Origin of the sequence: Stenotrophomonas sp. 22385 (assembly GCF_052045085.1) — a bacterium.
In the GTDB taxonomy this organism is placed as follows: Bacteria; Pseudomonadota; Gammaproteobacteria; order Xanthomonadales; family Xanthomonadaceae; genus Stenotrophomonas.
The window spans coordinates 299,290-355,658 of record NZ_JBQEOG010000001.1; the positions used below are offsets into that span (position 1 = coordinate 299,290).

Consider the following 56,369-nt stretch of genomic DNA (forward strand, 5'->3'; position numbering starts at 1 on the left):
AAAACATCTTCCACACGAAGATGCACCTGAAGGACTTCGACCTGGACCAGTACCTGTTCGAGGAAAAGGCCAAGAACATCTCGTTCAAGGAACGCATGAAGATCGAAGCGCTGCTCAAGCGCGAGATCGAAGAGCTGTTCCACGGCCGCAACCTGTCCGAGTAACACTACGCGACACCCGCCCGGGCCCTGGCGCGGGTGGTGCTGCGAAAGGCGGGACGCCCCGCCCTGTGGAACATCTGTTTTGCGCAGAAGTAATGTTCCACGGCAAGCTGCCGACGACGGTCCGGTGTGAAGACACCGGACCGTTTTGTTTTTGTTTAGGAGGCAACCCCATGCCCTGGATCTACCTGCTGCTGGCCGGCATCTTTGAAATCGGCTTCGCCCTTGGCCTGAAGTACAGCGACGGCTTCAGCAAGCCGTGGCCCACCGTGGGCACCCTCATTTCCGCCGGTATCAGCCTGTACCTGCTGACCCATGCCCTGCGCACCATCCCGGTGGGGACGGGTTACGCGGTCTGGACCGGCATCGGTGCGCTGGGCGTGGCGACCCTGGGCATTTTTCTGTTCGGGGACAGCGCCTCGGCGCCGCGGCTGGCCTGCATCGGGCTCATCGTAGCCGGGGTGATCGGCCTGAAGCTGGTTTCCGGCTGACTTTAAAGCCGGTAGGCGATGGTCTTCATGACCTTCGACGCCAGTGCCATCACCGCCGGGATCGGCGGCGGCAGCCGGCGCGCGCCGGCATGTTCGGCGTGGTCGGCGTGCCTGGCCTCATCGATTTTCATCACCTTGAGGATCTCGCGGCTGCGCTGGTCGGTCGGGGGCAGGGTATCCAGGTGCTCGTCCAGGTGGGCTTCGACCTGCCGCTCGGTTTCCACCACGAAGCCCAGGTTCCAGCCATCCCCGCGCAGCCCGGCCAGCGTGCCGATGGTATAGCTGCCGGCATACCAGATCGGGTTGAACAGGCTGGGCCGGCTGTCCAGCTCGCGCAGGCGCCGGGCGCACCAGGCCAGGTGGTCGGTCTCTTCCTGGGCCGCCTCGAGCAGGTGGGCGCGGGTTTCCGGCTCACGCGCCACTGCCGCCTGGCCGAAGTACAGGCCCTGCGCGCAGACCTCGCCGACATGGTTGATCCGCATCAGGCCGGCCGCGTGGCGGCGGGCCGGGGTCGGCATCGGTACGTCCGGGGTTGCCTCGGCCGGGTACGGGCGGCTGGCCGGCGGGTTGCCGAACACCGTGTCCAAAGCGCGCTGCGCCTCGGTCAGCAGATGGTCGAGCGGGGTGATCTGGCGGAGCGCAGTCATGCGGTCGGGCATCGCGGCTGGGGATCATCGATTCTCACCCCCTGGAGCCGGTCTGCCAAGCCGTGCTACCGGCCGATTTGCATGTGGGCCAAATGGCCAGTACAATCCCGCCTCTTCACAACGCGTGGCAGAGTTCCGGCCGCTCCATGGCCGCAATGAGCCCGACCTACTTGAGTTCTTCCATGAGCACTTTCACTGCAAAGTCCGAGACCGTCCAGCGCGACTGGTATCTCGTCGACGCCTCCGGCAAGACGCTGGGCCGTCTGTCCACCGAGCTGGCCCGCCGTCTGCGCGGCAAGCACAAGCCGGTCTACACCCCCCACGTTGATACCGGTGATTACCTGGTTGTCATCAATGCAGAGAAGATTGCCGTCACCGGCAACAAGCTGCAGGACAAGCTGTACCACCGCTTCACTGGCTACATCGGCAACCTGAAGACCGAAACTCTGGCCCAGGCGCTGGAGCGCCACCCGGAGCGCGTCATCGAAACCGCCGTCAAGGGCATGCTGCCGAAGGGCCCGCTGGGCCGCGCCATGTACCGCAAGCTCAAGGTGTACTCGGGTTCCGAGCACCCGCACGCCGCTCAGCAGCCCCAGGTTCTGGATATCTAATCATGGCTATCACTCAAAACTACGGCACCGGCCGCCGCAAGTCCTCCACCGCCCGCGTGTTCCTGCGCAAGGGCGCCGGCAACATCACCGTCAATGGCCGTCCGCTGGACGAGTTCTTTGGCCGTGAAACCGCACGCATGATCGTGCGTCAGCCGCTGGAACTGACCAAGAACACCGAATCGTTCGACATCATGGTCACCGCCGCTGGCGGCGGCACCACCGGCCAGGCCGGTGCGATCCGCCTGGGCATCGCCCGCGCGCTGGTCGAGTACGACGAAACCCTGAAGTCCGAGCTGCGCAAGGCTGGCTTCATGACCCGTGACGCCCGTGAAGTCGAGCGTAAGAAGGTCGGCCTGCACAAGGCACGTCGCGCCACCCAGTTCTCCAAGCGCTGATCCATCGCGCCTGGCGTGGGATCCTCCGGGATCCCGCTGGGAGGAAAGCAAAAGCCCGGCTTCGGCCGGGCTTTTGTCGTTTCAGCGTGCCGGGAGCACTTACACCGCGCCCGGGTCGCCCTTGACCTTGCTGCGTGGCCAGTAGCCGCCCCCACGCTTGGGCGCGGGCGAGCGCTTGCGCGGTCGGTCGTGCCCCGCCGCATGCCCCGGCATCCAGGCTTCCTGGGCGGACTTGGGCATGGCGTCCACGCCGGTCCCGGCCACCCCGCGCGCCAAGGGCGCCAGATGACGCAGTGCCCGCGCATAGACCCCGCGCTTGAACATCACCACGTGCTCGACCGGATACCAGAAATCCACCCAGCGCCACTGGTCGAACTCGGGGCTGTCGGTATGGTCCAGTTTCACGTGCGATTCGTCGCCGGCCAGGCGCAGCAGGAACCAGACCTGCTTCTGGCCGATGCAGACTTGCCGTTCATTACGGCGGACGGCCCGTGCCGGCAGGCGATAGCGCAGCCAGCCCGGTGTCGCACCCAGCACTTCGACGTGCTCTGGCAACAGCCCGGTTTCTTCATGCAACTCGCGATACATGGCTTCGACAGGCGTCTCGTCGGTATTCATGCCACCCTGCGGGAACTGCCAGCCATCCCGGCGCACACGTCGTGCCCAGAACACCTGCCCGTCCTGCCGCATCAGCACGATGCCGACGTTCGGTCGATAGCCGTCCGGATCGATCACGATGCGGACTCCTAGAAAAATCTACTGGTCAGGACTGTGACACGCCCGCTGCCCACTCACAAGCGCGGTGAAAAGGTGTTGACAGATTCCGTTTACATGTCCAGAATTGCCGGCTCACTAAGGCTATGTAGCTCAGCCGGTTAGAGCACAGCACTCATAATGCTGGGGTCGGTGGTTCGAGTCCACCCATAGCCACCAAGTCCGCTTGGTTTTCCAGTGAGAAAGTGCAACAATTGCACGCACGTTTTGCCCCGTCGCCAAGCGGTAAGGCACCTGACTCTGACTCAGGCATTCGGTGGTTCGAATCCATCCGGGGCAGCCAAATACGAAAAAGACCGATCGAAAGATCGGTCTTTTTTTTGGCATGCTGAATCGTATCGAGAATGATTCAGTTACGAAATTGACAACCATTCTCGTTTCGATTGGAATACGCACAGGCCGATCCGGGCCTGCCTGCCGAGTCCGCACGTGTACGTCTGCATCTGTAACGGGGTAACCGACCACCAGATCCGCGAAGCCGCCCAGAGCGGTGTCGCCAGCGTGTCCGAGCTGACCATGCGCACCGGCTGCGGCGCCACCTGCGGTTCCTGCCTGGACATGGCGGCGGATCTGCTGGCCAAGGCCCGCTCCGTTGATCTGCCGCTACCCGTGCTGGGTCTGGCCCAGGTAGCCTGACGGCAACCTGGTCCAGCCCCGCCAAGGTCATCCGACCAACGGTCGGCTGCTACGGGATCATTCCTGCGCCTGGGGCGACGCCCCGCCGTAAACCGATCGATCATGATTCGCGTTCCCTCATTGGTTGCGGGGACGCGCTACAGTGCCGGCGTTTTCACGCTGCAGGAGCACGGTCATGAAAGGCGACGCCAAGGTCATCGAATTCCTCAACAAGGTCCTCTACAACGAGCTGACCGCGATCAACCAGTACTTCCTGCATGCCAAGATGCTGAAGAACTGGGGTCTGAAGGAACTGGCCGACCACGAATACAAGGAATCGATCGAGGAGATGAAGCACGCCGACGTGCTCTCCGATCGCATCCTGTTCCTTGAGGGACTGCCGAACTTCCAGGCGCTGGGCAAGCTGCGCATCGGCGAGAACCCCACCGAGATCCTGCAGTGCGACCTCGCCCTCGAGCGCGAAGGCACCGTCACCCTGCGCGAAGCGGTGGCTTACGCTGATTCGGTCGGCGATTACGTCAGCCGCCAGCTGTTCGTGAAGATCCTCGACAACGAGGAAGAGCATATCGACTGGCTGGAAACCCAGCTGGAATTGATCGAGCGCATCGGCGAGCCGAACTACCTGCTCACCAAGCTGGAAGACTGATTCAGCGCGTGGCCGTGACGCGGATGCTGGCCTGGTAACCGGCCAGCGCCAACCGTGCACGCGCGTATTCGGCAATCAGCAGCGCCACGGCCACGGCCGGGCGCTCCAGCGTACCGGCGCGGGCATCGTGTTCAATCCGACGTGCCGCCACCGACAACGCCATCGCCCCTACGTTCGCACTGGCCGACTTCAGGCTGTGCGCCAGCGCGCGCAGTTTTTCCAGGTCGCCGGCCACCGAGGCGTCCTGCAGCTGCCGGATCAACGGCGGGGTGTCTTCCAGGAACACGGCGATGATGGTGGCCGTCTCCGCACCGATCACCTCCTGCAGCTCATCCAGCACGCCGCTGTCGAGCACCCCGGGTGTGGCGTCGTCACTGCTGTCGTCCGCGACCAGCGGCGGCATGGGCGGCGGTGACCGGGTGGGGGCGGGTGGCAGCACCGGTGTCCTGCGGGCCTCCGCGGCGTTGTCCTCCGCCGCGATCTGCCAGCGCAGCAGACAGGCCTGCAGCGACTCGCGGTTGACCGGCTTGGACAGGTAATCGTCCATGCCCGCCTGCAGGCAGCGCTCACGGTCGCCAGCCATTGCGTTGGCAGTCATCGCCACGATCGGCAGGCGGGTGCGGCCTTCGGCCGCTTCCTGCTCACGCCAGCGGCGGGTGGCGCTGTAGCCATCCAGGACCGGCATCTGGCAGTCCATCAGCACCAGGTCGAAGGCGTGGTCCTGCAACTGCTGCAGGCCCTGCTGGCCATCGGTGGCGGTGGTGACGGTGCAGCCCAGCACCTGCAGCAGGCGCTGGGCGACCAGCAGGTTGACGCTGTTGTCTTCCACCAGCAGCACGCGCAGGCCAAGCTGCGGCGCGTCCAACGGGCCGCTGCAGGGCTCCACGCTGGCCAGCAGGGGGGCCGGGCGCGCACTGGCTACCGCCGGGCGCAGCACCGCATGCAGATCCACGTCACCGGCCTCGCGCGGCAACACGCAGGTGTTCTCGCGCAGCAGCGCGGCCAGCGGGTCGTCGCCCTGCAGCCAGAGCAGGCGCGGGGTGGGCGTGCGGGCATCGTGCAGTACGGCGCGGTGCAGCGCGGTAGCGCCATGGCGCAGCGCGTGGCTGTCGGCGATCACCCAGACCAGGTCCGGTTCGATGCCCGGGCGCACCGGCGCGCGCAGAATGTCCAGCGCGGCAGAGGCGCTGTCCACCGTGTGCAGGCGGATGTCGTGGTGCTGCAGCACGCGTTGCAGACGCTGCACCAGCAGCGGATCTTCGCTGACCAGCAGAGCGCGGGTGGTCAGCGGCGCGGCCGGCAGGTCGCCGACAACCTTCAGCAGCGGAATCTCGAACCAGAACGTGGCGCCGTGGCGCGGGGTCGAACTCACCCCGATGTTGCCGTGCATCAGGTCGATGATGCGTTTGCAGATGGCCAGGCCCAGGCCGGTGCCGCCGTAAATGCGGGTAGTGGACGCGTCAGCCTGGCTGAAGGACTGGAACAACCGCGCCTGCAGGGTGCCGTCGATACCGATGCCGGTGTCGATCACTTCGAAGCGCAGCTGATGCTGGCTGGCGGTCTCGCCCTGGCGGGTGACCCGCAGGCGGATCTGGCCGCGCTCGGTGAACTTGATGGCGTTCACCATCAGGTTGCCCAGCACCTGGCGCAGCCGCACCGGGTCGCCGCGCACCGACAGGCGCACGGCCGGGTCCAGCTCCAGCGACACCGCCAGGCCCTTGGCTTCGGCGCTGCGCTGCATGAGCTGGACGATGCCTTCCAGCAGCTCGCGCAGGTTGAACGTGGTGATCTCCAGGTCCAGGCCTTTGGCCTCCAGCCGGGAGTAATCCAGGATGTCATCGACGATGCGCAGCAGCTGCTGCGAGCTGACCGTGGCGGTCTGCAGCATCTGCCGCTGGTCGGTACCCAGCTGGCCGCGCGCGATCAGGTCCAGCATCGGCAGGATGCCGTTGAGCGGAGTGCGTATCTCGTGGCTCATGGTGGCCAGGAACTCGCCCTTGGCCAGCGCGGCGGCTTCGGCCGCCTGCTTGGCCTGGAGCAGCTCCTGCTCGAGCATGTCCTGCTGTTGCATCGCGCGCTGCAGGTGGTCGCGCTCACTGGCCAGCGCCTCCTGGCGGCGCTGGCCCGATGCCAGCTGCGCCTGCATGTCGCGCCAGCGGCCCACGCAGACCAGCGCGCTGACCACGGCCACGGCGGCCGAGCCGACGGCAATGATGGGCCACGGGCCATGGGCGCCGGCCGCAGCCATGCCGCTGGCCGTAGCCGCCAGTGCGGCTGCGATCGCAGCCAGCCACAGTGCGGAGGGTACCCGTCCTTGGGTCGCCATGGTCAGAGCACCGCGGTGTGGAAGTCGAAGTTGAGCTCGCTCCCGGCCGACTGCACCATGTTGCCCTGGATGAAATCGACCCCGCCCATCCACATCGCCGCGGCGGCCTGGGGGTCTTCGATCTGCTGGCCGATGATCAGCGCCCCGGCGCGGTGCGCGGCATCGATGGCGCCGCGCAGTTCATCGCGGGTCTGCTGGTTGGCATGGCTGCTGGAGAAGCGCGCGGCCATGCGCACGAAGGCCAGCGGCAGCTGGCCGAGCAGGGCATTGGCTTCGCCGCTGGGCTCGAACTGGCTCAGGCAGAAGCGTACGCCGGCCGCGCTCATGCGCGCGCAGAACTGCTGCAGGGTGACAGTGTGGATCAGCGCGTCGGGCAGGCGCACGTCGATGACCAGCGCGCTGCCCGGCAACTGGCGTTGCTGCAGGGTTTCCAGCAGCCAGTCGGCAAAGGCATCGCGGGCCAGCGTGCGCAGCGATTGCGACACGAACAGGCTCAGCGGCTGGGTGGCGTGCCGGTACAGGTCGAGCAGGCCCAGCGCATGGTCCAGCACCTGCTGGTCCAGGTCGGCGATGCGCCCGGCCGCTTCCGCGGCGGGAATCACCTGGCCGGCGTTGAGCACGCTGCCATCGGCCTGGCGCAGGCGCAGCAGCACCTGGTACTGCGCGGTGTTGCCGCCGGCGACGGCGACGATGGGCTGGTAGGCCGGTTCAAGCTGTCCTTCCAGAATCGCCAGGTGTTCCTGCGCGGCGACGTCCTCGCGGCGCACGTGCGCGGCCACGCCGGAGGGCAGCAGCCGCGCCTGAAGCGTGGTGCGTTCCACTGCTTCCAATGCGGTGCCGGCATCGCCGAAGCCGCCGGAAAGCCGGGCATGCCCGACCACGCCCCGAAGGTGCACCGATTCCTCGTCGCGGATGACGAAGGAACGCGCGGACAGTTCATCGCGCAGCTGGTGCGCCGTCGCGTCCAGCGACTCCTCGTCCAGCCCGCGGGCTAGGACCAGGAAGCTGTTGTCGTTCAGGCGCGCCAGCAGGTGCGGGTGCGCGTTGTCGGCAAGGCGCTGCGCGGCCTGCACCATCAGCCGCTCGAACGCCGCATAGCCATAGCGTTCGCGAAGGCCCAGTGCGCTGGCCACCTCGATGAAGAACAGGCCGCCACGGTCGCCGTGCGACAACGCCGCGCCCAGCTGCTGCATCACGTGGTGGCGGGTGGGCAGGCCGGTCTCGGGGTTGTTCATCGCCGGCGCGCCCTGCGCGCCGGGCTGCAGGGCCGCCTGCGCGCGAGCGCGGCGGATCCGGTTGGACACCGCGGCAATCAGGTGGCGCGGGCGGATCGGTTTGCTCAGGAAATCGTCGGCGCCGCTGTCGAGCACTTCGAACTGGCGCTCCGGGTCCGGGTCGCCGCTGAGAAACACGATCGGCAGCAGCTGCTGGCCAGGCTGCTGGCGGATCAGTGCGGTCAGGCGCATGCCATCCAGACCCGGCAGGTGCAGGTCCATCAGGATCAGGTCCGGGCGCTGTTCGTTGATCACCTGCTGTACGCCTTCGGCCTCGCTGTGCACGATGGCTTCCATGCCGGCGCCATGCAGTACGCTCTGTGCGAACAGGGCCTGGGAGCGGTCGTCCTCGACGATCAGCACGCGATAGGGTGCCTCGCTGCCCAGCAGCGGCGGACTGGCATCGTCGTGCTGCCACTGCGACGGCGGCAGCACCGGCGGCGCAGACACCGCAGCGGCGGCTGCGGCGTTGAGCGGCACCACGTTGCTTGGCGTGGGCGCCGCGGCGGGCACGTCGGCACCAGCCCAGCGCTGCCAATGATCAGCGGGCGGGGTTTCGGCGCGGGTGACGCGGGTGGATGCAACAGCGTTGTCTTGGACGGCCATCAGTACTCCCAGTCTGCGGCGCGATTATGCGGCATCGCGGTCGGCCAGTGCCCCGGGCTTGCCCGCCGGTTGCCGCAGCAGCCAGCGCATGCCCTTCCACAGGGTGCGCCAGACCAGCCAGACCACCAGCGCGCCGACCAGACTGCAGGCCACCACCACGATCAATGCCATCCACGGGTGCGCCAGCGCCAACGCCAGGCCGCCGACTACCACGGTGTCTTCCGCCGCCGACGCCACCCAGTTGCTGGCCGGCTCCGGCGAGGTGTTGAGCAGGGCGCGGGTGCCTGATTTCAGACCATGGCTGGCCAGCGCCACGCCGGCACCGGCGGCCAGCGCCGTGGTGCTGAGTTCGCCAGTGGGCGAGAGCGTGGCGGCGGCCAGGAAGGCGCCGGCCGGTACCCGCGCCAGGGTCTGCACCAGGTCCCAGGCCGAGTCGACCCCGGGAATCTTGTCGGCGACGAATTCCGTTATGGCCAGTGCAGCCGAGGTGCCCAGCACCCACCACGATTCAGTGGCCTGCAGTGCCGGCGGCAGCTCGACCCAGCCCAGCAGCCCGGCCAGGCCCACCCCGAACACCGTCAGGTACACGCGGATGCCGGCCAGCCAGGCCAGCAGGATGCCGATCACGAACAGGTGGGCCTCGGTCATGGCAGGCGCTCCGGCGAAAGTGTGCACAGGCCCACACTATCGGGGATGACGACCCTGAACGCTACTGTCCCGGAGGGGGAAAGGGGCGAAAAATGTGCCACCCCTGACTTACACTAACGAGTCGCTCTTCCCGACAGGGGTCGTGTCGGTATCGCCCAAGTTGCGGTGCCGCCGTATTCGCCATGAACAACCCGACACCTTCCCGTATCCAGATCCGCCGCCCCGGTTCCCCGGTGGCGCCTGATCGCCGCCGGCTGCTGATCCTGGCCGGCATCTGGCTGGCCAGCCTGGTCCTGGCTGCGCTGCTGGGCCGTTGGACCGCCGGTCCCGGTGGCGACGCCGGCCGCCAGCTGGACGCCGCCGAAGCGCGCGTGGAAACCCTGCAGAAGCAGGTGGTGGAACTGCAGCAGACCCAGGCCACGCTGCAGGCGTCGGATCGGATCAGCCGCGCGGCCAACAACGAGGTGCAGGCCTCGCTGGGCGAACGCGATGAGGAAATCGCCGGACTCCGCGCCGACGTGGCCTTCTACGAGCGCCTGGTCGGATCCACCAGCCAGCGCAAAGGCCTGAACACCCATTCCATTGAATTCTCGCCGGAAGCGGGGGGCACCTGGCAGTACGCCGTGGTACTGACCCAGAACCTCAACCGTGGCGCGATCAGCCAGGGCCAGATGCGCTTTACGGTTGAAGGCGTCAAGGACGGCAAGCTGACCTCGGTCAGCTGGGACGAGCTGCACCAGCGCACCAAGGTGCCGGGCCAGGATTACTCCTTCCGGTACTTCCAGCAGCTCACCGGCAGCATCATGTTGCCCAAGGACTTCACCCCGCAACGTGTGCGGGTCACGCTGGGAACCGGCGCAGGGGGCGCCACCCAGGTATTCGACTGGAAGCAGTCCGGGGCACCGGCTGCAGCAACGGCAAAAGAAGGGGAGTAAGCCCATGTTTGGCAGCAACAAATCCAACCGCGACGGTCATCTGGTCGTGGACGCGCTGATCGGCGCGCAGGTGGTGATCCGGGGAGACGTGGAATTCAGCGGTGGCCTGTACGTGGAAGGCACCATCCTGGGCAAGGTGATCGCCCAGGACGGCGCCACCAATGCCACCCTCACGCTGGCCGAGCAGGGCAGCATCGAAGGTGAGATCCGCGCCCACGTGGTGGTGGTCAGTGGTCGCCTGGATGGCGACGTGCACGCCAGCGAACGGGTCGAGCTGACTCCCACCGCCCGCGTCACCGGCAATGTTCACTACCAGGTGGTGGAGATGAACGCAGGCGCCCAGCTGACCGGCCGCCTCATCCACGGCGGCGCCCAGATGGCGCTGCCGCCGCCGGCTGACGACAGCGCCGAACGGAAGGATGGCAAGGACGGCAGTGCCCGCAAGAAGCTGGCCGAAGCCATGGCCTGAACGGCCGGTGCTTGAAAGCGTGCCCATGCACCCCCATGCTGGGGGCATGAGCACGCTAGTTTCCCTTCCCGGCGCCCCCACCCCTGCCGCCGCGCCGAATTACCAGACGCTGGATCGCCCGCTGAACTTCACCGAAGCCGCTGCGGCCAAGGTCAAGGAACTGATCCAGGACGAGCCCGGCGATGGGCTGGCCCTGCGTGTCTACATCCAGGGCGGTGGCTGTTCCGGCTTCCAGTATGGCTTCGAGTTCGACGAGAACCGTGCCGAGGATGACCTGGCCGTAGACACCAACGGCGTGACCCTGCTGGTCGACCCGCTCAGCCTGCAGTACCTGATGGGTGCCGAAGTGGATTACACCGAAAGCCTGACCGGCGCGCAGTTCGTGATCCGCAATCCGAACGCCAAAACCACCTGCGGCTGCGGCAGCAGTTTCAGCATGTGACCGGTTGGGCGATGCCGCACGGCACCGCTTGCTGTTCGGGTTGAATAGCGGCAGGCTTCAGGGATGTCCAACGTCTCCTTGCCGCTTGCCGGTTTTGCTTTCACCACCGAACCCCTTGAACGCGCCGACAGCCTGCGCGACGACGCCGATGCGTTGTTGCGGATGTGGCCGCAGGCCCACGTGCTTGTGCTGGACCCCGATGGCCGCGCGCTGGCCGGCGACGACGGCCAGCCGCTTGCGCTGACCGGCGCCCAGGTCGGGGGTGGCCCCGGCACGGCCATATTTCTCGGCCTACGCGGCGAGCAGGCGTGGTTCTCGGTCGAATCCGCCGCGGTGGATGCCACGGCTCCCCAGCGCGTGGACCTGCGCGAATCGGCCACCACCTGGTCGGCCGCCGATGCCAGCGCCTTCTGCTACGCCCGCGGCATGTCGTACTGGCAGTCGCGCACCCGCTTCTGCGGGGTGTGCGGCGGTGCCGTGGCCTTCACCCGTGGTGGCTTCGTCGGCCGCTGCGCCAAGTGCAACACCGAGCACTACCCGCGCGTGGACCCGGCGGTGATCGTGGCGGTGGAAAACAATGGCCGCCTGCTGCTCGGACGGCAGGCCAACTGGGCCCCGCGCCGGTACTCGGTGCTGGCCGGGTTCGTCGAGCCGGGCGAATCGCTGGAGCAGACCGTGGTCCGTGAGGTCTTCGAGGAAAGCCGGGTGCGGGTGCGTACCTGCAGCTACCTGGGTACCCAGCCGTGGCCATTCCCGGGCGCGCTGATGCTGGGCTTCAGCGCAACGGCTGAAGATGACGTGCCGACCGTAGACGGCGAGCTGGAAGATGCACGCTGGTTCAGCGCCGAGGAAGTGGGCGCGGCACTGGCACGCGACATCGAGGACGACGGGGCGAGCATCCGGCTGTCGCCGCCGATCTCGATCTCACGCAGTCTGATCGAGCACTGGTACCGCAGCCAAGTAAGCTGACCGGCACCACGTTGCCGCTGCCTGAACGCGGGGCGGCATACATTACCTGTGGCCCGGGGAATTGCCGGGCCCCAAGGCATAGTAGCGCCCAGAAACCGAACGGAGGCCGCCATGTTCACCACCCTGGTCGCAGTACTGGTCGCCTTGGCTCTGGGCCATGTCGCGCCTGCCGCGGCCGTGGCGCTGCGCCGTTTCGGCTGGTACCGGCGTTGGCTGCAGTGGCTGGACGCCCACGCCGCCGAAACCGGCTTCTGGCGTGGGCGCCACGGCTGGCTGTTGGCAGTGGTTCCGTTCGTGCTGTGTCTGGCCCTGCTGCAATGGGCGTTGCATGACCGCCTGTTCGGCCTGCCGTCGCTGCTGCTGGGCATCGCCACGCTGGTGGTGTGCTGGGGCCCGCGCGATCTGGACCGTGACGTGGAAGCGGTGATCGATGCCGATGATGCGCATGCCCGCCATGCCGCCATCGGCCAGCTGCAGTCGGCCGGTGGCAGCCTGCACGAGGACGTGCCGTCGCTGGTGGAAGTTACCGTGCTCAACGCGCTGCGGCGCTGGTTCGCGGTGCTGTTCTGGTTCCTCCTGCTGGGCCCGGTGGGCGCGCTGGCGTACCGCCTGCTGGTGCTGCTGGCGGTGGGGCCGCTGCGCTCGCTGGCCGACGTCGAGACAACCGCCGGCGCGCGCCAGGTCGTGTCGTGGCTGGAATGGCCGGTCGCGCAGCTGATGTCGCTGTCGATGGCGCTGGTGGGCAACTTCGATACCGCCTTCAAGGCCTGGCGCGAGGCGCACGGTAATCGCTGGTCCGCCTCCAGGAACTTTTTGGGCGCCGTGGCGCGGGCCAGCGTCAGTGCCGAACTTCGTGAAGACGCGCACGATTACAGCGATGCGGGCATGGTGCCGGTGTGGCGCCGCCTGCCGGAACTGCGCGACGCGATGAGCCTGGTCTGGCGGATGCTGTTGTTGTGGATGGCAGCGCTTGCGTTGCTGGTCATCGCCGGTTGGGTGACCTAGGGCGCCAGCAGCGCGAACGGCATCCATGGCAGGTTGCGCAGCACCGCATAGCCGACCAGCAGCACCAGCCAGAAGGTGGGATTGGCCAGCACCCGCATCAGCGGGTCCAATGCGCGCATGCGCACGCCTGCGTTGTTGAGCAGCATCAACAGCAGGAACGGCAGCGAGATAACCAGCAACGGATTCATCGCCATCGCGCCGGACCAGTCGAAGTGGACCAGCGAATACAGGCAGCGGGTGCTGCCACAGCCGGGACAGTACAACCCGGTCAACGCATACAGCGGGCAACCCGGCAGCGGGCTGTTGCCGGCATACGGGCTGACATGGCGCAGCACCACGGTCGCGCCCACGGCCAGCCCGGCCGTGACGGCCAGCGGCGTCCAACGCGACAGGGTGGAACGGGAAGGCATCGTCATGACGGCAGAACGGCCCGAGCCGGGCACCCTTCGCGGGCGCCGGACCGGGCCGTCCAGGGGGCGATCAGTAGTTGCCGCCGCCCATCGCGCCGCCAACGCCCATCACCACGACCAGGATGATGTAGAGCACGATGGCCACGACGCCGATGATGGCCGACCACATCGCCCACTTCTTGGCCTTGTCCGACGACTCGCGCGCACCGGCGATGTCACCGACGGCCAGCTTGCCGTTGACCTGCGCGGCATACACGATCGACACGATGCCGGCCGGCAGGCAGCAGAACAGGGTGGTCAGGATGGCCCAGACCAGATTGTTGGGGACTTGCGGGGCAGTGGTGTTCATCGGTGAAGCTCCATTTTTTTGGGTGGGTTGAACGAAGGGTGTTTCACAGGTCGGAAAGAGCGCCCAGCGCGGCCATGCCGCCAAACAGGCCAAACCACACCAGCAGCAGCACCGGCAGGGCCAGCGCCGATGCCAGGGCCCATCCGCCGGCCTTGCGCGATGCGTCATACGCACCGGCCAGGTCGCCGGCCGCGCGGCGGCCATCGACCTGGGCCGCATACACGATCGACACCACGCCCAACGGCAGGCAGCAGAACAGCGTTGTCAGGATGGCCCAGACCAGATGGTTGGGAACGACAACGCCCGGTGGGGTGGGTGGCGGCAGATGATTCACGTACGACTCCATTCCATTGGCTGTCTCCCGGCGTCTCCCAACGCCAGGGGACATCCCCTATGGGCGGTAATCTACCCGATGTTTCCTGCGATGTATGCGTTTACATGAGCGCCGCAATGGATTTCTTTGCGGAATACCCTGACCCGCCGCTTTCAGCCTTGGTCGCCGCGCAGCGCTCGCACCTGTGCTTCCAGCCCCTCGGCGGTCGCCGTGGCGCCGTCGACCGGCGGTCCGGCGATCACCTCTACGTGGGCGCGCAGGCGTCGTGGCACCCGCATACGCCCCAGGCGCGTATCGCGGCGGCTCCACATGCTGGCCCACATGCCGCGCAGTGCCATCGGCACCACCGGCACCGGTCGGCGCTCGAGGATCTTCTCCACGCCGGATTTGAAGGCCGCCATTTCGCCATCGCGGGTCAGCGCACCTTCGGGGAAAATGCAGACCAGCTCACCTTCGGCCAGCGCCTTGTCCACTTCATCGAACGCGGCCTGCATCAGCGCCGGGTTCTCGCGCGCGCCGGCAATCGGAATCGCCTTGGCGGTACGGAAGATCCAGCGCATCACCGGGATGTTGAAGATCCTGTAGTACATGACGAAGCGCACCGGACGCGGGATCGTTGCCGACAGGATCAGCGCGTCCATGTAGCTGACGTGGTTGCAGACGATCAGCGCCGCGCCCTCGTCAGGCACGTTGGCTTCAATGCCATGCGGGCGCAGCCGGTACAGGAAGCGCACCATCACCCAGCTGAGGAACCGCATCAGGAATTCGGGCACGATGGTGAAGATGTAGATCGCCACCACCGCATTGGCGATCGCCAGCGCCAGGAACAGCTGCGGGATCGTCCAGTGCAGGAATTTCTGCGTGGCCAGCGCGATCATCGCCGCGGCGACGATGAAGCCGGAATTCTGGATGTTGAGCGCGGCGAACACGCGCGACATTTCCGATTTCGGCGTGCGGCTCTGGATCAGCGCGAACAACGGCACCACGAAGAAGCCGGTGAACAGGCCGATGCCCACCAGGTCAACGATGATGCGCATGCTGCCCGGCGCGGCCACGAAGGCGGCTACGCCCAGGCCGGCCGTGGTGGCGGTGCCGGCACGGGCGAAGTACAGGTCCAGCATGAAGGCGGTCATGCCGAAGGCGCCCAGCGGCACCAGGCCGATTTCGACGGTGCGCCCGGACAGCTTTTCGCACAGCAGCGAGCCTACCCCGGTACCAACCGAGAACAGCGCCAGCGCGAAGATGTACAGGGTCGGTTCGCCGCCCAGGTTGACCACCGCGTAGGTGGGCAGCTGCGAGGTGAGCATGGTGCCGACGAACCAGAACCACGAGACGCCCAGGATGGCGTTGGCCACCGCCTTCTGCTTCTTGGCCAGGCGCAGCACCGCCAGCGATTCGGGAATGGGGTTCCAGTTGATCTTCAGGTCGGGCGCGCCGGCATCGACCTTGGGGATCATGCGCGCGGTGATGTTGCCGGCAATGGCCAGCGCGATCACCGCCGTTGCCGCCACGATCGGGCCGAAACTGCCGGCCAGGGTGAAGATGATCCCGCCGCTGATCATCCCGGTCAGGATCGACATCGAGGTGCCCATCTCGACCAGGCCGTTGCCACCGGTGAGCTCTTCGGGCTTGAGCACCGAGGGCAGCACCGAATACTTGACCGGGCCGAACAGGGTGGACTGCAGCCCGGTGCAGAACAGGGCGATGAGCAGGATCGGCATGCTCTGGGTCAGGAAGCCGACCGCAGCCAGGGTCATGATCGCGATCTCCATCGTGGTGGTGATCACGATCAGGCGCGACTTCTCCAGCTTCTCGGCGATCTGCCCGGCCAGGGCGGAGAACAGGAAGTAGGGCAGGATGAAGATGGCCGGTGCCAGCGTGGTGTACAGCGACTGCTCGGCCTGGCTCACGCCGAGGTAGAACAGCAGGCCGATGATGGCCTGGCGGTACACGTTGTCGTTGAACGCCCCCAGCGACTGCACGATGAAGAAGGGCAGGAAGCGGCGCTGGCGGAGCAGGGCGAACTGACTGTGGCCGGACATGGAATCTCCTTGCGAACCGGCGCAGCCTATCACGCAGTCCCGGTACCTATTTCGTTCGCGGCCGCGCGCAGCTTGGGCAGGAGGCGCAGCATCAGGCCGATCTGGGTGCGGATAAGCTGCAGCTTGGGCGGCATCTCATCGCTGACCTGCTCCAGCTGTTCGGCCAGGGCGCGGTCGTCCTCGTTGGCCGCCTCGTCCACCGGTTCGCGCCGTTCCAGCGCACCGGCGATCTGCTGCATGGCGTGCTGCACGCGTTCGCCGCTGGAGCGGGCCAAAGGGTCCTGCGCGTAGCTGTCCACCTGCGCGCGATGGGCGCCGAGCGCGGAAAGATGGCCGAGCAGGGTGTTGGACAGCGCCAGGAAGCGGAAGCCGGCATCCAGGTTGCCGCGCACGTGGCCCGGCTCGCGCAGCATGTTGGACAGCGCGGTGGACAAGGCCGCATCGGCGTTGTGCATATCGCGGCGGGCGATACGGTAGGCCAGGTCGTCCTGCATGCCGCTGCCGTACTGGCCCAGCACCGCCTGCAGGTAGCCGGCGCAGCGTTCAAGCACGCGCGCCATTACCAGGTCGAGGCGGCGGCCCTGCCAGTCGGGCAGGATCAGGAACGCGGCAGCGGCGGCAATCGCGCAGCCCAGCAGGGTATCGACCAGGCGTGGCCAGATCAGCAGGAACCCATCGCCGATGAGGTTGAAGCAGGTCAACGCCATCACGGTGATCGCCGCCGAGGCGACCAGGTAGCGGTCGCTGCGGGTGAAGAAGAACAGCAGTGCGGAAAGCAGGGCGATCAGCAGTTCGATGCGCAGGTCCTGGAACAGCTGCATCAGCGCCCACGTAAGCACCAGCCCGATCAGGGTGCCGGCGATCCGCTGGGCCAGCCGCTGGCGGGTGGCGCCGAAGTTGGGGCGGCACACGAACACGATGGTGAGCAGCACCCAGGAGCCGTTCTGGGCGTTGAACAGGCGGATGGCGGCAAAGCCCACGATCAGCGCAAGCGCCATGCGCAGGCCGTGGCGGAACAACAGCGAGCCGGGTGTGAGCTGCTGGCGGATGCGCACGCCCATTTCGCGCAGGGTATGGGGGTTGGTGTCGCGCAGGCGGGTATCGACGTTGTCCAGGGTGGATTCGGACTGGGCGGCTTCGGACAGGCGGCGTTCGATGCTCTGCAGGTTGTGGCCGAGCAGTTCCAGCGAGGAGAGCAGGCGCTGCCACTGGGGATTGTGCTGGGCGCGCAGCCAGGTGAGGGAGTCGGTGAGGTCGGCGGTGGCCTGGCGGGTGCGGTCGCCGTACTGGAACGGCCGGCGCATGCGGATGGCGGTGCCCAGGTTGGCACAGGCTTCTCCCTGCAGGGCGAGCAGGCGCTGGCAGCGGTAGAGCACGTCGCTGTGGAAGAAGGCGTCGGTGAGCGCGCCATAAGGGTAATGCGAGGAGCTGGCGCGTTCGTGGAAGTCCTGGGCCATGTAATACAGGCGCAGATACAGGCCGGACTGCACGCCGGGCCGGCCGGAGCGGCCGAACCGGGCCAAGATGGCGGTCTTGGCGATGTTGAGCGCTTCAACGACGCGGCGGTTCTGTTCGGCCAGGGCCAGCTGGCGCTTCTGCACGTCGGCATCGCGCACGGGCTCGAACAGGTCGGCCTTGAGCTGGAGGTAGCGGCCCAGTTCGAGGTAGAGGCGGGCGAGGCGTTCGCGAACGGGGCGGTTGGCGAACAGCGCGGTCCACAGAATGGACAGCAGGCCATACCAGAGGGCGCCGGCCAGCAGGTGGCTGACGGCGGTGATGGCCTGGGCGCGGTCGTCGGCGCCGTGCTGTTCGAGGCCGATCATGGTGTAGATGGCCAGGGTGACGGTGGCCTGGGCGATGGAGGCGTAGCGCTCGCCAAGGGCGCCGAGCAGGGTCAGGCCGAAGGTGGACAGGGCGAGGGCGGCAATGAACAGCCATGGCCAGGCGAACAGTTCGACCACCGCGGCCGCCGCCACCACGAAGCACAGCAGGGAGAGCGCGACGGATTTGGTGCGGCCCCACCAGTTGTCGTCGGTTTCGGCAATGGCGCTGGCGATGATGCCGAGGAACACGCCGGGCAGGGCGGGCAGCTGGTCCAGGTGCCAGCACACGCCCATGGCCACGGACAATGCAATGAACACCCGCAGCCCGTAGCTGGCCTTCTCATGCGCCCACAGGCGACTCAGGCGGGATTCTCGGGCGGACATGCGGACTCGCAGGGCGGTGACGCCTCATTATTGCGTCATCGCAGTGAAGCCGACATAGCCGGTTGGTAGGTACCGACCATACCGCGGCAGCGCACGGCCGTTGGTCGTGCGCTGCGTCAGGCGCGTGCAGCGCGCTTGATCATCACCTTTTCGCGCCGGCGCGCACGCCAGCCGCGCCAGTGCTGCTGCAGGCACGAGAAGATCACATACAGCGCCGGCGTGCTCAGCAGGGTCAGGCTCTGCGAGAACAGCAGGCCGCCGATCATCGCGATGCCCAGCGGGCGGCGCAGCTCCGAGCCCTCGCCCAAACCGATGGCCAGCGGTACCGCCGCCAGGATCGCTACCATGGTGGTCATCATGATCGGGCGGAAGCGCACGATGCTGGCCTCGCGCACGGCTTCGAGCGGGCTCTTGCCATGCTCACGCTGGGCCACCACGGCGAAGTCGATCATCATGATCGCGTTCTTCTTGACGATGCCGATCAGCAGCACCAGCGCGATCATCGAGATCACCGACAACTCGGTGTTGGTGACAAACAACGCCAGCAGCGCGCCCACGCCGGCCGCCGGCAGCGTGGACAGGATCGTCACCGGGTGCACCAGACTTTCGTACAGCATGCCCAGCACCAGGTACACGGTGATGATGGCCGCAAGAACCAGGATCAGCATCGAATTGGGGTTGAGCTGCACGTTGAAGCCGCCGCCGTCGCTGATGCGGATGTCGCCGGGCAGGCGCAGCCCGTCCACCGTGGCCTTGATGATCGCCTCGCCTTCGCCGGTGCTCACGCCGGGGGCCAGGTTGTAGCTCAGGTCCATCGTGGTGTATTGGTTCTGGTGGGTGATCTGCGGCGGCGCCAACCCGGGAACCTGGCGCGCCACGGCGGTGATCGGAATCATCTCGCCGTTGCCGGCCCGCACGTGGATCTCATCCAGCGCGCGCGGGGTCGCAGTCTGCTCCGGCAGTGCGTTGACCACCACGCTGTACTGGTTGATGTCCGAATAGATGGTCGAGATCTGGCGCTGGCCGAATGCACCGTACAGCGCACCATCAATCGCACCCACCGACACGCCAAGGCGCGCGGCCTTGGCCCGATCGATCTCGATGTTCTGGCGCAGGCCGGCGGTATCCACGTCGGTGCCGACGTCGCGCAGCATCGGGTTCTTCTTCAGTGCCGCCTGCACCTTGGGCAGCCATTCCTGAAGCTGGGCCAGGTCGTTGCCCTGCAGCGACACGCGATACTGCGCACCCTGGCTGTTGCCTCCGCCGCCGTCGCTGGGAAGATCCTGGATCGCGCGCAGGCGCAGTTCCAGGTCCGGGTAACGGTCGGCCTTGGCACTCAAACGGGCCAACGCCTGCGCCGTGGTTTCGCGGCGGCCTTCCTTGCGCGTCTTCAGCTCGATGTTGAACTGCGCGCTCGATCCCTGGCGGCCGCTGCCCAGGCGCACGCCCACGGTCTTCACCGCCGGGTCGGCCATCAGCATGTCGGTGATGCGCCGTTGGCGGTTGACCATGTCCTCGAACGAGACCGTGGCGCTGGAATTGGCGCGGCCCCAGATCAGGCCGGTGTCCTGCGGCGGGAACGAGCCCTTCTTGACCGCGCCGGCCAGCATCACCGTGGCCACGATCAGCAGGATCGGGGTCAGCGACAGCAGCAGCGCATGCCGCAGCGAGAAATCCAGGCACACGGTATACAGGCGCAGCATGCGGTCGTGGGTGGCATCCAGGAAGCGGCCGATCCGCGAAGGCTTGTCCGGTTCGGTGTGCGCGCTCAGGAAGCGGCTGCACAGCGCCGGGGTGAGCGTGAGCGAGACGATCATCGAAACCACGATGGCCGCCACCAGGGTCACGGTGAACTCGCGGAAGAACGCACCCACCATGCCGCTGGCAAACAGCAGCGGAATGAACACCGCCACCAGCGAGGCGGTGATGGAAACGATGGTGAAGCCGATCTCGCGCGCGCCGGTCAACGCTGCCTGCATGCGCGGCATGCCTTCGTCGAGATGACGCATGATGTTCTCGATCACCACGATCGCATCGTCCACCACGAAGCCGATCGCGATCACCAGCGCCAGCAGGCTCAGGTTGTTTAGGGTGAAGCCGAACACGTACATCACCAGCGCGGCACCGGCCAGTGACAGCGGCACGGTGATCGCCGCGATCAGGGTCGGCGCCAGCCGGCGCAGGAACAGCGCCATGGTCAGGACCACCATGGCCAGGCTGATCAGCAGGGTGATCTGCACTTCATGCAGCGACGAGCGGATGGTCGGGGTGCGGTCGAAGTACGGGGTGAGCGTGGTGCCCGGCTGCAGGTAGTCGCGCAGCATCGGGATCTGCGCCTTGACCCGGTCCACCGTCTCCACGATGTTGGCCCCGGCGCGGGTGAACACGTACATCACCACCGCCGGTTTGTGGTCGAACCACGCGGCCTGGTAGGCATCCTGCTGGCCGTCGTAGACATTGGCCACGTCCTTCAGGCGAATCACCCGGCCATCGTCCTGGGTCTTGATCACCAGGTTGGCGAAGTCGGCCGCGCGCGCCACCGAATCGTTGGCGATGATCGCCGTGGTGGTGTTGCCATCGCTCAGGAACCCGGTGGGGGAGGTCACGTTGGCTGCACGCACCGCATTGCGCAGGTCGTCCGGGGTGAGGTTCAGCGCGTTGAGCAGGCGCAGGTTGACGTCCACCCGCACCGCTGGGGTGGAAGCGCCGGCAATATCCACCGACGACACCCCGCTGATCTGGCGGATGCGCTGGGCCAGCAGCGAATCGGCCACGTTGTACAGCTCATCGGCCGACTGCGTCTGCGACGTCAGCGCGATGGCGATCACCGGATCGTCGTTCGGGTTGGCCTTCTGGAACATCGGCGAGCCCAGCCCGGAGGGCAGGTCGGCCTGGGCCGAGTTGATGGCGGTCTGCACGTCCAGCGCGGCTGAATCGATGTCGACCCCGCTCTGGAAGATCATGAAGACCAGCGAACTGCCTTCGGAACTGGACGAGCGCATCTGGTCCACCCCGGGCAGCTGGCCCAGGTGGCGCTCCAGCGGCGCGGTGACCGTGGACGCCATGGTGGTGGCGTCCGCGCCAGACTGGCTGGCGTGCACGAAGATCACCGGAATCTGGATGTTCGGCAGCGCCGACACTCCGAGCTTCAGGTAGCACATCAACCCGACCACGAACAGGCCGATGGCCAGCAGCGCGGTACCGATCGGGCGGCGGATGAACGGACCGGAGATGTTCACGCGCGGTCCTGTGCGGTGGCGTTGCGCAGGGCGCGCTGTTCACGGCGCTCGCGCAGCCATTCGGAGTAGCGCTCCATGTACAGGTAGATCACCGGCGTGGTGTACAGCGTGACCAGCTGCGAGATCAGCAGGCCGCCTACGATGGCGATACCGAGCGGGCGGCGCAGCTCCGAACCGATGCCGGTGCCCAGTGCCAACGGCAACGCGCCCAGCATGGCCGCGGCGGTGGTCATCATGATCGGGCGGAAGCGCAGCAGGCAGGCGCGGCGGATCGCTTCGTGCGCGTTGGCACCGGCGCGGCGCGCCTCGATGGCGAAGTCCACCATCATGATGCCGTTTTTCTTGACGATGCCGATCAGCAGCACGATGCCGACGATGCCATCCACCGACAGGCTCAGCCCGCACACCATCAGCGCCAGCAGCGCACCGACGCCGGCCGGAGGCAGGGTGGAGATGATCGTGATGGGATGGATGTAGCTCTCGTACAACACGCCCAGCACGATGTAGATCACCACCAGCGAAGCCAGCAGCAGCCACACCACGTCAGTCTGGCTGCCGGTGAACTCGGCCGCCTTGCCGATGAACTGCGCGTGCACCTGCGACGGCATGTCCAGGCTGGCACGGGTTTCTTCAATCGCCTTGACCGCATCGGACAGCGAATAGCCCGGAGCAATGTTGAACGACACCGTCACCGCCGGCAGCTGCTGCTGGTGGCTCACCACCAGCGGAGTGCTGGTGACCTTGCCTTCGGCCAGCGCGGCCAGCGGGATGATGTTGCCCGCACCCACCGGAATGCCCGTGTTCTGCGCGCCGATGCCGGTGGCAGTGGACGAGTTGGACGAGGTGACCTGGCCGAAGTTGGTGGCATTGCTGCCGGTCAGCGCGCCGGCGCCGTTGGACGCCACCGCCAGCTGGTTCATCAACGCAGTGCTGGTGCGGAACTCAGGCGCTACTTCCAGTACCACGCGGTACTGGTTGAGCTCGGTGAAGATGGTGGAGATCTGGCGCTGGCCGAAGGCGTCGTACAGGGTGTCGTCGATGGTCTGCATCGGCACGCCCAGCACGCTGGCCTTGTCGCGGTCGATGTTCAGCTCCAGCGCGCGGCCTTGGTTGGACAGGTTGTTGTCCACGTCTGCCAGTTCCGGGCGCTGGCGCAGCGCCTCGGTCAGGCGGGTGGCCTGCAGCGCAACCTGCGCGCTGTCCACGTCCGACAGCGAGTACTGGTACTCGGTGGCCGCCACGCGGGTATCCAGGGTCACGTCCTGCACCGGCTTGAGGTAGAGCGCCACCCCAGGAATGTCGGCCACGGCCTGCTGCAGGCGCGGCAGGATCTCTTCCAGGCCGTCACGGTCGCCGCGCTCTTTGAGCACGATCGACAGCTGGCCCTGGTTGAGTGTGGGGTTCATGCTGCCCGCGCCGATGAAGGCCGCCACGCCGGTTACAGCCGGGTCCTTGCGCAGCGCCTCCGCCACCGCCTTGGTGCGTTGTTCCATCTGCGGGAAGGCGATGTTCTGGTCGGCCTGGACCACGCCGGTGATCAGCCCGGTGTCCTGTTCGGGCAGCAGGCCCTTGGGAATCACGATGTACAGCACCACGGTCAGTACCAGCGCGCCGGCGGCCACCGCCAGGGTCATGCGCTGGTGGCCCAGCACCCAGTCCAGGCTGCGCTCGTACAGGCCTACGGTGCGGCTCCACACGGTCTGCTTGCCAGCCGCGTGTGCACGCTCATGCGCGTCCTCGCCTTCGGGCAGCGCGTCGGGCTTGAGCAGGTAAGCGCACATCATCGGGGTGAGCGTCAGCGAAATCAGCATCGACAACACCACCGCGATGCTCAGCACCCATGCGAACTCATGGAACAGCCGGCCGGTCACCCCGGGCATCAGCAGCAGCGGCAGGAACACCGCCACCAGCGACACGGTCAGCGACAGCACGGTGAAGCCGATCTGGCGTGCGCCGATCTCGGCCGCTTCGGGGCCGCTCTTGCCCTGTTCGATGTAGCGCACGATGTTCTCGATCATCACGATCGCATCGTCGACCACGAAGCCGGTGGCCACCACCAGCGCCATCAGCGAGAGGTTGTCCAGCGACATGCCGGCAAAGGCCATCACCCCGAAGGTGCCCGCCAGCGACAGCGGCACCGCCACCGAGGGAATGATCGTGGCCCAGAGGCGGCGCAGGAACACGAAGATCACCGCCACCACCAGGCCGATGGTGAGGATGAGCGTGAACTGCACTTCATGCACCGAGGCGCGGATGGTTTCGGTGCGGTCCGAGAACACCTCCAGGTGCACGTCGGCCGGAAGCACGTTCTGCAACTGCGGCATCAGCGCGCGGATGCGCTCCACCGTCTGCACGATATTGGCGCCGGGCTGGCGGCGGATTTCCAGCAGCACCGCCGGCTTGCCATCGGCCCATGCGGCAAGCTGGTCGTTCTCCACGCCATCGACCACCTCGGCCACGTCCGACAGTCGTACCGGCGCGCCGTTCTTGTAGCTGATGATGGTCTCGCGGTATTCGGCCGCGCTGGTCAGCTGGTCGTTGGTGCCGATGCTGTAGGACTGGGTCTTGCCGTTGAGCGAGCCCTTGGGTGCGTTGACGTTGGCCTGGGTCAGCGCGCTGCGCAGGTCTTCCAGGGTCAGGCCCATGTTGGACAGCTGCGCCGGATTGACCTGGATGCGCACGGCCGGGCGCACATTGCCGGCAATCGAGACCAGGCCCACGCCCTGCACCTGCGACAGGCGCTGGGCCAGGATCGAGTCGGCGTAGTTGTTCACATCGCGCAGCGGGCGCGTGTCGGAGGTGAGCTTGAGGGTGATGATCGCCGCGTCGGCCGGGTTCACCCGGTTGTAGACCGGCTGGTAAGGCAGCGACGAGGGCAGGGTGGCCTGTCGGATGGCGGCCTGCACGTCCTGGGCGGCGATATCGATGTCCCGGTCCATCGAGAACTGCAGGATGATCGTGGACAGGCCCGCCGACGAATCGGAGGTCATCAGCTCCAGCCCGGAGATCTGGCCGAACTGGCGCTCCAGCGGCGTGGTCACCAGCGAGGCCATGGTGGTGGCGTTCGCACCCGGATACTGGGTGGTGACCACAAGGCTGGGTGCATCGATTTCCGGAAGCGCCGACACCGGCAGCTGGCGGTAGCCGAGGATGCCGAGCAGCAGCAGGCCCGCCATCAACAGCGAAGTGGCGATGGGGCGGCGGATGAAGATCGTCGAAAAGCCCACGGGCGGATCCTTGCTGTTACGTCAGACGGCGATGCGGGAAGCGAACGCCGGCCACCCGGCCGGCGTTACCTGTGCGACGCGCGCGGTCAGCGCGGGCCGCCGCCACGGCGGCCACCGGGGCCGCCCTGTTTCTGCGCGGCGGCTTTGAGCTCGGCCTCGGTCGGTGCGGCCGGGGTTTCACCCGGCTTCAGTGCCGTGACCTTGCTGCCGGGCTTGAGCCGGAACTGGCCTTCGCTGACAACGCGCTCGCCGCCTTTCAGGCCTTCGGTGATCTGGATGTTGCTGTCGCCCACTTCCACGCCGCTCTTCACGGTCTGCATGGCCACCGTGTTGTCCGGCTTGACGATGTACACGTACTCGCCATCGGGGCCTCGCATCACCGCCTGGGTCGGGATGACCACGCCACCGGCGATGGTGCGCAGCTGCATGCGCACGTTGACGAACTGGCCCGGCCACAGGCTGTTGTCTTTATTGTCGAACAGGGCGCGCGCGCGGAAGGTGCCGCTGTCGCTGCTGATCTGGTTGTCCACCACGTCCAGCGTGCCGCCGTCGGTGAGCACGTGCGAATCGTTGCGGTCCAGCGCGGCAATCGTCACCGGGCCGGCCTGCTGGGCTTGGCGCACGTCCGGCAGCTGGCGTTCGGGCAGGTTGAACACCACGTGGATCGGGTGGATCTGGGTCAGGGTGACCAGCGCGGTACCGGCGCTGACCACGTTGCCGGCGTCCACGGCACGGATGCCGGCAATGCCGGAAATGGGCGCGGTCACGCGGGTGTACTGCAGCTGCACCTGGGCCGCGCGCATGCTGGCTTCATTGGCCGCCACCGCGCTTTCGTACTGGGCCACCTGGTTGCGCTGGGTGTCCAGGTCGGTCTTGGCGACGTACTGGCGGTATTCGGGCGAATTGGAGCGCTGGTAGTTCGAGCGCGCCGTGGCCAGCTGGGCCTGGTTCTGCTTCTTGGCCGCCGCGGCTTCGTCAAAGCTGGCCTGAAGCGTGCGCGGATCGATCTGCGCCAGCAGGTCGCCCTGCTTCACTTCCTGGCCTTCCTTGAAGTTCAGGCTGATCAGCTGGCCGCCCACCTGCGGGCTTACGGTCACGGTGTTCATCGCGCTCACCGTGCCGAGCGCGCTGGCGTAGACCGGCACGTCCTGGCGGGCCGCGTCGATCACCGTCACCGGAACCGGGCCGGTATCGCGTTCGCCGTCCTTGCCGGCCCCGGCCTGCGCCCCTGGCCTGGCATCCTTGCCCTTGCCACCGTTGAGCAGGTGCATGCCGACCAGGCCCACCACCAGCACTGCGATCACCAGCAGCACGATCTTCCAGAAACGCGACATTCAAAACTCCTGAGGCTGGCGAAGGGCGGGGCCCGGTTGGCAGTGGCAAAGCATACCCGCCACCCGTGACCTTTCATGCATGACAAATGGGACGGGCGGTCAGACCCGCAGCGGCCTTCAAGGTTCAACAGGTAACCCCGGCGGCCCGACCGCGCCTGAAGGGGGAGCGCCGAATGCGGGTCGGCTGCCTTCCCGGACAACGTTCGGCCGCGCCGAAAGTTACAGCGAAAACCAGCTTGATGCCCTACATTCAGGTTCAACCCCATGGAACCCCCGCCGGAGACCCGAATGCCCCGTCTTTCGCTGCTGCTGTCCGCCCTGCTGCTCGCCTCGCCCGCGCTGGCCGCCACCGCCCCGGCAGAACGCCCGGAAGTCACCGCCGCCGCCGCTCGTCTGCAAGCCCAGGTGGTGCAGTGGCGCCGCGATTTCCACCAGCACCCGGAGCTGTCCAACCGCGAAGAGCGCACCTCGGCCAAGGTGGCCGACCAGCTGCGTGCGATGGGCCTGAAGCCCAGGACCGGCATCGCCCATCACGGCGTGGTGGCGATCATCAAGGGCGGCAAGCCCGGCCCGCGCATTGCCCTGCGCGCGGACATGGACGCGCTGCCGGTCACCGAACAGACCGGCCTGCCGTTTGCCTCGAAGGCCACCAGCACCTATCGCGGCGAACCGGTGGGCGTGATGCACGCCTGCGGCCATGACGCCCACACCGCCACCCTGCTCGGCGTGGCCGACGCGCTGGTGAAGATGCGCGAGAGCCTGCCCGGTGAAGTGATGCTGATCTTCCAGCCTTCCGAAGAAGGCGCGCCGCCGCCGGAAGAGGGCGGTGCCGCGTTGATGCTCAAGGAAGGGCTGTTCGCCGACTTCAAGCCGGATGCCGTGTTCGGCCTGCACGTGTTCTCCAGCGTCCAGGCCGGGCAGATCGCGGTGCGTGGCGGCCCGCTGATGGCCGCCTCGGACCGCTTCGGGATCAAGGTAATCGGCCGCCAGACGCATGGTTCGGCACCGTGGAACGGGGTCGACCCGATCGTGGCCACCGCTGACCTGGTCGGTACCGCGCAGACCATCGTCAGCCGCCGCTCCAACATCTCCAGGCAACCGGCGGTGGTGTCCTTCGGCGCGATCAAGGGCGGCATCCGCTACAACATCATTCCCGACGAAGTAGAGATGGTGGGCACCATCCGCACCTTCGACGAAGGCATGCGCCAGCAGATCTTCGCCGACCTGCGCAACGTGGCCGAGCACACCGCAGCCGCGCACGGCGCCAAGGCGCAGACCGAGATTTTCGAGGCGGAAGGAAACCCGGCCACGGTCAACGATCCGTCGTTGACCGCGCGCATGCTGCCCAGCCTGCAGGCCGTGGTCGGCGAAGCCAATGTCTACGAGCCGCCGCTGCAGATGGGTGCCGAGGACTTCTCGCTGTATGCCCAGCAGGTGCCGGGCATGTTCTTCTTCGTCGGCTCCACCAGCGAAGGCATCGACCCGGCCACCGCCCCGGCCAACCATTCGCCGAAGTTCCTGCTGGACGAGAAGGCGCTGGACGTGGGCCTGCGCGCCTTGCTGCAGGTGAGCCTGGATTTCCTCAACGCGCCGAAGGCGGGTTGAGGTCGCACGACTACTGGCGCCGCACGACCAACGGTCGTGCGCTACTGGCGCACGTCCCGAACGGTCCGCGCTGGGTGCGCGATCCCCGCGCTGGCCCGCCATGGGTTGATGTCCAACCCACCGCGACGCGTATAGCGGGCCTCCACTTCCAGCCACTCCGGCTGGCAGCGCAGGGTGAGCTCGTTGAAGATGCGCTCCACGCACTGCTCGTGGAATTCGGCATGTTCGCGGTAGCTCACCAGGTAGCGCAGCAGGCCTTCGCGGTCGATCCGCGGGCCGCGGTAGCGCACGCTCACGCTGGCCCAGTCCGGTTGCCCGGTGACCGGGCAGTTGGACTTGAGCAGCGCCGAACTCAGCGTTTCGGTCACTACCTGGCCAGCATTGGCCGAGAGGTACTCGGGCGCCGGCGGACCGTAGCGCTCGATCGCCACATCGAGCCCATCCAGTGATTCGCCTTCCGCGGCGTCCACCAGCGGGGGCACCCCGAACACCACCGTCACCACTGCTCCGGCGCAGGCCGAGAGATCACCGGCAATCCGATGGCGCGCCTGCTCGTCGTCGTCGAAGCGGGTGCTGTTGAGCGAGTTGAGGTAAAGCTTGAACGATTTGGATTCGATCAGGTTCGGCGAGGTGCACGGCACGCTGATGGTGGCCACCGCCACGCGCGGCTTGCCACGCCGGTCCAGCCAGCTCAGCTCGTAGGCCTGCCAGCGGTCATGGCCGATGAAGGGGAGGTGGGCCTCGTCCACGCCGATTTCCTCGCGCGCGGCGCGGCGCGGGATCGGAAAGAGCAGGGACGGGTCGTACTGGGAAGGGTAAGCAACCTCGCGACCGAGGCTGGAGTCCTGGGGAGTATTCATGCGGCCATTTTAGCGTGGCCGGCCCCCGCCAGCCGCCCTGTTCAGAAAACCTCCCGAACCCTTCACACCTGCGCCATGCCCCATTAACAAGGCCTGTGACACCTTGCGATCCAAGGCTGTTCCATTCAAGGGAGCGTGTGGATGAGTACCGACAAGAAGGCTGATTTCTCCGGCGTCACCTCCAGCGTGGATACCTCCGCGCAGAAGGTGGAAAAGGCCGATTTCTCCGGCGTGACCTCCTCGGTGGACACCACTGCCGAAAAGGTGGGCGGCGGCACCTACACCGTCCAGAAGGGCGACACCCTTTCCAAAATCGCCAAGAACGAGCTGGGCGACGCGAACGCCTGGCAGAAGATCTTCGAGCTCAACAAAGACGTGCTGAAAGATCCGGACAAGATCTTCCCGGACCAGGTACTCAAGTTGCCGCCGAAGAGCTGAGCCGTTCGCCTCGCAATCCGACTTTATTCCCAGGGAGGAATTCCATGAAGAAGACATCCATCAGCACCACCGTACTCGCCGCCGCGCTGGCCACCGTGGCCCTGGTCGGCTGCAAGAAGAAGGAAGACACCGCCGACAACAACGCCCAGCCGGCCACGCCGGTTGCCACCACCCCGGCCGAGCCGGCCGCGCCGCAGCCGATGACTGCGGCCGCACCCGTCACGGTGACCGCCATCACGGTGGGCACTACCGCTGCGGCGGACAAGACGGTTGCACCGGTGGCACTGATCACGCCGCGGGACGCAATCATCGTCTCGTTCCGCACCGATGGCACTGCCAACAACGTGAACACCACCGCCAAGTTGACCTATCAGGATGGTCAGGTGGCCGGTGAGCAGAGCCAGGTCCTGAACACCACGGGTGCCGAAACCACCAACGTCACCTTCAAGAATGCCAATGGCTGGCCGGCAGGCAAATACCGCGCGGAAGTCATGGTAGATGGCAAGGCGGCTGGAACGCCGCAGGAGTTTGAGGTCAAGTAAGTCCTGCCGACTCTCTCCCGGCTAGGGCTCACGATGGACGCAGCCGCGAGGCTGCGTCTTTTTTGTTTGTGCCACACAGCGTTCCAATACCGCCGCGTATGGCATGGCTTTGCTCCCCGGGGCTGAAACCGCGACAATGCGGGGGTTACCCGGAGAGCACTGTCCCCCATGTCGAACACGCCCAAGATTCTGTACACGCTTACCGATGAAGCCCCGTTCCTGGCCACCCAGTCGCTGCTGCCGATCGTCGAGGCCTACACCGCCACTGCCGGCATCGCGGTCGAAACCCGCGACATTTCGCTGTCCGGCCGCATCCTGGCGCTGTTCCCGGATTTCCTGAAGGACGACCAGAAGGAAGCCGACCACCTGGCCGAGCTGGGCCAGCTGGCGACCACCCCGGACGCCAACATCATCAAGCTGCCCAACATCAGCGCCTCGGTGCCGCAGCTGAAGGCGGCCATCAAGGAACTGCAGGATCAGGGTTATGCCCTGCCGAACTACCCGGACGTGCCTACCGACGAGGTCTCGCGCGACATCAAGGCGCGCTATGACAAGGTCAAGGGCAGCGCGGTGAACCCGGTGCTGCGCGAAGGCAACTCCGACCGCCGCGCGCCGCTGTCGGTCAAGAATTACGCCCGCAAGCACCCGCACCGCATGGGCAAGTGGTCGAAGGACTCCAAGTCGCATGTCGCGCACATGGACGGCGGCGATTTCTACGGCAGCGAAAAGTCGGCCACCCTGGCTACCGCCGGGACCCTGAAGATCGAACTGCAGCAGGCCGACGGCACCACCGTGGTGCTGAAGGAAAAGACCGCCGTCAAGGCCGGTGAGATCGTCGATGCCGCCGTGATGAGCCGCAACGCGCTGGCCGCGTTCGTACAGGCGCAGATCGCCGATGCCAAGGCCAAGGGCGTGCTGTTCTCGCTGCACCTCAAGGCCACCATGATGAAGGTCTCCGACCCGATCATGTTCGGCGTGGTCGTTGAAGAGTTCTACAAGGACGTGCTGGCCAAGCACGCCGACGTGCTCAAGCAGGCCGGCTTCGATCCCAACAACGGCATCGGCGACCTGTACGCGCGCCTGCCGCAGCTGCCCGAAGCCATCCAGGAAGCGATCAAGGCCGACCTGGCTGCCGAGTACGGCAAGCGCCCGGGCCTGGCCATGGTCAATTCCGACAAGGGCATCACCAACCTGCACGTGCCCAGCGACGTCATCGTCGATGCCTCGATGCCGGCGATGATCCGCGACTCCGGTGGCATGTGGAATGCCGACGGCAAGCTGCAGGACACCAAGGCCGTCATTCCTGACCGTTGCTACGCGGGCGTGTACCAAGCCGTAATCGACGACTGCATTGCCCACGGCGCCTTCGACCCGGCCACCATGGGCTCGGTGCCGAACGTCGGCCTGATGGCGCAGAAGGCCGAAGAATACGGCTCGCACGACAAGACCTTCCAGATTCCGGCCGACGGCACCGTGCGCGTCACCGACGATGCCGGCAACGTGGTGTTCGAACACGCCGTGCAGACCGGCGACATCTGGCGCATGTGCCAGACCAAGGACGCCCCGATCCAAGACTGGGTCAAGCTGGCCGTGAACCGCGCCCGCCTGAGCAGCACCCCGGCCGTGTTCTGGCTGGATGCTTCCCGCGCACACGATGCGCAGGTGATCGCCAAGGTCGAGACCTACCTCAAGGACCACGACACCAACGGCCTGGACATCCGCATCCTGGCCCCGGTGGAGGCGACCGCGTTCTCGCTGGAGCGCATCCGCAAGGGTGAAGACACCATTTCGGTGACCGGCAACGTGCTGCGTGATTACCTCACCGACCTGTTCCCGATCATGGAACTGGGCACCAGCGCCAAGATGCTCTCCATCGTGCCGCTGATGGCCGGTGGTGGCCTGTTCGAAACCGGTGCCGGTGGTTCGGCTCCCAAGCACGTGCAGCAGTTCGTGGAAGAAGACTACCTGCGCTGGGATTCGCTGGGTGAATTCCTGGCCCTGGCGGCCTCGCTGGAGCACCTGGGCAACCGCTACGGCAATGCCGGTGCGACGGTGCTGGCCAAGACCCTGGACCAGGCCAACGGCCAGTTCCTGGACAACGACAAGTCGCCCTCGCGCAAGCTCGGTGGCATCGACAATCGCGGCAGCCACTTCTACATCGCGCTGTACTGGGCCCAGGCCCTGGCTGCACAGGATGACGATGCTGCGCTGAAGGCCCGCTTCGCCCCGCTGGCGAAGGCACTGGCCGACAACGAGCAGGCCATCGTTGGCGAGCTGATCGCCGCGCAGGGCAAGCCGGTCGACATCGGCGGCTACTACCGCCCGGACGTGGCCAAGGCCAGCAAGGCCATGCGCCCGAGCAGCACGTTCAACCAGGCATTGGCCGCACTGTAAGGCTCGATTCCGCCCTCGTGGCGATCGAAAGTTAAAACCCGCGCTTCGGCGCGGGTTTTTTTTGCGCATCACTCGCGGCTGCTGATCGTGGAATCCGGGAGGCGTAAGGCTTCCTCTCTGCTGCGAGGAGCGGAATAGCTGACTCATACAGAGGAGCATTCTGACCTTCAAGGCGGGAACGCTCTGATGTTCAAGGGCAGACGCAAGGCATAACGTCTTACCACCACGTAACCGATGAGAGTTCTCGGGAACTGTTGGTGAAACTCAACAGCCTGGGAACGGTCGGTCGGGGCAATGGTCGATTACCGCGTTGAATCGATCGCCTAACGGCGACACCGGCCGACGCGACACGGGTCGGTCAGATTTTGAATGGAGGTCCTACAGATGGCGAAGCTACTTCATGGAATCGCATTGGCAATGCTGCTGGGCGGCTGTGGCAATAGGGATGGGCCTGAAGCGCCATCAAGTGACCGCGGCCAGCCACCGTCCGGCGCATCAACGGATGCCAAGCGAAACCCAGGCGCAATGATGCACACCATGCCCGTCGACCCCGAGACTCGCTACGGGATTGTGAAAACACCTCTGAGCGGCCGCGCGTTCAATGTACGGGACTTCGGCTCGGCACCCGAGGGTAATGCGGCTTCTGTAATCCGCGGATTGGAGCCGCTGGCGCGCGCGGGAAACGGCAAGGCGTCCTACGAAATCTATCTGAAAATCTCGCAATGCATGCCCCTCATGGGACCGAGCGGCGGAGCGCCATCTTCGTTGGATGCGAAAAGTGAAGCGGAGTGTCGAGATATCCCGGTGGAGTATCTGGCAGCAAGGTCGGACTGGCTTCGATTGGGTGCCGAGCAAGGCCATCTAGGCGCACAGCTCGTGTTCGTGGCCGATCCGGAACAGGTACTTGGTGGTACCCAGGAAATTTTCAAAAATCCTCATGCGGTTGTCGACTACAAGCGGCAAGCGATGGAATACCTGGGATCTGCTGCCGATCGCGGAAGCATTGATGCACTGATGCAGCTCGGCAACGGCTACCAGGTCGGGGTGATGACCGAGCAAGACAACACCACCAGCTATGCCTACTACCTGGCGGCAGAGCGCGCTGCTCCAGGCGCGGTATCAAGCAATCGACTGCAGTGGCTTCGGGATAGATTGAATGCTGCGCAGATCGGGGAATCAAACACAAAGGCAAAGGAGATTTACGATGAATGTTGCGCTAGTCACTAACACCAAACGATCAAGACCCATGAAGATTGTAGCAGCCATGGCCTTGCTGACCGCCACAGCAGTGGGCTGCTCGATGTTGTATGCGTTCAATAGAGGGCCAATCGTCTGCGACAACAATTGCGAAGTGCGTTCGCCAATCATAGATTCCGCAACGCAGGAGTTCCTGGAGAGGAATCTCGCACCCATCGACGGTTGGGTTCCCATGTGGATGCATGCGACGGGTACAAGCTACATGATCTGCAACGCGACCTATTGCGCGACCTACGTACAAAATTTCAATGGTCACTACGTAACTGAAAAGAGGGTGCCTATCGATCCATCGCCGGGCGGAATTGGTAGCGGCAACGGGAATCCGGGTGGTGGCTCAGGTGGCGGTGGTGGTGGGTCGGGCGGCGGTGGTGGTGGTGGCGGTGGATCCGGAACAGTTACGGTTGGTGAACCCGATCAGGTCAGGCCCCCCACTCACGAAAATTAGCGGTTGGTGCTCCTTCCCGCACCTCAGGCGCCTATATGGTCGTTGTGGTGTGCGGCAGGAGGCCGTGCTTAGGCACGGGCTTTCCTGATTTGGCTGTATTTACGTGAGACGCCTCGGGGTCTACTGGCACGCTGTCGGCCGGCGTGAAAGATAAAACGGCATGAAACTTGCCTGTAGCAGCGCCCCCGCGTTGCAATATTTTTGGCCAGATGTCCACACTCAAAGTGTGCAATCCATCACCCATGGTGGCCAGACCCATGGCATAGGCTAGCGACGATATCTCAGCAATGGCTGTGATCTCTCACAACCCAGGGGGAAGGCGATGGCCAGGGTGCTGGTGGTCGGATCGGATGTCCAGGGAGAACGGGCGTTGCTGCAGCGGCTGCGCGTGGCCGCGTCATTGCCGCCCGAGACCGTGCGCAGCTGTCGCGATCTTGATGAGTGCGACCTGCTGGTGATCAAGGACACCCCTGCGTTGCGCAATGCCGCCTTGCGCATGGTGCGCGAACGACCGCGCATCCAGTTCTGGATCGAAGACCAGGACGGCCACCTGCGCCAAGGGCAGGGCGACAACCGTGGCGTGCTGGACGACAACGCCATCGAACATGCGTTGCGGCGCATGCCGGACGAACCCACCAGCATCGACGAACCATGCACCGCGCGCGGCGCCAAGGCCATCACCCGCGCGCTGCGCGAAAGCCTGCCCGCTCGCCAGGGCCATGCGCTGCTGGCATTGGACGGCGAGCCGCGCGTGCTGTTGGATATCGTGCACGACCAGATGGTGGTGCCGGCCGGTGTGGATGCCGCAGACCTGGCGCAGCACCTCTCCGATACCTTCGAATCACTGTCGCTGCATGGCATCTCCGCCCGGCGCTACCAGCAGCTGTCCGGCGCGCTGCCGCGCCAGCCGCTGCGCCCGCTGCTCTGGCAATGGGGGCTGCGCCCAGCGCACTGGCACGACCTCGATGCACGCCTGCAGCGCCACGCAAGAGTAAAGCTCCTGCGCTGGCCGGACTTCCGCGTGCTGGGGCACCAGCACGACAGCTTCCGGCTGTGTTCGCTGCTGCTCAAGCGTGCGTGCAGGGTGGACGAATGCGCGCAGCTGCTCGACGTGCCGGCCGACGCCGTGCGCAGCTTCGTGCATCCTGCCTACCTGTGCGGGTATGCCGCCCTGGAAGACACCGCCGCCCCCGCACCGCTGCCGCGCCGCGACAGCGACGGCGGCACCCTGCTGGCCCGGATGTGGCGCAGCGTGCGCCAGCGCGGCGGGGGTTGAGCGTGCGCGAACACAAGATCGTGGTGCTGGGTGGGATGGGGTGCGGAAAATCAACCCTGGTACGTGCCATCGCCGCCGGCGCGGTGGTGGATACCGATGTGCACAACACCGACCGCCAAGGCGCCGACAAGGCCTCGACCACGGTGGCCATGGACTACGCCGACATCGACCTGCCCAACGGCGACCGCCTGCGCCTGTACGGCACCCCCGGCCAGCAGCGCTTCGACTTCATCTGGCCGATCCTGCTGCAGGGCGCCAGCGGCGTGGTACTGCTGCTCGATGCCACCCGTCACACGGTAGTGGAAGAACTGCAGGGCTATCTGGGTGTGCTGCGTGAGCATGCCGCGCAGGTGCCGGCGGTGATTGGCGTCTCGCGCGTGGATCTTGCTCCGGAGTTCGACCTCGATTCCTGCGCCACGGTCGCGGGCTGGAACGACCGCCTGCTGCCGGTGATGCCCATCGACGCGCGCGAACGCGAACAAGGACTTTTCCTGATGGACGTGCTGATGAGCGAGATGGAAACCCGCGACCTGGTGCTGGCCCATGGCTGACGGACAGGATGTGCGCCGGCTGGATCCGGCCGTGCGCGAGCGCGTCGTGCAACACCTTCAAGCGTTCGCCGACAGCCTCAATGGCGTGCGCAGCGCGGTGCTGGCCAGCGTGGACGGCTTCGCGCTGGTGCCCGCTGCCGGCAGTCACGGAAACGGCGAACGCCTGGCCGCGATGACCAGCGCGATGCTCGCGCTGGCCGCCGCCGTGGGCCGCGAGCTGTCGCTGGGCGAGCTGGAAGTGCTGATGCTGGAAGCGGGTGAGGGCAAGGTGCTGATGCTGGCGCTGCCGTGCACGCCCGCGCCACTGCTGCTGATGACCGCCTGCGACACGCGCTGCGTGACCGGCAAGGTGCTTTGGAGTGCAAAGGAATGTGGCCGCAACATCATGGCCGAACTCAGCGGATCACGAGCCGATCCGTAGGGGAACCTGGGGCTCGACAACCAAAGGGGTGCAATATGGCAGGTGTGAGCGAAACCTTGAGCGCGCTGATGACCATCGACGGCGCGCAGGCGGTGGCACTGGTGGACTATGAAAGCGGCATGCTGCTGGGCGAAGCCGGCTCGGGCATGGACATGGAAGTGGCGGCAGCGGGCAACACCGAAGTGATCCGCGCGAAGATGAAGACCGCCGCGTCGTTGAACCTCAACGACACCATCGAGGACATCCTGATCTCGCTGGGCAAGGCGTACCACATCATGCGCCCGGTCGCGAAGCAGAAGGGCCTGTTCCTGTACCTGGTGCTCGACCGCAACAAGTCCAACCTGGCGCTGGCACGCCGCCGGGTGCAGGACGTTGAGGCGTCATTGGCGCTGTAATCCGGAAGGATGCCGTAGGCCGCGCGGCAAGTGGCCGGTGTCGCTCTACGCTTTCACAAGTGTAGAGCGACGCAGGCGCTGCGCTCCCGCGAACCCTGCTCAGTTTGATAGTTCTACTGACCACATGTGGTTGGGACGATCTTGATGGAGCATCAAGGCGAACTCCGAATCTCTGTATATGTAGAGCGGCGCCGCGCCAGGCAAGGTTCGTGAAGGCGACGATGGAAGCGATATCTTGGCGCTGGCATCTCCGGCGGGAAGTCTCCAGAACACATCGTTCGCCTTCGCGATGACGATGTGCACACGATCCCTACTGTCATTGACCTGATAGTAGGTAATTCCGTCGCGGTCGAAAGCGTACAGGCGCCAGGCGGGATGCAGACTCTGATTCTTCGCCTCCGGGAGCGATTGACCTAGCCCAAGCCTTGCCTGTTCGGATCCGTGGTTCTCGTGCTGAGCAAGGGCCGTGGGTGCGGGCATGACAATTAACGAAGCGAAGAAGCAGATTGCTTTCGAGAGGGAGTTCACGGGATTCTCACTGCTTTAGACCAGTTGGTTGGTGCATGAAAGGCTACTGATCACGCAGGTCCGCGCCATTGAAAGATCTCCGAATCATCAACTCTCGCGGCCGAAGGACGTCGCGACTCGCGTCCCCGGTACAGAACTTGGAGGAAGCGCGGTGGCGACGTGTGCGCCGCGCTCGATGGAAGTGGGTGGATAGCGGCGCCTGACCGATCTAGGAACGGGACGAAAGTATTGTTGGTCGATCAATCGACTTGAACGCCTCCCCACGTTGGTGCGAGTACGAAGCGAAAGCGATTGCGAACTTGATCATGTCGACGGTCATTGTTTGTATGTGATGGCCATCAAAATCGTGTGGACGCACAGTGCTGATTTGTCGAAATCGAGCCGTATAGCCGTTTGCACCAGCTCGATTGTATGGCTAACGTTCCGCCGCCAAGTGCCTGCGTCAATTCGAAGCAGGATTGGAAGGAGGAGTGAAGCGTGCGATTGGATTGGTGGAGACAGGGTGTCCGACTTGATTTCAGAATTCACCCACAAGGGATTGCACTTTCGGCAGTGTATGCAGTGGCGTGCTGGGCGACCCGGCAGCTATCTCTGGATCAGTTCTATCTTCCCGCAGGCGTTCGCGTCGCAGCGTTGCTTGTCTGTCCACCCAGGTTATGGGTCTATCTGATTCTTGGTGAGTACGCCTACTTCGCCCAAATGCGCTACCCGCTCATCGAGAAGTACGGGCTCGCCTGGGTAATTGCAGGTTCGGCCTGCCTGATGCCTGTGGTCGCGCTTGTTATGAAGCTTCATGCTCGCCTGCTGCGCGATAGGGCTGACGTTTGGATGCTGTCAGTGGCTGCTGTTTCCGCCTTATCGGCTACAACCATAAATGTTGTTTTCTCATACGTGCTTTGGCCGGTTCCGCTGCCAGTCCCCTTCCTGACCAGCCTAGTCCGCTACTCTATTGGAGACTATCTCGGAATACTGACGCTTGCGCCGTTGGCGCTACTTTGGATACACAGAAAAGGGCGGGAGTTGAATCGGGCGCTGATCTGGCCCAGCGCCCTATTACTCGCATTGCTGTTAGCTATGGGTCTACTGGTTGCAGCGTTGCCGTCCTCGCTGGCGGGTGCAAAGACCACGTTGCAGCTGGTCATGGCTCTTCCTGTTATTGCGTTGACATGCATGCACGGATGGCGGGGCGCGCCGTCGGAGTACCCCTTATCAATCTCGTAATCGGGCTGACCACGCCGGCGTCCACGCGCTACTCCTTCGATTACGATACCTTTGTCACACAGCAGATCATGGCCGTAGCAGGAACTGCGCTTCTTGCTCTGGGTTCCAGTATTACCCAGTACTATCATCGCTACCGCATTGGAAGCCGGGACAGAGAGCTGGCTATCAAGCATGTCAGATCATCTCACTTGGCAAGCGAAATGGACCTTCGCGAAAGGGCATTGAGCATGCGCAATCTGGGTGAGGGGTTGGACCATACTCTCAGTCAGATTGCCGATGTGTTGGAGACCAGTGGTCATCCCGGGCTTGCAAAGAGTCTGTTGCGCATATCGGTGTCGAACTCGCGTCAGTTCCGGGGAGAGACCAGCATGGTCTATCCAACCTCGTTGGAACATGTAGGTCTCTATCTGGCATTGCAGATTGGTGGAATCAACGAGGCTTGGAACCAGACCAACAGGATGTCGAGCCCCCGACTGGTCGGTGATCCCTGCCAGTTGAGCATGGGTCTGCAGCTGGCCGCGTACCGCACGATGGTGGAAGCTGCCTCGCTGTTGCTCAAGCACGAGGCGGGCCAGATCCAGATCCGGGCCCGTTGCGGGCGTATGCGAGGCTATCGCGGCATTGTTGCCAGCGTCGGGCTCATCGATTCCGAGGCCCGCCTCTCCGAATCGACCATGCGACTGGCGATCGAGCGGCTGACCGGGCGTACCCTGGCCTATGGCGGTACCGTGCAGTGCCGTCGCAACCGTGTGCGCATCCTCTTGGTGGAGGCGTCCGCAGGTTCAGTCGGAAAGGCTGGCGTGCAGGCTGCGGCCTGAGCATGACGGGCGGCGACATTGCGCGCCGCCGGGCTTGCCGGCCATGGGCCGGCACTACTATCGTGGGGTAGGTTCTTCCGGTTGCCCTGCATGCCTGTTGCCCAATCCCCTGATGACGATGCGTTGGCCGCGCGGCTGGCGGCGCGGATCCGCGATGGTTTCGAGGATTACCACGCGCGCTTTGCCGGGGTGACCCGCCGCGCGCGGGTGCGCTTTGAGACCCGCGACTGGAACGGGGCGCGGCAGGATGCGGTGGAGCGTATCGGACTCTATGACCGCTGCGTCGCCGAAACCGTGGATGTGCTGCGGCGGGCGGCGCGTGAGGCCGTCGGTGAGCGCACCCTATGGCTGCATATCCGAAGTGCCTATGCGGGCCTGGTTTCCGGGTTGATCGACGCCGAGCTGTACAAAACCTTCTACAACACGCTGGCCCGCCGCCTGTTCGCCACGGAAGGCGTGGATGCGGCGGTGGAGTTCATGGCGATGGATGTGGAGCCGTCCGATGCCATCACCCACCCGGTCGCGCGGCATACCTACGCGCTGTCGGCGACGCGGCCGGCCGAGGCCTTCATGCGGGTGCTGGGGGACTACCGCTTCGACGTTCCTTACGCACACCAGTTGCGCTGTGCGGCGGCCATTGCCGTGCGCCTCCAGGATGATCTGCAGCATTGGGGGACACAACCCGTACGCAGCATCGAGCTGCTCGATACCGTGTTCTACCGCGAGCGTCGTGCCTACCTGGTGGGGCGCGTGTTCGGCGAACACCGCTTCTCCCCCTGCGTGATCGCGCTGGTCAACGACGGCAACGGCCTGCGCGCCGAAGCCGTGCTGACCCGGCGCCGCGACGTGGCGCACCTGTTCGGCGTGTCGCGCAGCTACTTCCAGGCCGACCTGGCCACGGTCGGCGATGCGGTGGTGTTCCTGCGCAGCCTGCTGCCGGCCAAGCCCATCGATGAGATCTACACCGTGCTGGGCCGCGCCAAGCAAGGCAAGACCGAGCGGTACCGTACCTTCTTCCGCCATTTCCAGGAGCATCCCGACGAACAGCTGGTGCATGCCGATGGCACCCCCGGCATGGTCATGGCGGTATTCACGCTGCCCAGTTACCCGCTGGTGTTCAAGCTGATCCGCGACCGCTTCGCCTGGCCCAAGACCATGACCCGGCACCAGGTGGAGGAAAAGTACGCGCTGGTGTTCAACCTGGATCGCGTCGGGCGCCTGCTGGATGCGCAACCCTACCGCCATCTCCGCTTTCCCAGGGCCCGGTTCTCGCCGGCGCTGCGCGAAGAGCTGCTCACCCAGTGCGCAGCCAGCGTACGTGAAGACGGCGATTCGCTGGTGATCGCGCTGTGCTACGTGCAGCGCCGGTTCCGCCCGCTCAATCTTTACCTGCGTGAACAGACCGCCGAAGCGCGCCTTGCCGCCGCGCTGGATTACGCGCAGGCGATCACCGACATGGCCCGCAACAACATCTTCCCGGGCGACATGCTGCCGAAGAACTTCGGCGTGTCGCGGCACGGGCGTGCGGTGTTCTACGACTACGACGAGCTGTGCCTGGTGAGTGACTGCGTGTTCCGCGCGTGGCCCACGCCGCGCAATGCCGACGAAGCGATGGCGGACGAACCGTGGTTCCACGTGGGCCCACGCGATGTATTCCCCGAGCGCTTCGCGCCCTTCATGGGATTGCCCGCGGACGAGCTTGCCGCCGTGCGTGAGCACCATGCGCACCTGTTCGATCCGCACTGGTGGCAGGGACTGCAGGCGCGTTTCGCGGCCGGCGATTATCCCGATACGTCACCCTACGCAGCCCATCATCGCCTGGCATGATTTTCCCCTGACACATCACTGGGCTATTCTCGGGGTTCATCCACAAGGAGCAGGTGAGATGCGTTATCCCCATTTTCTGGCGTTGGCCCTCGCATTGGGCGGCACCGGGCTGGTCGCAACAAGCGACACCGCTGCACAGACCGCGCGTGCGGTGCGTGAGACCGCCGAAGCCAGCATGACGCTGACCGGCAAGATCGATATCGGTACCGACGGGCACGTCACCGGCTTCCAGCTGGACCATGCCGACAAGCTGCCTGCCGATCTGGCCGCGTTCGTGCAGCGCCAGGTGCAGGCATGGCAGTTCCAGCCGGCTCTGGAGAGCGGCAGGGCGGTCGCAACGCAGACCCCGGTGACCCTGCGCCTGCTCTCCCGGCCCAGCGCGGAAGGCGCGGGCGACACCGTGCGCGTGGCTGGAGCGAGTTTCACCCGATACGACCCGGAAGACACCAGCCGCGTGACCTCAAGCGAGGTACGTGCGCCGACCTATCCCAAGAACCTGGCCGCCTTGCGCGCCAAGGGCGAAGTGCTGCTGCTGGTGAAGGTAGGCCGCGACGGTACCGTGGACGATGTATTCGCCGAACAGGTGAACCTGCGCGTGGTGGCCAAGGAAAACCAGATGCGGCAGGTCCGCAACGAATTCGCCCGTGCATCGGTTTCCACCGCTCGCAGCTGGACCTTCCGCCCGCCGACCACCGGCAAGTTCAAGGATGCCGAGTCTTGGAACGTGCGTATTCCGGTGCGCTACATGATGGGCGAACGCACGCCCTATGGCACGTGGGAAGCCTACATCCCCGGTCCGCGCGAGCGTGCACCCTGGCGCACCTCCGAAGCCGGCGCGGATGCCGCACCGGATCTGCTGACCGCAGGCGGAATCTATATGGCCGACCTGGATGAGGGCCCGCGCCTGCTGACGCCGCTGGGCGGTTGAGCCGTTGAACGACCGGGTCGACGCGACGCGTCGATCCGGTGCCGGGTTCAGGCGTTGCCGGGGCCGTCCGGCGCCGGATACACCACGGTGCGATTGCGGCCCTGTTCCTTGGCCATGTACAGCGCCTTGTCGGCCAGCCGCAGCGCCTGCTGCGGGTCTTCGTGGTAGGACGGGTAGTGGGCCACGCCCAGCGATACCGTCACCGTGCCGACCTGTTCGAACACTTCCGCTTCCACCTGCAGCCGCAGGCGCTCGGCGATGCCCGCACTGGCCGTTACGTCGATGCCGGGCAGCAGGATCAGGAACTCCTCGCCGCCATTGCGGCACAGCAGGTCGGTATCGCGCGAATCGTCGCGCATCAGCTGGGCGATGCGCAGGATCACCGCATCGCCCACCGCATGGCCGAAGCGGTCGTTGATGGTCTTGAAGCGGTCGATGTCCAGCGCGATGATCCCGAACGGCTGCCCGCGTGCCTGCCAGTCTTCCAGCCCTTCCTGCAGCCCACGGCGGTTCTGCAGGCTGGTGAGCGGGTCGGTCATGCTGGCGCGGTTGAGCTTGCCGATGCGGTCCTGCAGCAGGTTGAAGCTGTACAGCAGCGCCTGCTTGAGGTGCGCGGCCTCGTAGTACCACGCCTTGATGCCGTTCACGTGGCGGATGGCGATGCCGGTATCGCGGTTCTGTACGTTGCGCGCCATCTGCCACAGCGGCAGCGAAATGCGCCGGGCGAACCACCAGGTGACCAGCAGCGACAGCACGCCCAGCGGAATGGCATTCCAGATCACCGCCTTCATCAAGCGCGCCAGCGGCGCCAGCGTCGCCTCGGTCGGGCGCTGGGCCACCACGCCCCAGCCGACGCTGGGCACCGGCGCGTAGCCGGCCAGCATCAGCACACCGTGGCTGTTGCGCACTTCCTGTGCGCCCGAGTGGCCCTGGCTGACCGCCTTTACCGCGGGGTTCTCCAGCGCGAACTGGCCCACCCGGCCGGGTTCGATGTGGTACAGGATGCGGCCATTGCGGTCGACCACGTACAGATACGAGCCGTCGCGGTAATAGTGCTTGCCCAGCAGGCTCTGCAGGATGCTGCGCTGGCGCAGGTAGATGGTGCCGCTCACATAGCCCTTGTACTGGCCCTGCGCGTCGAAGATCGGGTGCGAGATGGCGATCAGCAGGCGGCCGGTAGCCGACTGGTAGGGATCGCTGATGTACGGCTCGCGACGCTTGAGCGCCTCGCTGTTGCCCTGGCTGTTGAGCACCACCCCCTGCAGGGCAAGGCTCAACGGCGAGGTGGCCAGCACCGTACCGGCCGGGTCCACGATCAGCACCGAGTTGAAGCTGTTGGTCTGCAGCTGCAGGCGGGCCGCTTCGGCTTCCAGCTCGGCGCGGGTGTGCGCCCGCTGGCCCAGGCCGGTGGCGGCATAGGCCAGCTGCTGCTGGGCTGACAGCACGAAGTTCTCGGTGCTCTCGGCCAGCTTGCTGGCGTAGACCCGGTTGGATTCGAGGGTGGTGCCGATCAGTTGGTCGCGTTGCACGCGGTAGCTGGCATGCAGGGTATTGGCCAGGGCGACCAGCGCGCTGAGCAGGGCAAGCGCCAGGATCAGCTTGCCCAGGTTGAGGCGGGACGACAGCAGGGGCATGGACGAAACAACCGGCAAGGTGCTGCGCCAACCGGTCCTACCGATGAGGCTGCAACGAAGAAGCGGTCAGAGGCGGACTGCATGGCGCCGGGCCGGTGCACCTCACGGCGCGCTGGATGCGGCCACCCTACCCCCGGGCGGACGATGGATCTCGGCGCGGATTATCACGGATTCACAGGCGATGTGGGTAAAACACTGTGGGCCGTCGCAGCGGCCGATGCCCGCTCAGCGTTCCAGCCGCTTGCGCAGCACGCTGCGCACGTTGGCCGCCATCGCCCCGTCCAACGGGCCAAGCACCCCGCGCGCGGCCTCCGGGATATGCGCGGTGGCATCGCCGCCGGCGCCGAACACGTAGTGGTCGAACAGTGCCTGCCAGCTGCGGCGCTGGGCCGGCGGCAGCCCGCGCAGCGCCAGCAATGACAGCATCAGCGCGTTCATGGGCGGGTCCATCCAGGCCGGTACCGGGCGCCACCAGTAATTCACCAGCACGTTGAAATCATCCAGCCCTTCCATGTGGTGCCACCACAGGGAGGGAATGAACACCGCATCGCCGGGGCCCAGCTCGGCCACCTGCGCGCTGGCCATGGCCCGGGCAAAGCGCGGGAAACGGTCCAGGTCCGGTTCGGCGAAGTCGACCAGACTCACCGCCTGGCCGGCCGGGGTGAAGTCCAGCGGACCGATGTACAGGTTGCCGATCTGATCCGGTGGAAACAGGGTGACGCGGCGGCGGCCGGCGGCCACGCAGGCCAGGTTGTCCGGCACGTCGTGGTGGGCGGCGATGCGCGAACGGTTGCCGATCCAGATGCTGGCCAGCGGTTCGTCCACGCCCAGCGCCAGCGGGTTGTCCTGGCGGAAGCCGGGCAGGAAGCTGTCCAGCGTGGTCGAGGCCACGTAGATGGTGGGCGGATCGGACGCGCTGCGGTACTTGAGCAGCGTATCGAGTGCTACTTTCAGCGCGACCTGCTCGCGGCGGAAGTTGAAGCCGCTCATGTCCGCGTTGTAGAAGATGCGGCCCTTCGCTTCGGGCGGCGCGGTCGTGGCGGTAACGGGCAGGGTGCCGTGGTCGTACTGCTTGAGGTGGGCAACCGCGGCCTCGGCCGAGTCGCGTGCGGCGCTGACCATCGGCCAGTCCGCCACCAGCCCGCGGATCACCTTGGGCGTGGTCCAGCCAGGGAGTACCTCGGCCAGCCGGTAGCGGTCGAGGTCGCGCACTTCGTCGATCGGGCCGGGGGGTGCGGGCATGGCGGGGTCGCTTGCGGGCGGTGGCGGTGTGGCGAGTGTAGACCCGCCACACCGCGGCTGCTCAGAACTTGTAGCGGACCCCGAACATGTAGCGCGGACCGGTCTGGGTGGCGTAGCGCAGCATGTTGGTATGCCGTGCGTAGGTGCGCATGGTCTCGTCCGTGAGGTTGATCGCCTCCAGGCTCAGCGACAGCTGTTCGCTGACCGCGTAGCTGATGTTGAGGTCGAGCTGGCCGTAATCATCGGTGTAGTTCGGGTTGGGCCCTTGGCCGCCGATGCCGTTGAGGAACTTCTCGCGCCAGTTGTAGGCCGCACGGATCTGCCAGTTGTGCTTGTCGTAGAACGCCACCAGGTTGGCCGAATCGCTCAGCCCCACCATCGGGTACTGGTCGCCCAGGCTCAGGTTGTCGAAGGTCAGCCCGGATTTCACCTTGGTGTAGTTCGCCGCCAGGCCGAAGCCGGATTGGCCGAACAGGTGCTGCACCGCCACTTCCCAGCCATCAAGATGATCCGAACGCTGGTTGGACGGCAGGGTGATGTCGAACCCGGCGATCGGGTCGCCAGGCTGGCCGACGATGGTGCCGGTGAGCTGGCCGGCCGAGTTGGTGCCGGTGGCGGTCACGCCGGGCTGGCCGTTGAAGTTGGTGAAGATGTAGTCGCGGATGCAGGGCATGTCGCTCACCCCGCAGCCGGCGGCCAGCGCCGCGTTCCAGTACGCGCCGCCCACGGGCGTGTGCAGGTTGCCGGTGTTCTCGCGCACGATGGTGTCGCTGATGAAGTTCTTGATGTTCTTGCGGAAGAAGCCCACCGAGGCGTAGCTGGATTCGCCGTAGTACCACTCCAGCGACAGGTCGAAGTTGTCCGACAGCAGCGGCTCCAGTGCCGGGTTGCCACGCGACCCGCTGCCGCCCTGGGTGCGCACAATGTCAGCCAGGGTCTGCCCGCTCTGGATCTGGGTCCAGCCGGGGCGGCCCAGGCTGCGGCTGTAGCTGCCGCGCAGCGCCAGGGAATCGCTGATATCCAGCTTCAGGTCCAGGTTGGGCAGCACGTAATCGTACTTGCCGCTGTCGCTGATGAAGCCGCTTTCGGTGGCGTAGTCGATGTTGAGTTCGTTGGCCGAGCTCCAGCTGATGCCGTTGGGCACGCGCACCATCGCGGTGGAATCCACGTCGGTCTGCTCATAGCGCACGCCGACCGCCACGTTCAGCGGCATCGACCAGTCGAAGGTGGTGCGGTACTGCAGGAACGCGCTCTTGGACTTCTCGTTGGTGCGGATGTCTTCGGAGTATTCGGTGGGCGCGTAATAGCAGGTCGGGCAGGCCGGGTCGGACGCGGTGCCGACCTGCGCGGCGCGGTTGATCAGCCTGTCGAAGTCGAACACCAGGAACTGGCCGGTCAGGCGCGGATCGTTGTGCCCCGAGAACGCATCGAAGTACCTGGCCATGTCATCGGCGTACCAGATGCTGTCATCGTAGTCAGCCGGGGTGCCCAGGCCGCCCCACGTATTGCGCTGCATGATCGCCGAGGCCGAACGGTTCTTGACGTCGGTGTAGCCCACGCCGAAGTCCAACGCGGAGTAGTCGGCGAACTTGAAGGTACCGCGGCCCTGGTACTGTTCCACCTCGGACTTGTTGTAGCTGTTCTGGAACACCGAGCCGGTGACCAGCGCATCGGCCGCCTGCACCCCGCCTGGCGGCAGCGCGATGTTGATGATCGGCAGGTCGCCGCTGTAATCCACGGTGGTCTTGCCGCGCACGAACGCGGCCACGCCGAGCACGCCGGCCGAGCCGTACGGGCTGTCCGGCTGCGATTCGGCGGTGGAGTTGTGGGCGTCGAAGGACAGGGTCAACGCATCGCTGACGTCCCATTCCACGTTGAAGCCCAGCGAGTCCATCTCGTTCTTGGTGGCCAGCTGCGCGCCACCCATCGACACGTCCGAATTGACCATGTCTTCGCTGTAGATGATCGGCGCGGCGACCGGGCCGTTGGTCCAGATGCTGTCGCCCGGGCCGTAGTTGAACCACACCGACAGCTCGCTGCGCTGCTGCTGCACCTTGTTCTCCACGTAGGTGTAGTCCAGCGTGGTGGTCACGTTGTCGACCGGCTTCCACTGCAGGGTGGCCTGGCCATTGGTGCGCTGGCGCTGCACGCCATTGACGTTGTAGGCGGTGTTCTGCGGGCGGCCGTACACATCATCCGGACCGGGACGGTTCTGGATGCGGTCGGCATAGCCCTGGCCCGGCTGCGGCAGCACGCGCCAGTCGGTGGTGTTGTCGCCTTTGAAGGTGGCCCAGCCTTCTGCCACGGTGGCCTGGTTGAAGCCCGAGTCACGCTCCTGGTAGCTGCCGCTCAGCATCACACCGAAACGACCGTCGGCATACGTGTCGCTGAAGATGCCCGACAGCTCGCCGGTGAAGTCCGATCCCTTCAGGGTGCGCGGCAGGTTGTCGTTGGAGGTGTCATTGACCGCCTTCAGCCCCACGCTGACCACCGGCGCCGATTCGAGCGGGCGCAGGGTCTTGACGTTGATCGTGGCGCCGATGCCACCGGTCGGATTGTCTGCGCGGGTGGTCTTGAACACCTCCACGGCCGAGATCGATTCCGAAGCGATGTTGGCGAAATCGAACGAGCGTGAGCTGTTCAGACCGCCGCCACCGTTGCCCAGGTTGGACGCTGGCATCTGGCGGCCGTTGAGCAGCACCAGGTTGAAGTCGGGGCCGATGCCACGCACGGTTACCTTGGAGCCTTCGCCGCTGGAGGTGCGGTCGATCGACACACCGCTGATGCGCTGCAGCGATTCGGCCAGGTTGGTATCGGGGAACTTGCCGATGTCCTCGGCCACGATGCCGTCCACAACGCCCTGGCTGTCGCGCTTGAGGTTCATGGATGAGGTGAGGCTGCCACGTATGCCGGTGACCTGCACCGTATCGAGCGTGGCTGGATCCAGCCCGTTCGATGACGAGGCGGCGCCATCCCGGGTGGTGTCCTGGGCCCACGCCGGCCCGGCCAACACGGCGAGCAGCGCGGAAGTGAGCATTGCCTTGCGGGGTACGGCCTTGTACGTCTTCATTGCAGCTCCCTCCCCAGGGAAATCGGTAATGGCAGTCCTACGGCACGATTCAACAACGATGTGGGCGGATTGGGCCGACGCCTGACAGCGTTGTCAACAAAGTGCCATGAAGAGCATCCTCTCCTCTGTCGCCCACGGTGTCGTTGCATGCCCAATGACAGCTCGCTGCATAGCCCTCAAACGTTGCAACGCGGGCGTTTCAGCCCGGTTTTGCAGGGACGTGACGCGCCCGATTCAGTGGGGCATGTTCGTTGTGCAGTGCAGAACGAAACTGCGCGAATCCCCGTTTCGGGTCGACGCCGGGTGCTGTCGTGTTGTCTGACCGATTGTCTGACAGCGCTGGACAACCGGGTCACGAGCGGGTTCCATGTCTGGCCGCCGCTTGGCTGGCAATCCCCATCAGAAGGACAGGCAATGGACACTTCCACCGTGGTTCGCGGGCAACCCGTACAGAGCACTCGCACGGCGCTGGCCGTGGTGACGGCGATCTTCTTCATGTGGGGTTTCATCACCTGCCTCAATGACATCCTGATTCCGCACCTCAAGGCCGCCTTCGCGCTGACCTGGGTACAGGCGATGCTCATCCAGTTCACCTTCTTCGGCGCGTACTTCCTGATGTCGCTGCCGGCGGGGCGGCTGGTAGCCGCCGTAGGCTACAAGCGCGGCATCGTGGCCGGGCTGGCGATTGCCGGGGTGGGCGCGCTGTTGTTCTGGCCGGCCGCCGCGCTGCATGTGTACGGGCTGTTCCTTGGCGCGCTGTTCGTGCTGGCCACGGGTATTACGGTGCTGCAGGTCGCTGCCAACCCGTATGTGGCGCTGCTGGGGCCGGAGCAGACCAGCTCCAGCCGACTCACGCTGGCCCAGTCGATGAACGCGCTGGGCACCACCATCGCGCCGCTGTTCGGCGGCCTGCTCATCCTCGCGGCCGAACCGCGCAGCGCCGAGCAGCTGGCGCTGCTTCCGCAGGCCGAGGCGTTGGCCTACCGCGCCGCTGAAGCACAATCGGTGCAGGTCCCGTACTTCGGCCTGGCCATCGCGCTGTTCGTGCTGGCTGCGGCGATCTGGATGTTCCGCCTGCCCAGCATTGCGGGGGTTGAAGACATCAAGGCGCAGGGTACGCTCGGCGCGGCGCTGCGCCACAGGCACCTGGCGTTCGGTGTGCTGGCGATCTTCTTCTACGTGGGCGCGGAAGTCTCGATCGGCAGCGTGCTGGTCAACTTCCTGTCCATGCCCGGCATCGGTGAGGGACTGACCGAGCAGGAGGCCACGCGCTATGTGTCGCTGTACTGGGGCGGCGCGCTGGTGGGACGGCTGGTCGGCACCTTCCTGCTGGCGCGCTTTGATCCGCGTCGCCTGCTCGGGCTTTTTGCGCTGGTGGTGATGGGGCTGCTGGGGGTGACCATGCTCGGTGCCGGCGAGCTGGCCAAGTGGAGCGTGGTCAGCGTGGGTCTGTTCAATTCGATCATGTTCCCGACCATCTTCGCGCTGGCCATCGGCGGCCTGGGCCCGCTCACCGGGCAGGGGTCGAGCCTGCTGGTAATGGCGATCGTGGGCGGCGCGGTGGTTCCGCTTGCCGTGGGCTGGTTGGCCGACCACTACGGGCTGCAGGCATCGTTCCTGCTGCCGATGCTGTGCTACCTGTTCATCGTCTTCTATGCATGGCGCGGCTCGCGCCGCTACACCTGACCGCTTACCGTCGCCGCGGTGCTTGGGTGGATTCACGCACCAGCACCGCATGGTCCACGGTGACCATGCGGCCGGCCTTTGGCGAGCGGATGCGTTCGATCAGCTGCTCGGTGGCCAGCCGGCCCATCGTGTCGGTGGGCTGGCGCACGGTGGTCAGGGCCGGGTAGATGTGCCCGGCAATGGGCGTGTCATCGAAGCCGCACACGGAAAGGTCGCGCGGCACGCGCAGGCCGCGCTGGCCAGCCACCCGGAACACCGCGGCCGCCATGTCGTCGTTGGCCGCGAAGATCGCGGTAGGCGGATCGGGCAGGTCCAGCAGCGTGTTGGCCGCCTCGATGCCCGATTCGAACGAGAACTGGCCACTGGCCACCAGCGCCGGGTCGTACTCGATGCCCGCGTCGCGAAGGGCCTGGCGGTAGCCGGACAGGCGCCACTGGCACGCGCCGTGCGCGCGCGGGCCCTTGATGTGGGCGATGCGACGGTGGCCCTGTGCGACCAGATGGCCGATCAGTTCCACCACTGCGGTGGTTTCGTCCATCCGTACGCCGATGCGCCCTTCGGGATGACGCGGTGCGATGCTGGAAAACGGAATATCGTTGTCTTCCAGGTACGCCAGCACCACCGCATCATCGGTGAGCGGCGGGATCAGCACCACGCCATCGGGCCTCGAATTTTCGAACAGTGCGGCGAGGTCGGGCAGGGTGCGCCGGCCGATCCCGACCGGCCCCAGGATCAGGTTGTAGTGATGGGCATGACAGGCCTCAAGCATGCCGTTCTGGATTTCCATCAGGTAGTTGCGCGAGGGATTGTTGTAGACCAGCGCCAGTGCATACGAGCGCTGCCCGGCCAGGCTGCGCGCCGACAGGTTCGGTTTGTATCCCAGCCTCGAGACCGCAGCGAGCACGCGGTCGCGCGTTTCCACCCGCACGTTCGGCTCGTTGTTGAGCACGCGCGACACGGTTTTGATCGAAACGCCGGCGACCGCGGCAACATCCTCGATACGACTACGCATGGTGCGATGGATCCTCCTGGAGAGCCGGGCCGGCCGCTGCCGATGGTAATGCGCCTGTGTCGTTTCGGGATTACCGAAGCAGGCGGATGGTGCCACGTTGCGGGGTATTCGTGCACGGCTTGGACATCCATGCGGCGCTGCAACAGCTACTGCGGATCCGCGCCGCGCTCGGGCCGCGCCAGCCCAACAACGACGGGGAGGCCAGGACAAGCCGTTTGCCGAACGGTTGACAGCGCCCCGCCGGGCTTATATGACAGCGCTGTCACCGGAGGCGTCGAATCGGCGCGCGCCCGGTCCATCACCCGCACATTCTCTTGGAGGTAGATGCACGTGAGCAGCGCCCGGAAGACTCTTCTTACTGCCTGTGTCTTGACGGCATTGGCCGCCCAGGCGCACGCAGCGCCCGCTGCCGGGCACCTGCAGGACTGGCCGCAGGTGACCAGCGCGATCGGCTCCGACCCGGCCATCGAAAGCCGCGTGCGCAGCATCCTTGCGCAGATGACCCTGGCCCAGAAGGTCGGGCAGATGACCCAGCCGGAGATCAAGCAGATCACCCCGGAGCAGGTGCGTACCTACTACATCGGCTCGGTGCTCAATGGCGGCGGCTCGTGGCCGGGCATGGACAAGCACGCGAGTGTGGCCGATTGGGTGAAGCTGGCCGACGCCTATCACGCCGCTTCGCTGGCCACTGACGCGCGCACCCCGGTGCCGGTGATCTGGGGTACCGATGCCGTGCACGGCCACAGCAATGTGTTTGGCGCCACGCTGTTTCCGCACAACATCGGCCTGGGCGCCACCCGCGATGCCGCGCTGATCGAGCGCATCGGTGCCGCCACCGGCAGCGCCACCCGTGCCACCGGCATTGGCTGGGTGTTCGCGCCGACGCTGGCAGTCGCGCATGACCCGCGCTGGGGACGTACCTACGAAAGCTTTTCCTCGGACCCGTCGATCGTTCGCGAGTACGCCACCGCCTACGTCAAGGGCGCGCAGGGCCGCTTCACCAGCGCCGGCAACGTGGTGGCCACGGCCAAACACTATATCGGCGATGGGGCCACCGACAACGGGCGCGATCAGGGCGAGGCCACGGTGGACAAGGCCACCATGATCAACGTGCACGGCCAGGGCTACTTCGGTGCGCTGGGCGCAGGCGTGCAGACAGTGATGGCCTCGTTCAACAGCTGGAACGACCGCGCCGGCGGCGTGGACTACGGCAAGATGCACGGCAGCCAGGCGCTGCTCACCGGCGCGCTGAAGGAAAAGATGGGCTTTGACGGCTTCGTCGTCTCCGACTGGAACGGCATCGCCCAGGTGCCCGGCTGCCGCAACGACAGCTGCGCCCAGGCGATCAACGCCGGCATAGACATGGTGATGGTGCCCGACGACTGGAAGGCGTTCATCGCCAACACCATCGCCCAGGTGGAAAGCGGCGAGATTCCGATGACACGCATTGACGATGCGGTCACCCGCATCCTGCGGGTAAAGCTGCGTGCGGGCCTGTTCGAGCACAAGCCGTCCGACAGCCGCTTCGCGGGTGACGCCGATGCCGTGCAGCACCGCGAACTGGCGCGCGAAGCCGTGCGCGAATCGCTGGTGCTGCTGAAGAACCAGAACACGGTGCTCCCGCTCAAGCGCGATGCGCGCGTGCTGGTAGTGGGCAAGAGTGCCGACAGCCTGTCCGACCAGGCCGGTGGCTGGTCGCTGACCTGGCAGGGCACCGAGAACACCAATGCCGATTTCCCCAATGCCGATTCGGTGCTGGGTGCGCTGCGTGCCGAACTGGGCACGCAGCAGGTGACCTACAGCGCCGATGCCAAGGGCATCGATGCCTCGGCATTCGACGTGGTGGTCGCGGTGATCGGTGAAACGCCATACGCCGAAACCAACGGCGACATCCTCGCTTCGGACACGCTCACCCACAGCCGTGCGCAGCCGCAGGACCTGGCCGTGCTCAAGGCCGCCGCCGCCACCGGCAAGCCACTGGTCACCGTGTACTTCTCCGGTCGCCCGATGTACACCAACGACCTGCTCAACCTGTCGCAGGCGTTCGTTGCCGCGTGGCTGCCCGGAACCGAAGGCAAGGGCATCACCGACGTGCTGGTGGCTGGCAAGGACGGCAGGCCCGCGCATGACTTCCACGGCCGGCTCAGCTTCCCATGGCCCGGCGTGCCGTGCCCGGCACCGATCGACCGCCCGGACCCGAAGCGCCCGGACCTGTTCAAATTCGGCTATGGCCTGAGCTACGCAAAGCCGGCGCAGGTCGCGCGCCTGCCCGAAGCCAACCCGGACCATTGCGGCGTAGTGACGACGCTGCCGATCTTCAACCGCGTGGATACCGCGCCGTTCTCCCTGCACATCGCGGCCGGCGGCGCCACCCAGCCGCTCGGCAATGATCTCAACGCGCGCCTGCGCTGGCCCACCGCCACGCCGGTCGCCGACGTGCGCACGGTGCAGATCAACACCCAGCAGGACGCCCGCGAAGTCACCTGGCTGGCCCCGGCGCAGCTGATCGCGCGCAGCACCTCGCGGCGCAACCTGGGCGCTCTGGCGCGCAGCGACGGCGCGTTGCAGTTCGACGTGATGGTGCAGCATCAGCCCGTTTCGCCGGTCACGGTGACCATGCAGTGCGGCACCGGCTGCGAGGGCGGCGTGGATATCGCCCCGGCGCTGGCAACACTCACCGCGGGGCAGAAGCGAACCGTGACCATTCCGTTGGCCTGCTTCGCCAGCAAGGGCGTCGACCTGGGCGCGGTGGACGCCCCGTTCGTGGTCAGCGCGGACAAGCCGTTCGCGGCGGCGTTCACCCAGATACGGGTGGCGACGAAGGCCGACAAGGCCGAGGGTGTGGTGGCGTGCAGGTGATGTGCGGCGCCGGCGAGCCGCCGGCGCCACCCGCTTGGCGTTTTAGGAACAGATTCAAAGGAAGGCTGCCGCGTGCTGCGTAGTGTGCGGGTCATACGCACGCGGGGAGCCGGCTATGACACTTGTTCACGTCCTGGGTGGGGCATCGCTGTTGATCCTGGTGGCGGTGTCCACGGTGATCAGAGCCGGGATCGGGTTGGATTGGGGAGGTCCGGAACCAGCGGCTCCGGACGCTGCGGAGGACACTGCCGTGGACGCGGTGGAGGCTGTGGCGGAGCCGGTAGCGGGGTTGGTTGCGCCGCAGTTCGGGCCGTTGATGGATAGGATGCAACCTTGAGGTGTACCGAGCAACGGCCGGTACCTACCGGTCTGCATGAAAAAGGCCCCGCAGTGCGGGGCCTTTTTCTGTTTCGATCTCGGCGCCGGTCAGCGCTTCATCGAACCGAAGAACTCGTCGTTGGACTTGGTGTTCTTCATCTTGTCCAGCAGGAACTCCATCGCGGCGATTTCGTCCATCGGGTGCAGCAGCTTGCGCAGGATCCAGATCTTCTGCAGCAGCTCCGGCTCGATCAACAGGTCTTCGCGGCGGGTGCCCGAACGATTGATGTCGATGGCCGGGTAAACACGCTTTTCGGCGATGCGACGGTTCAGGTGCACTTCGCTGTTGCCGGTGCCCTTGAACTCTTCGTAGATCACTTCGTCCATCTTGCTGCCGGTGTCGACCAGCGCGGTGGCGATGATGGTCAGGCTGCCGCCTTCTTCAACGTTGCGCGCGGCGCCGAAGAAGCGCTTCGGGCGGTGCAGGGCGTTGGCGTCCACACCACCGGTAAGCACCTTGCCGGAGCTGGGCACCACATTGTTGTAGGCACGTGCCAGGCGGGTGATCGAGTCGAGCAGGATCACCACGTCCTTCTTGTGTTCCACCAGGCGCTTGGCGCGCTCGATCACCATTTCGGCAACCTGCACGTGGCGTGCGGCCGGTTCGTCGAAGGTGGAGCTGATGACTTCGCCGCGAACGGTGCGCTGCATTTCGGTCACTTCTTCCGGGCGCTCGTCGATGAGCAGCACGATCATGTGCACGTCCGGATGATTGGTGGTGATCGCCGTCGCCACCTGCTGCATCAGCATGGTCTTGCCAGCCTTCGGCGGGGAGACGATCAGCGCACGCTGGCCCTTACCCTGCGGTGCCATCAGATCCATGATGCGGCCGGTGATGTCTTCGGACGAACCGTTGCCACGTTCCAGGGTAAAGCGCTTGCGCGGGAACAGCGGGGTAAGGTTCTCGAACAGCACCTTGTTCTTGGACGCTTCCAGCGGCTCACCATTGATGGTGTCGACGATCGACAGCGCGAAGTAGCGCTCGCCGTCCTTCGGGAAGCGGATGCGGCCGGACAGGTGATCGCCGGTGCGCAGGTTGAAGCGGCGGATCTGGCTCGGCGAAATGTAGGTATCGTCCGGGCCAGCCAGGTAGCTGGCTTCAGCCGCGCGCAGGAAACCGAAGCCGTCCGGCAGGATTTCCAGCACGCCGTCGGCGGCAACGCCGTCGCCATGGCGGGTGAGCACCTTGAGCAGGGCGAAGATCACGTCCTGCTTGCGGGCGCGGGCCACCCCTTCGGAGATCTGCAGCTGCTCGGCGATTTCCAGCAGCTTCTGGGCCGGCATGCGCTTGAGGTCGCTCAGCGAGTAGACCGGGAAGCCCTCGGGCACGTTGGCCTGCTGGCTGCGCACGAACGGCTGCTGCTCGCCATTGTCCTGCGGCATGCCGTCATCGCGGTAGCCACCACCGCCGCCACCACCACCACCGCGATTGCGGTCGCGGTCACGGCGATTGCGGAAACGATCGCGGCGGTTGCCCTGGCCCTGGCCCTGGTTCTGGCCTTGGTTCTGACCCTGGCCCTGGCCCTGGCCCTGCTGGTACGGGTTCTGGCCGCCCTGCGGGTTGTTGTTGTTGTTGCGTTGGCCGCCGTCGCCGGCGTCCTGGCCACCGCCCTGCGTGGAAGGGGCGTCGCCGCCGGATGCAGCCGGTGCCTGCGGTGCCTGCTGCGGTGCTGCGGGTGCAGCCGGCGCCGGCGCGGCGGGCGCGGCAGCCAGGGGCAGTGCGTTCTGTTCGGGAGAAGACCCGGTGTCGGCGCTGCTGGCAGCGGCCTTGGCGACGCGCGGCTTGCGCACGCGCTTCTCGGCGGGCGCGTCGGCGCTCCCGGGTTCGGACGTAGTGATATCGGACAAGTGCTGAATTCCTCGCTGGAAGGTGCGAGCGCCCGGCAGGGGCGGCGAACGTTGTTGGGAAGGGATTCTGGAAAGAGACGTCGTCCAGAAGATGCGGCGCGCGAATGCGGCCGGATGTGCCGACACTAACACCGGCTCGCGGCGATGCGCAAGCCGGGTGGGGCAGGGTCATTCATGCGGGCGTGGGCCCGCGCGGCAGCCGGAGGGTGGCCGGCTGCCGGGTGGCTCAGGCCAACGCCTTGTCCAGCAGGCCAGCCAGCTGGGCCTTGCCGACGGCACCGATCTGCTCGCCGACCTTCTCACCGCCCTTGAACACCACCAGGTACGGGATCGAGCGCACGTGGTACTTGGCCGCAAGCGCACGGTTGTTGTCCACGTTGACCTTCACGATTCTGGCGCGGCCGTTGTAGGCGTCGGCCAGTTCGTCCAGCGCCGGGGCGATCATCTTGCAGGGACCACACCATTCGGCCCAGAAATCGACCAGGACCGGTTCCTTGGAATTCAGTACGGTGCTATCGAAGTCGGCATCGCCGACATGTACAACCTTGTCGCTCATCTTGGTCTCTCGTTTTGGAGTGCACCCGGCAGGGCCGGAGGGGTTGAACCTGGACAGGGCTGGGGGCCTGGTCCGCGTCTGCTGCCTCGTGGCCGCATGTGCGGCCAGCGGTGCGTCCGATGGATGCCTGGACGCTCACGGCCGGCAGTGTACCCCTATCGTCGCGGGGCGACAGGCACCGGTTGGAAAGAATCGTCCTGTGACCGTCATCGCGCTTTGCCGGGGTGGGCCGGAACGATATGCGGGTGGGGCTTTGGCGGTTCCAGCCCCTTGGATCCGAGCGTTCAACTGGGGGTGGGGGCCGTGAAAGCCAGCCACGCAGGGCGTGGCTCTACGGTCGGGGGGGGGGGGGGGGGGGGGGGGGGGGGGGGGGGCCCCCCCCCCCCCCCCCCCCCCCCCCC

At 65.9% G+C, this 56,369-nt stretch carries 48 protein-coding genes and 2 tRNA genes (1 of these 50 running past the window's edge); 29 read left to right on the forward strand and 21 right to left on the reverse strand.

Annotated elements, in window-relative coordinates; all coding sequences use genetic code 11:
- Together speD and ACTJI4_RS01240 are read left to right on the forward strand one after the other, a co-directional pair.
- Nucleotides 1–164: the final stretch of an adenosylmethionine decarboxylase gene (speD, locus tag ACTJI4_RS01235; protein WP_017354544.1), read on the forward strand. 631 nt of this gene lie to the left of the window's left edge; 164 of the gene's 795 nt are visible here — the last part of the coding sequence; its start codon lies off the left edge, out of view; it ends in the stop codon at nucleotides 162–164.
- Nucleotides 165–334: 170 nt separating this feature from the next.
- Nucleotides 335–652, forward strand: a complete 318-nt coding sequence (locus tag ACTJI4_RS01240; RefSeq protein ID WP_440868295.1) for a DMT family transporter — start codon at nucleotides 335–337, stop codon at nucleotides 650–652.
- Nucleotides 653–654: 2 nt separating this feature from the next.
- Here ACTJI4_RS01240 and coq7 read toward each other — a convergent pair whose 3' ends face one another.
- Nucleotides 655–1,299 carry a 2-polyprenyl-3-methyl-6-methoxy-1,4-benzoquinone monooxygenase gene (gene coq7 / locus ACTJI4_RS01245; RefSeq protein ID WP_392922710.1) on the reverse strand — a complete coding sequence of 215 codons (645 nt, stop codon included), beginning with the start codon at nucleotides 1,297–1,299 and terminating at the stop codon, nucleotides 655–657.
- Between the two features lie 182 nt (nucleotides 1,300–1,481).
- Here coq7 and rplM point away from each other — a divergent pair, with 182 nt between their 5' ends.
- Complete coding sequence (rplM, locus tag ACTJI4_RS01250; RefSeq protein ID WP_017354548.1) at nucleotides 1,482–1,910, forward strand: 50S ribosomal protein L13; 429 nt, start codon at nucleotides 1,482–1,484, stop codon at nucleotides 1,908–1,910.
- A 2-nt stretch (nucleotides 1,911–1,912) separates the two neighbouring features.
- A complete protein-coding gene (gene rpsI, locus ACTJI4_RS01255) occupies nucleotides 1,913–2,305 on the forward strand; it encodes a 30S ribosomal protein S9 (RefSeq protein ID WP_017354549.1) in 393 nt (130 codons plus the stop codon).
- A 99-nt stretch (nucleotides 2,306–2,404) separates the two neighbouring features.
- Here rpsI and ACTJI4_RS01260 read toward each other — a convergent pair whose 3' ends face one another.
- Entirely contained in the window at nucleotides 2,405–3,040 is a 636-nt protein-coding gene (locus tag ACTJI4_RS01260; RefSeq protein WP_440868296.1) for an RNA pyrophosphohydrolase, read from the reverse strand.
- Nucleotides 3,041–3,161: 121 nt separating this feature from the next.
- On the opposite strand from ACTJI4_RS01260, the gene ACTJI4_RS01265 reads away from it, so the two are divergent.
- The 4 genes from ACTJI4_RS01265 (at nucleotide 3,162) to bfr (ending at nucleotide 4,361) form a co-directional block, all read left to right on the forward strand.
- Nucleotides 3,162–3,238: transfer RNA gene (locus ACTJI4_RS01265), tRNA-Met, on the forward strand.
- A 49-nt stretch (nucleotides 3,239–3,287) separates the two neighbouring features.
- Nucleotides 3,288–3,362 (forward strand) — tRNA-Gln (locus ACTJI4_RS01270).
- A 146-nt stretch (nucleotides 3,363–3,508) separates the two neighbouring features.
- Complete coding sequence (locus tag ACTJI4_RS01275; protein ID WP_214904481.1) at nucleotides 3,509–3,715, forward strand: (2Fe-2S)-binding protein; 207 nt, start codon at nucleotides 3,509–3,511, stop codon at nucleotides 3,713–3,715.
- A gap of 175 nt (nucleotides 3,716–3,890) precedes the next feature.
- Nucleotides 3,891–4,361 carry a bacterioferritin gene (gene bfr, locus ACTJI4_RS01280; protein WP_282243312.1) on the forward strand — a complete coding sequence of 157 codons (471 nt, stop codon included), beginning with the start codon at nucleotides 3,891–3,893 and terminating at the stop codon, nucleotides 4,359–4,361.
- A gap of 1 nt (nucleotide 4,362) precedes the next feature.
- On the opposite strand, the gene ACTJI4_RS01285 is transcribed toward bfr, so the two are convergent.
- The 3 genes from ACTJI4_RS01285 to ACTJI4_RS01295 are packed head-to-tail and all read right to left on the reverse strand — an operon-like array spanning nucleotide 4,363 to nucleotide 9,215.
- Complete coding sequence (locus tag ACTJI4_RS01285; protein ID WP_440868618.1) at nucleotides 4,363–6,651, reverse strand: ATP-binding protein; 2,289 nt, start codon at nucleotides 6,649–6,651, stop codon at nucleotides 4,363–4,365.
- A gap of 38 nt (nucleotides 6,652–6,689) precedes the next feature.
- Nucleotides 6,690–8,567 carry an EAL domain-containing protein gene (locus ACTJI4_RS01290; protein WP_392922723.1) on the reverse strand — a complete coding sequence of 626 codons (1,878 nt, stop codon included), beginning with the start codon at nucleotides 8,565–8,567 and terminating at the stop codon, nucleotides 6,690–6,692.
- Nucleotides 8,568–8,591: 24 nt separating this feature from the next.
- On the reverse strand, nucleotides 8,592–9,215 hold the full coding sequence (locus tag ACTJI4_RS01295) for a DUF4126 domain-containing protein (RefSeq protein ID WP_440868297.1): 624 nt from the start codon (nucleotides 9,213–9,215) through the stop codon (nucleotides 8,592–8,594).
- 182 nt (nucleotides 9,216–9,397) lie between these two features.
- On the opposite strand from ACTJI4_RS01295, the gene ACTJI4_RS01300 reads away from it, so the two are divergent.
- From ACTJI4_RS01300 to ampE, 5 genes are all read left to right on the forward strand, one after another.
- A complete protein-coding gene (locus ACTJI4_RS01300) occupies nucleotides 9,398–10,150 on the forward strand; it encodes a DUF6776 family protein (RefSeq protein WP_392922728.1) in 753 nt (250 codons plus the stop codon).
- 4 nt (nucleotides 10,151–10,154) lie between these two features.
- Nucleotides 10,155–10,619, forward strand: coding sequence for a bactofilin family protein (locus ACTJI4_RS01305; RefSeq protein WP_440868298.1), 465 nt, complete (start codon nucleotides 10,155–10,157; stop codon nucleotides 10,617–10,619).
- A 46-nt stretch (nucleotides 10,620–10,665) separates the two neighbouring features.
- Nucleotides 10,666–11,061 carry an iron-sulfur cluster insertion protein ErpA gene (gene erpA, locus ACTJI4_RS01310; protein WP_392922734.1) on the forward strand — a complete coding sequence of 132 codons (396 nt, stop codon included), beginning with the start codon at nucleotides 10,666–10,668 and terminating at the stop codon, nucleotides 11,059–11,061.
- Between the two features lie 63 nt (nucleotides 11,062–11,124).
- Nucleotides 11,125–12,030 carry an NAD(+) diphosphatase gene (gene nudC / locus ACTJI4_RS01315; protein ID WP_440868299.1) on the forward strand — a complete coding sequence of 302 codons (906 nt, stop codon included), beginning with the start codon at nucleotides 11,125–11,127 and terminating at the stop codon, nucleotides 12,028–12,030.
- Between the two features lie 111 nt (nucleotides 12,031–12,141).
- Nucleotides 12,142–13,035: a regulatory signaling modulator protein AmpE gene (ampE, locus tag ACTJI4_RS01320; RefSeq protein WP_440868300.1), complete on the forward strand. Its 894-nt coding sequence runs from the start codon at nucleotides 12,142–12,144 to the stop codon at nucleotides 13,033–13,035.
- On the opposite strand, the gene ACTJI4_RS01325 is transcribed toward ampE, so the two are convergent.
- The 8 genes from ACTJI4_RS01325 to ACTJI4_RS01360 form a co-directional block, all read right to left on the reverse strand.
- Nucleotides 13,032–13,451 carry a DUF2752 domain-containing protein gene (locus ACTJI4_RS01325; protein ID WP_392922742.1) on the reverse strand — a complete coding sequence of 140 codons (420 nt, stop codon included), beginning with the start codon at nucleotides 13,449–13,451 and terminating at the stop codon, nucleotides 13,032–13,034. The genes ampE and ACTJI4_RS01325 overlap by 4 nt on opposite strands.
- A gap of 64 nt (nucleotides 13,452–13,515) precedes the next feature.
- Nucleotides 13,516–13,794, reverse strand: a complete 279-nt coding sequence (locus ACTJI4_RS01330) for a CD225/dispanin family protein (RefSeq protein WP_392922745.1) — start codon at nucleotides 13,792–13,794, stop codon at nucleotides 13,516–13,518.
- A gap of 43 nt (nucleotides 13,795–13,837) precedes the next feature.
- Nucleotides 13,838–14,128, reverse strand: coding sequence for a CD225/dispanin family protein (locus ACTJI4_RS01335; protein WP_392922748.1), 291 nt, complete (start codon nucleotides 14,126–14,128; stop codon nucleotides 13,838–13,840).
- A gap of 152 nt (nucleotides 14,129–14,280) precedes the next feature.
- Nucleotides 14,281–16,170 carry an MFS transporter gene (locus ACTJI4_RS01340; RefSeq protein ID WP_440868301.1) on the reverse strand — a complete coding sequence of 630 codons (1,890 nt, stop codon included), beginning with the start codon at nucleotides 16,168–16,170 and terminating at the stop codon, nucleotides 14,281–14,283.
- A gap of 29 nt (nucleotides 16,171–16,199) precedes the next feature.
- Nucleotides 16,200–18,377, reverse strand: a complete 2,178-nt coding sequence (gene yccS, locus ACTJI4_RS01345) for a YccS family putative transporter (RefSeq protein WP_440868302.1) — start codon at nucleotides 18,375–18,377, stop codon at nucleotides 16,200–16,202.
- Nucleotides 18,378–18,493: 116 nt separating this feature from the next.
- A complete protein-coding gene (locus tag ACTJI4_RS01350; RefSeq protein ID WP_392922757.1) occupies nucleotides 18,494–21,616 on the reverse strand; it encodes an efflux RND transporter permease subunit in 3,123 nt (1,040 codons plus the stop codon).
- Nucleotides 21,613–24,843, reverse strand: a complete 3,231-nt coding sequence (locus tag ACTJI4_RS01355) for an efflux RND transporter permease subunit (RefSeq protein ID WP_440868303.1) — start codon at nucleotides 24,841–24,843, stop codon at nucleotides 21,613–21,615. The genes ACTJI4_RS01350 and ACTJI4_RS01355 overlap by 4 nt, the downstream gene beginning before the upstream one ends.
- A gap of 86 nt (nucleotides 24,844–24,929) precedes the next feature.
- A complete protein-coding gene (locus ACTJI4_RS01360; protein WP_440868304.1) occupies nucleotides 24,930–26,177 on the reverse strand; it encodes an efflux RND transporter periplasmic adaptor subunit in 1,248 nt (415 codons plus the stop codon).
- Between the two features lie 288 nt (nucleotides 26,178–26,465).
- On the opposite strand from ACTJI4_RS01360, the gene ACTJI4_RS01365 reads away from it, so the two are divergent.
- Nucleotides 26,466–27,782: a M20 family metallopeptidase gene (locus tag ACTJI4_RS01365; RefSeq protein ID WP_440868305.1), complete on the forward strand. Its 1,317-nt coding sequence runs from the start codon at nucleotides 26,466–26,468 to the stop codon at nucleotides 27,780–27,782.
- 41 nt (nucleotides 27,783–27,823) lie between these two features.
- Here ACTJI4_RS01365 and queF read toward each other — a convergent pair whose 3' ends face one another.
- Complete coding sequence (queF, locus tag ACTJI4_RS01370; protein WP_440868306.1) at nucleotides 27,824–28,642, reverse strand: NADPH-dependent 7-cyano-7-deazaguanine reductase QueF; 819 nt, start codon at nucleotides 28,640–28,642, stop codon at nucleotides 27,824–27,826.
- Nucleotides 28,643–28,783: 141 nt separating this feature from the next.
- On the opposite strand from queF, the gene ACTJI4_RS01375 reads away from it, so the two are divergent.
- From ACTJI4_RS01375 to ACTJI4_RS01415, 9 genes are all read left to right on the forward strand, one after another.
- Nucleotides 28,784–29,080 carry a LysM peptidoglycan-binding domain-containing protein gene (locus tag ACTJI4_RS01375; RefSeq protein WP_440868307.1) on the forward strand — a complete coding sequence of 99 codons (297 nt, stop codon included), beginning with the start codon at nucleotides 28,784–28,786 and terminating at the stop codon, nucleotides 29,078–29,080.
- 44 nt (nucleotides 29,081–29,124) lie between these two features.
- A complete protein-coding gene (locus ACTJI4_RS01380; RefSeq protein WP_392922772.1) occupies nucleotides 29,125–29,622 on the forward strand; it encodes a hypothetical protein in 498 nt (165 codons plus the stop codon).
- Between the two features lie 168 nt (nucleotides 29,623–29,790).
- Nucleotides 29,791–32,016, forward strand: coding sequence for an NADP-dependent isocitrate dehydrogenase (locus tag ACTJI4_RS01385; protein ID WP_440868308.1), 2,226 nt, complete (start codon nucleotides 29,791–29,793; stop codon nucleotides 32,014–32,016).
- 384 nt (nucleotides 32,017–32,400) lie between these two features.
- Complete coding sequence (locus ACTJI4_RS01390; protein WP_440868309.1) at nucleotides 32,401–33,243, forward strand: hypothetical protein; 843 nt, start codon at nucleotides 32,401–32,403, stop codon at nucleotides 33,241–33,243.
- A 19-nt stretch (nucleotides 33,244–33,262) separates the two neighbouring features.
- Nucleotides 33,263–33,718 carry a hypothetical protein gene (locus tag ACTJI4_RS01395; protein WP_440868310.1) on the forward strand — a complete coding sequence of 152 codons (456 nt, stop codon included), beginning with the start codon at nucleotides 33,263–33,265 and terminating at the stop codon, nucleotides 33,716–33,718.
- A 322-nt stretch (nucleotides 33,719–34,040) separates the two neighbouring features.
- A complete protein-coding gene (locus ACTJI4_RS01400) occupies nucleotides 34,041–34,994 on the forward strand; it encodes a hypothetical protein (protein WP_440868311.1) in 954 nt (317 codons plus the stop codon).
- A gap of 2 nt (nucleotides 34,995–34,996) precedes the next feature.
- Entirely contained in the window at nucleotides 34,997–35,545 is a 549-nt protein-coding gene (locus tag ACTJI4_RS01405) for a GTP-binding protein (protein WP_440868312.1), read from the forward strand.
- Nucleotides 35,538–35,966 carry a roadblock/LC7 domain-containing protein gene (locus tag ACTJI4_RS01410; RefSeq protein ID WP_440868313.1) on the forward strand — a complete coding sequence of 143 codons (429 nt, stop codon included), beginning with the start codon at nucleotides 35,538–35,540 and terminating at the stop codon, nucleotides 35,964–35,966. The genes ACTJI4_RS01405 and ACTJI4_RS01410 overlap by 8 nt, the downstream gene beginning before the upstream one ends.
- Before the next feature lie 35 nt (nucleotides 35,967–36,001).
- Nucleotides 36,002–36,361, forward strand: a complete 360-nt coding sequence (locus tag ACTJI4_RS01415; RefSeq protein WP_392922786.1) for a hypothetical protein — start codon at nucleotides 36,002–36,004, stop codon at nucleotides 36,359–36,361.
- A 99-nt stretch (nucleotides 36,362–36,460) separates the two neighbouring features.
- Here the strand turns inward: ACTJI4_RS01415 and ACTJI4_RS01420 are convergent, their stop codons facing one another.
- Nucleotides 36,461–36,889 carry a hypothetical protein gene (locus tag ACTJI4_RS01420; protein ID WP_392922789.1) on the reverse strand — a complete coding sequence of 143 codons (429 nt, stop codon included), beginning with the start codon at nucleotides 36,887–36,889 and terminating at the stop codon, nucleotides 36,461–36,463.
- 477 nt (nucleotides 36,890–37,366) lie between these two features.
- Between ACTJI4_RS01420 and ACTJI4_RS01425 the strand changes: the two genes are divergently transcribed.
- The 4 genes from ACTJI4_RS01425 to ACTJI4_RS01440 all read left to right on the forward strand — a co-directional run bounded on the left by ACTJI4_RS01425 (nucleotide 37,367) and on the right by ACTJI4_RS01440 (nucleotide 41,683).
- Entirely contained in the window at nucleotides 37,367–38,110 is a 744-nt protein-coding gene (locus ACTJI4_RS01425) for an MASE1 domain-containing protein (RefSeq protein WP_440868314.1), read from the forward strand.
- On the forward strand, nucleotides 38,068–38,928 hold the full coding sequence (locus ACTJI4_RS01430; protein WP_440868315.1) for a hypothetical protein: 861 nt from the start codon (nucleotides 38,068–38,070) through the stop codon (nucleotides 38,926–38,928). The genes ACTJI4_RS01425 and ACTJI4_RS01430 overlap by 43 nt, the downstream gene beginning before the upstream one ends.
- A 90-nt stretch (nucleotides 38,929–39,018) precedes the next feature.
- Nucleotides 39,019–40,755, forward strand: a complete 1,737-nt coding sequence (gene aceK, locus ACTJI4_RS01435) for a bifunctional isocitrate dehydrogenase kinase/phosphatase (RefSeq protein WP_440868316.1) — start codon at nucleotides 39,019–39,021, stop codon at nucleotides 40,753–40,755.
- A gap of 58 nt (nucleotides 40,756–40,813) precedes the next feature.
- On the forward strand, nucleotides 40,814–41,683 hold the full coding sequence (locus ACTJI4_RS01440) for an energy transducer TonB (RefSeq protein ID WP_440868317.1): 870 nt from the start codon (nucleotides 40,814–40,816) through the stop codon (nucleotides 41,681–41,683).
- Nucleotides 41,684–41,730: 47 nt separating this feature from the next.
- Here ACTJI4_RS01440 and ACTJI4_RS01445 read toward each other — a convergent pair whose 3' ends face one another.
- From ACTJI4_RS01445 to ACTJI4_RS01455, 3 genes are all read right to left on the reverse strand, one after another.
- Entirely contained in the window at nucleotides 41,731–43,317 is a 1,587-nt protein-coding gene (locus tag ACTJI4_RS01445; protein ID WP_392922800.1) for a sensor domain-containing diguanylate cyclase, read from the reverse strand.
- A gap of 225 nt (nucleotides 43,318–43,542) precedes the next feature.
- On the reverse strand, nucleotides 43,543–44,559 hold the full coding sequence (locus tag ACTJI4_RS01450) for a cupin-like domain-containing protein (RefSeq protein WP_440868318.1): 1,017 nt from the start codon (nucleotides 44,557–44,559) through the stop codon (nucleotides 43,543–43,545).
- Nucleotides 44,560–44,620: 61 nt separating this feature from the next.
- A complete protein-coding gene (locus ACTJI4_RS01455; RefSeq protein WP_392922807.1) occupies nucleotides 44,621–47,629 on the reverse strand; it encodes a TonB-dependent receptor in 3,009 nt (1,002 codons plus the stop codon).
- 414 nt (nucleotides 47,630–48,043) lie between these two features.
- Between ACTJI4_RS01455 and ACTJI4_RS01460 the strand changes: the two genes are divergently transcribed.
- The gene (locus tag ACTJI4_RS01460; RefSeq protein WP_392922810.1) at nucleotides 48,044–49,315 is read left to right on the forward strand and encodes a sugar MFS transporter; all 1,272 of its coding nucleotides are present in this window, start codon (nucleotides 48,044–48,046) and stop codon (nucleotides 49,313–49,315) included.
- Nucleotides 49,316–49,319: 4 nt separating this feature from the next.
- Here ACTJI4_RS01460 and ACTJI4_RS01465 read toward each other — a convergent pair whose 3' ends face one another.
- Complete coding sequence (locus ACTJI4_RS01465; RefSeq protein WP_392922813.1) at nucleotides 49,320–50,327, reverse strand: LacI family DNA-binding transcriptional regulator; 1,008 nt, start codon at nucleotides 50,325–50,327, stop codon at nucleotides 49,320–49,322.
- Nucleotides 50,328–50,657: 330 nt separating this feature from the next.
- Here ACTJI4_RS01465 and ACTJI4_RS01470 point away from each other — a divergent pair, with 330 nt between their 5' ends.
- Nucleotides 50,658–53,186, forward strand: a complete 2,529-nt coding sequence (locus ACTJI4_RS01470; RefSeq protein ID WP_440868319.1) for a glycoside hydrolase family 3 N-terminal domain-containing protein — start codon at nucleotides 50,658–50,660, stop codon at nucleotides 53,184–53,186.
- A gap of 426 nt (nucleotides 53,187–53,612) precedes the next feature.
- Here the strand turns inward: ACTJI4_RS01470 and rho are convergent, their stop codons facing one another.
- Together rho and trxA are read right to left on the reverse strand one after the other, a co-directional pair.
- A complete protein-coding gene (gene rho / locus ACTJI4_RS01475) occupies nucleotides 53,613–55,412 on the reverse strand; it encodes a transcription termination factor Rho (RefSeq protein WP_440868320.1) in 1,800 nt (599 codons plus the stop codon).
- Between the two features lie 226 nt (nucleotides 55,413–55,638).
- Nucleotides 55,639–55,968 (reverse strand): thioredoxin, encoded by a 330-nt coding sequence (gene trxA / locus ACTJI4_RS01480; protein WP_392922822.1) that lies wholly within the window; start codon nucleotides 55,966–55,968, stop codon nucleotides 55,639–55,641.
- Between the last annotated feature and the right edge of the window lie 401 nt (nucleotides 55,969–56,369).

Bases quoted from the DNA above. Each gene is read 5' to 3' on its own strand.
- ACTJI4_RS01240 (WP_440868295.1), top strand. From the start codon at position 335: ATGCCCTGGATCTACCTGCTGCTGGCCGGCATCTTTGAAATCGGCTTC.
- coq7 (WP_392922710.1), bottom strand. From the start codon at position 1,299: ATGACTGCGCTCCGCCAGATCACCCCGCTCGACCATCTGCTGACCGAG.
- rplM (WP_017354548.1), top strand. From the start codon at position 1,482: ATGAGCACTTTCACTGCAAAGTCCGAGACCGTCCAGCGCGACTGGTAT.
- rpsI (WP_017354549.1), top strand. From the start codon at position 1,913: ATGGCTATCACTCAAAACTACGGCACCGGCCGCCGCAAGTCCTCCACC.
- bfr (WP_282243312.1), top strand. From the start codon at position 3,891: ATGAAAGGCGACGCCAAGGTCATCGAATTCCTCAACAAGGTCCTCTAC.
- ACTJI4_RS01290 (WP_392922723.1), bottom strand. From the start codon at position 8,567: ATGGCCGTCCAAGACAACGCTGTTGCATCCACCCGCGTCACCCGCGCC.
- ACTJI4_RS01295 (WP_440868297.1), bottom strand. From the start codon at position 9,215: ATGACCGAGGCCCACCTGTTCGTGATCGGCATCCTGCTGGCCTGGCTG.
- ACTJI4_RS01300 (WP_392922728.1), top strand. From the start codon at position 9,398: ATGAACAACCCGACACCTTCCCGTATCCAGATCCGCCGCCCCGGTTCC.
- ACTJI4_RS01305 (WP_440868298.1), top strand. From the start codon at position 10,155: ATGTTTGGCAGCAACAAATCCAACCGCGACGGTCATCTGGTCGTGGAC.
- erpA (WP_392922734.1), top strand. From the start codon at position 10,666: ATGAGCACGCTAGTTTCCCTTCCCGGCGCCCCCACCCCTGCCGCCGCG.
- nudC (WP_440868299.1), top strand. From the start codon at position 11,125: ATGTCCAACGTCTCCTTGCCGCTTGCCGGTTTTGCTTTCACCACCGAA.
- ampE (WP_440868300.1), top strand. From the start codon at position 12,142: ATGTTCACCACCCTGGTCGCAGTACTGGTCGCCTTGGCTCTGGGCCAT.
- ACTJI4_RS01325 (WP_392922742.1), bottom strand. From the start codon at position 13,451: ATGACGATGCCTTCCCGTTCCACCCTGTCGCGTTGGACGCCGCTGGCC.
- ACTJI4_RS01330 (WP_392922745.1), bottom strand. From the start codon at position 13,794: ATGAACACCACTGCCCCGCAAGTCCCCAACAATCTGGTCTGGGCCATC.
- ACTJI4_RS01340 (WP_440868301.1), bottom strand. From the start codon at position 16,170: ATGTCCGGCCACAGTCAGTTCGCCCTGCTCCGCCAGCGCCGCTTCCTG.
- yccS (WP_440868302.1), bottom strand. From the start codon at position 18,377: ATGTCCGCCCGAGAATCCCGCCTGAGTCGCCTGTGGGCGCATGAGAAG.
- ACTJI4_RS01360 (WP_440868304.1), bottom strand. From the start codon at position 26,177: ATGTCGCGTTTCTGGAAGATCGTGCTGCTGGTGATCGCAGTGCTGGTG.
- ACTJI4_RS01365 (WP_440868305.1), top strand. From the start codon at position 26,466: ATGCCCCGTCTTTCGCTGCTGCTGTCCGCCCTGCTGCTCGCCTCGCCC.
- queF (WP_440868306.1), bottom strand. From the start codon at position 28,642: ATGAATACTCCCCAGGACTCCAGCCTCGGTCGCGAGGTTGCTTACCCT.
- ACTJI4_RS01375 (WP_440868307.1), top strand. From the start codon at position 28,784: ATGAGTACCGACAAGAAGGCTGATTTCTCCGGCGTCACCTCCAGCGTG.
- ACTJI4_RS01380 (WP_392922772.1), top strand. From the start codon at position 29,125: ATGAAGAAGACATCCATCAGCACCACCGTACTCGCCGCCGCGCTGGCC.
- ACTJI4_RS01385 (WP_440868308.1), top strand. From the start codon at position 29,791: ATGTCGAACACGCCCAAGATTCTGTACACGCTTACCGATGAAGCCCCG.
- ACTJI4_RS01390 (WP_440868309.1), top strand. From the start codon at position 32,401: ATGGCGAAGCTACTTCATGGAATCGCATTGGCAATGCTGCTGGGCGGC.
- ACTJI4_RS01395 (WP_440868310.1), top strand. From the start codon at position 33,263: ATGAAGATTGTAGCAGCCATGGCCTTGCTGACCGCCACAGCAGTGGGC.
- ACTJI4_RS01400 (WP_440868311.1), top strand. From the start codon at position 34,041: ATGGCCAGGGTGCTGGTGGTCGGATCGGATGTCCAGGGAGAACGGGCG.
- ACTJI4_RS01410 (WP_440868313.1), top strand. From the start codon at position 35,538: ATGGCTGACGGACAGGATGTGCGCCGGCTGGATCCGGCCGTGCGCGAG.
- ACTJI4_RS01415 (WP_392922786.1), top strand. From the start codon at position 36,002: ATGGCAGGTGTGAGCGAAACCTTGAGCGCGCTGATGACCATCGACGGC.
- ACTJI4_RS01430 (WP_440868315.1), top strand. From the start codon at position 38,068: ATGGCGGGGCGCGCCGTCGGAGTACCCCTTATCAATCTCGTAATCGGG.
- aceK (WP_440868316.1), top strand. From the start codon at position 39,019: ATGCCTGTTGCCCAATCCCCTGATGACGATGCGTTGGCCGCGCGGCTG.
- ACTJI4_RS01440 (WP_440868317.1), top strand. From the start codon at position 40,814: ATGCGTTATCCCCATTTTCTGGCGTTGGCCCTCGCATTGGGCGGCACC.
- ACTJI4_RS01445 (WP_392922800.1), bottom strand. From the start codon at position 43,317: ATGCCCCTGCTGTCGTCCCGCCTCAACCTGGGCAAGCTGATCCTGGCG.
- ACTJI4_RS01450 (WP_440868318.1), bottom strand. From the start codon at position 44,559: ATGCCCGCACCCCCCGGCCCGATCGACGAAGTGCGCGACCTCGACCGC.
- ACTJI4_RS01455 (WP_392922807.1), bottom strand. From the start codon at position 47,629: ATGAAGACGTACAAGGCCGTACCCCGCAAGGCAATGCTCACTTCCGCG.
- ACTJI4_RS01460 (WP_392922810.1), top strand. From the start codon at position 48,044: ATGGACACTTCCACCGTGGTTCGCGGGCAACCCGTACAGAGCACTCGC.
- ACTJI4_RS01465 (WP_392922813.1), bottom strand. From the start codon at position 50,327: ATGCGTAGTCGTATCGAGGATGTTGCCGCGGTCGCCGGCGTTTCGATC.
- trxA (WP_392922822.1), bottom strand. From the start codon at position 55,968: ATGAGCGACAAGGTTGTACATGTCGGCGATGCCGACTTCGATAGCACC.